The organism is Thalassotalea ponticola, assembly GCF_041379045.1.
Lineage (GTDB): Bacteria > Pseudomonadota > Gammaproteobacteria > Enterobacterales > Alteromonadaceae > Thalassotalea_A > Thalassotalea_A ponticola.
In genome coordinates, this window is sequence record NZ_CP166871.1 from 1,210,063 (window position 1) to 1,267,733 (window position 57,671).

The 57,671-nt window shown below is 45.2% G+C and carries 39 protein-coding genes, 7 tRNA genes and 1 pseudogene (1 of these 47 running past the window's edge); 28 read left to right on the forward strand and 19 right to left on the reverse strand.

Going from position 1 to position 57,671, the window contains the following annotated elements; all coding sequences use genetic code 11:
• The first annotated feature begins 177 nt into the window (after positions 1–177).
• Positions 178–657 carry a phosphohistidine phosphatase SixA gene (sixA, locus tag ACAY30_RS05250; RefSeq protein WP_290250494.1) on the forward strand — a complete coding sequence of 160 codons (480 nt, stop codon included), beginning with the start codon at positions 178–180 and terminating at the stop codon, positions 655–657.
• Between the two features lie 157 nt (positions 658–814).
• Here the strand turns inward: sixA and smrB are convergent, their stop codons facing one another.
• Positions 815–1,360 carry an endonuclease SmrB gene (gene smrB / locus ACAY30_RS05255; protein WP_290250493.1) on the reverse strand — a complete coding sequence of 182 codons (546 nt, stop codon included), beginning with the start codon at positions 1,358–1,360 and terminating at the stop codon, positions 815–817.
• A 104-nt stretch (positions 1,361–1,464) separates the two neighbouring features.
• Between smrB and prmB the strand changes: the two genes are divergently transcribed.
• From prmB to ACAY30_RS05290, 7 genes are all read left to right on the forward strand, one after another.
• Complete coding sequence (prmB, locus tag ACAY30_RS05260; protein WP_290250492.1) at positions 1,465–2,397, forward strand: 50S ribosomal protein L3 N(5)-glutamine methyltransferase; 933 nt, start codon at positions 1,465–1,467, stop codon at positions 2,395–2,397.
• A gap of 6 nt (positions 2,398–2,403) precedes the next feature.
• On the forward strand, positions 2,404–3,531 hold the full coding sequence (aroC, locus tag ACAY30_RS05265; RefSeq protein WP_290250491.1) for a chorismate synthase: 1,128 nt from the start codon (positions 2,404–2,406) through the stop codon (positions 3,529–3,531).
• Positions 3,532–3,655: 124 nt separating this feature from the next.
• The gene (locus ACAY30_RS05270; protein ID WP_290250490.1) at positions 3,656–3,991 is read left to right on the forward strand and encodes a hypothetical protein; all 336 of its coding nucleotides are present in this window, start codon (positions 3,656–3,658) and stop codon (positions 3,989–3,991) included.
• Positions 3,992–4,370: 379 nt separating this feature from the next.
• Complete coding sequence (locus tag ACAY30_RS05275; protein WP_290250489.1) at positions 4,371–5,519, forward strand: acyl-CoA dehydrogenase family protein; 1,149 nt, start codon at positions 4,371–4,373, stop codon at positions 5,517–5,519.
• A gap of 258 nt (positions 5,520–5,777) precedes the next feature.
• Positions 5,778–6,563 (forward strand): ABC transporter ATP-binding protein, encoded by a 786-nt coding sequence (locus ACAY30_RS05280; protein ID WP_290250488.1) that lies wholly within the window; start codon positions 5,778–5,780, stop codon positions 6,561–6,563.
• Positions 6,560–7,951, forward strand: coding sequence for an ABC transporter permease (locus ACAY30_RS05285; RefSeq protein ID WP_290250487.1), 1,392 nt, complete (start codon positions 6,560–6,562; stop codon positions 7,949–7,951). The genes ACAY30_RS05280 and ACAY30_RS05285 overlap by 4 nt, the downstream gene beginning before the upstream one ends.
• Positions 7,952–7,983: 32 nt before the next feature.
• Positions 7,984–8,682 carry a DUF3299 domain-containing protein gene (locus tag ACAY30_RS05290; RefSeq protein ID WP_290250486.1) on the forward strand — a complete coding sequence of 233 codons (699 nt, stop codon included), beginning with the start codon at positions 7,984–7,986 and terminating at the stop codon, positions 8,680–8,682.
• 76 nt (positions 8,683–8,758) lie between these two features.
• On the opposite strand, the gene ACAY30_RS05295 is transcribed toward ACAY30_RS05290, so the two are convergent.
• Positions 8,759–9,055, reverse strand: coding sequence for a hypothetical protein (locus tag ACAY30_RS05295; RefSeq protein ID WP_290250485.1), 297 nt, complete (start codon positions 9,053–9,055; stop codon positions 8,759–8,761).
• Between the two features lie 330 nt (positions 9,056–9,385).
• Between ACAY30_RS05295 and ACAY30_RS05300 the strand changes: the two genes are divergently transcribed.
• Complete coding sequence (locus tag ACAY30_RS05300) at positions 9,386–9,877, forward strand: GNAT family N-acetyltransferase (protein ID WP_290250484.1); 492 nt, start codon at positions 9,386–9,388, stop codon at positions 9,875–9,877.
• A gap of 177 nt (positions 9,878–10,054) precedes the next feature.
• On the opposite strand, the gene ACAY30_RS05305 is transcribed toward ACAY30_RS05300, so the two are convergent.
• Positions 10,055–10,495, reverse strand: coding sequence for an RNA-binding S4 domain-containing protein (locus ACAY30_RS05305; protein ID WP_290250483.1), 441 nt, complete (start codon positions 10,493–10,495; stop codon positions 10,055–10,057).
• Between the two features lie 284 nt (positions 10,496–10,779).
• Here ACAY30_RS05305 and ACAY30_RS05310 point away from each other — a divergent pair.
• The 7 genes from ACAY30_RS05310 (at position 10,780) to gltX (ending at position 14,232) form a co-directional block, all read left to right on the forward strand.
• Positions 10,780–10,855, forward strand: a tRNA-Val gene (locus ACAY30_RS05310).
• 23 nt (positions 10,856–10,878) lie between these two features.
• Positions 10,879–10,954: transfer RNA gene (locus ACAY30_RS05315), tRNA-Val, on the forward strand.
• A 26-nt stretch (positions 10,955–10,980) separates the two neighbouring features.
• Positions 10,981–11,056 (forward strand) — tRNA-Val (locus ACAY30_RS05320).
• Between the two features lie 16 nt (positions 11,057–11,072).
• Positions 11,073–11,148, forward strand: a tRNA-Val gene (locus ACAY30_RS05325).
• A 17-nt stretch (positions 11,149–11,165) separates the two neighbouring features.
• Positions 11,166–11,241: transfer RNA gene (locus ACAY30_RS05330), tRNA-Val, on the forward strand.
• 17 nt (positions 11,242–11,258) lie between these two features.
• A tRNA-Val gene (locus tag ACAY30_RS05335) sits at positions 11,259–11,334 on the forward strand.
• 1,488 nt (positions 11,335–12,822) lie between these two features.
• Positions 12,823–14,232, forward strand: coding sequence for a glutamate--tRNA ligase (gene gltX, locus ACAY30_RS05340; protein ID WP_290250482.1), 1,410 nt, complete (start codon positions 12,823–12,825; stop codon positions 14,230–14,232).
• 324 nt (positions 14,233–14,556) lie between these two features.
• Here the strand turns inward: gltX and ACAY30_RS05345 are convergent, their stop codons facing one another.
• The 3 genes from ACAY30_RS05345 to ACAY30_RS05355 form a co-directional block, all read right to left on the reverse strand.
• The gene (locus ACAY30_RS05345; protein ID WP_290250481.1) at positions 14,557–15,177 is read right to left on the reverse strand and encodes an outer membrane beta-barrel protein; all 621 of its coding nucleotides are present in this window, start codon (positions 15,175–15,177) and stop codon (positions 14,557–14,559) included.
• A gap of 291 nt (positions 15,178–15,468) precedes the next feature.
• Positions 15,469–15,909 carry a hypothetical protein gene (locus tag ACAY30_RS05350; RefSeq protein WP_290250480.1) on the reverse strand — a complete coding sequence of 147 codons (441 nt, stop codon included), beginning with the start codon at positions 15,907–15,909 and terminating at the stop codon, positions 15,469–15,471.
• Positions 15,910–16,113: 204 nt separating this feature from the next.
• The gene (locus ACAY30_RS05355; RefSeq protein ID WP_290250479.1) at positions 16,114–17,316 is read right to left on the reverse strand and encodes a hypothetical protein; all 1,203 of its coding nucleotides are present in this window, start codon (positions 17,314–17,316) and stop codon (positions 16,114–16,116) included.
• Positions 17,317–17,473: 157 nt separating this feature from the next.
• Between ACAY30_RS05355 and ACAY30_RS05360 the strand changes: the two genes are divergently transcribed.
• Positions 17,474–18,808, forward strand: coding sequence for a DEAD/DEAH box helicase (locus tag ACAY30_RS05360; RefSeq protein WP_290250478.1), 1,335 nt, complete (start codon positions 17,474–17,476; stop codon positions 18,806–18,808).
• A gap of 311 nt (positions 18,809–19,119) precedes the next feature.
• A complete protein-coding gene (locus tag ACAY30_RS05365) occupies positions 19,120–21,216 on the forward strand; it encodes a TonB-dependent siderophore receptor (RefSeq protein ID WP_290250477.1) in 2,097 nt (698 codons plus the stop codon).
• Between the two features lie 119 nt (positions 21,217–21,335).
• On the opposite strand, the gene hpf is transcribed toward ACAY30_RS05365, so the two are convergent.
• The 4 genes from hpf to ACAY30_RS05385 form a co-directional block, all read right to left on the reverse strand.
• Complete coding sequence (hpf, locus tag ACAY30_RS05370; protein WP_290250476.1) at positions 21,336–21,647, reverse strand: ribosome hibernation-promoting factor, HPF/YfiA family; 312 nt, start codon at positions 21,645–21,647, stop codon at positions 21,336–21,338.
• Between the two features lie 309 nt (positions 21,648–21,956).
• Positions 21,957–22,157, reverse strand: a complete 201-nt coding sequence (locus ACAY30_RS05375) for a DUF4250 domain-containing protein (RefSeq protein ID WP_290250475.1) — start codon at positions 22,155–22,157, stop codon at positions 21,957–21,959.
• Positions 22,158–22,319: 162 nt separating this feature from the next.
• Positions 22,320–23,885, reverse strand: coding sequence for an ABC-F family ATPase (locus ACAY30_RS05380; RefSeq protein ID WP_371190250.1), 1,566 nt, complete (start codon positions 23,883–23,885; stop codon positions 22,320–22,322).
• 112 nt (positions 23,886–23,997) lie between these two features.
• The gene (locus ACAY30_RS05385; RefSeq protein ID WP_290250909.1) at positions 23,998–26,268 is read right to left on the reverse strand and encodes a YgiQ family radical SAM protein; all 2,271 of its coding nucleotides are present in this window, start codon (positions 26,266–26,268) and stop codon (positions 23,998–24,000) included.
• A 213-nt stretch (positions 26,269–26,481) separates the two neighbouring features.
• On the opposite strand from ACAY30_RS05385, the gene ACAY30_RS05390 reads away from it, so the two are divergent.
• From ACAY30_RS05390 to ACAY30_RS05410, 5 genes are all read left to right on the forward strand, one after another.
• On the forward strand, positions 26,482–28,950 hold the full coding sequence (locus ACAY30_RS05390) for a prolyl oligopeptidase family serine peptidase (protein WP_290250473.1): 2,469 nt from the start codon (positions 26,482–26,484) through the stop codon (positions 28,948–28,950).
• A 136-nt stretch (positions 28,951–29,086) separates the two neighbouring features.
• On the forward strand, positions 29,087–30,145 hold the full coding sequence (gene nadA, locus ACAY30_RS05395; RefSeq protein WP_290250472.1) for a quinolinate synthase NadA: 1,059 nt from the start codon (positions 29,087–29,089) through the stop codon (positions 30,143–30,145).
• Between the two features lie 251 nt (positions 30,146–30,396).
• A tRNA-Ser gene (locus ACAY30_RS05400) sits at positions 30,397–30,484 on the forward strand.
• A gap of 353 nt (positions 30,485–30,837) precedes the next feature.
• On the forward strand, positions 30,838–33,711 hold the full coding sequence (locus ACAY30_RS05405; protein ID WP_290250471.1) for a TonB-dependent receptor: 2,874 nt from the start codon (positions 30,838–30,840) through the stop codon (positions 33,709–33,711).
• Positions 33,712–33,763: 52 nt separating this feature from the next.
• Positions 33,764–38,053 carry an alpha-1,6-glucosidase domain-containing protein gene (locus tag ACAY30_RS05410; RefSeq protein ID WP_290250470.1) on the forward strand — a complete coding sequence of 1,430 codons (4,290 nt, stop codon included), beginning with the start codon at positions 33,764–33,766 and terminating at the stop codon, positions 38,051–38,053.
• Positions 38,054–38,175: 122 nt separating this feature from the next.
• Here the strand turns inward: ACAY30_RS05410 and ACAY30_RS05415 are convergent, their stop codons facing one another.
• The 5 genes from ACAY30_RS05415 to betI all read right to left on the reverse strand — a co-directional run bounded on the left by ACAY30_RS05415 (position 38,176) and on the right by betI (position 43,980).
• Positions 38,176–38,880: a TorF family putative porin gene (locus ACAY30_RS05415; protein ID WP_290250469.1), complete on the reverse strand. Its 705-nt coding sequence runs from the start codon at positions 38,878–38,880 to the stop codon at positions 38,176–38,178.
• A gap of 4 nt (positions 38,881–38,884) precedes the next feature.
• On the reverse strand, positions 38,885–40,102 hold the full coding sequence (locus tag ACAY30_RS05420) for a BCCT family transporter (RefSeq protein ID WP_290250468.1): 1,218 nt from the start codon (positions 40,100–40,102) through the stop codon (positions 38,885–38,887).
• A 160-nt stretch (positions 40,103–40,262) separates the two neighbouring features.
• Positions 40,263–41,915, reverse strand: coding sequence for a choline dehydrogenase (gene betA, locus ACAY30_RS05425; protein WP_290250467.1), 1,653 nt, complete (start codon positions 41,913–41,915; stop codon positions 40,263–40,265).
• A gap of 9 nt (positions 41,916–41,924) precedes the next feature.
• Positions 41,925–43,388, reverse strand: coding sequence for a betaine-aldehyde dehydrogenase (gene betB, locus ACAY30_RS05430; RefSeq protein WP_290250466.1), 1,464 nt, complete (start codon positions 43,386–43,388; stop codon positions 41,925–41,927).
• A gap of 1 nt (position 43,389) precedes the next feature.
• Complete coding sequence (betI, locus tag ACAY30_RS05435) at positions 43,390–43,980, reverse strand: transcriptional regulator BetI (RefSeq protein ID WP_290250465.1); 591 nt, start codon at positions 43,978–43,980, stop codon at positions 43,390–43,392.
• Between the two features lie 661 nt (positions 43,981–44,641).
• Between betI and ACAY30_RS05440 the strand changes: the two genes are divergently transcribed.
• The gene (locus tag ACAY30_RS05440; protein WP_290250464.1) at positions 44,642–45,145 is read left to right on the forward strand and encodes a hypothetical protein; all 504 of its coding nucleotides are present in this window, start codon (positions 44,642–44,644) and stop codon (positions 45,143–45,145) included.
• A gap of 97 nt (positions 45,146–45,242) precedes the next feature.
• Here the strand turns inward: ACAY30_RS05440 and ACAY30_RS05445 are convergent, their stop codons facing one another.
• Positions 45,243–47,060 (reverse strand): cyanophycinase, encoded by a 1,818-nt coding sequence (locus ACAY30_RS05445; RefSeq protein ID WP_290250463.1) that lies wholly within the window; start codon positions 47,058–47,060, stop codon positions 45,243–45,245.
• Positions 47,061–47,436: 376 nt separating this feature from the next.
• Between ACAY30_RS05445 and ACAY30_RS05450 the strand changes: the two are divergent.
• The 3 genes and pseudogenes from ACAY30_RS05450 to iadA all read left to right on the forward strand — a co-directional run bounded on the left by ACAY30_RS05450 (position 47,437) and on the right by iadA (position 53,146).
• Positions 47,437–50,361 (forward strand): annotated as a pseudogene (locus ACAY30_RS05450) (TonB-dependent receptor plug domain-containing protein).
• A gap of 156 nt (positions 50,362–50,517) precedes the next feature.
• On the forward strand, positions 50,518–51,966 hold the full coding sequence (yfcC, locus tag ACAY30_RS05455) for a putative basic amino acid antiporter YfcC (RefSeq protein ID WP_290250462.1): 1,449 nt from the start codon (positions 50,518–50,520) through the stop codon (positions 51,964–51,966).
• Positions 51,967–51,976: 10 nt separating this feature from the next.
• Entirely contained in the window at positions 51,977–53,146 is a 1,170-nt protein-coding gene (gene iadA / locus ACAY30_RS05460) for a beta-aspartyl-peptidase (RefSeq protein ID WP_290250461.1), read from the forward strand.
• A 133-nt stretch (positions 53,147–53,279) separates the two neighbouring features.
• Here iadA and ACAY30_RS05465 read toward each other — a convergent pair whose 3' ends face one another.
• The 3 genes from ACAY30_RS05465 to ACAY30_RS05475 all read right to left on the reverse strand — a co-directional run bounded on the left by ACAY30_RS05465 (position 53,280) and on the right by ACAY30_RS05475 (position 57,111).
• A complete protein-coding gene (locus tag ACAY30_RS05465; RefSeq protein ID WP_290250460.1) occupies positions 53,280–54,311 on the reverse strand; it encodes a LacI family DNA-binding transcriptional regulator in 1,032 nt (343 codons plus the stop codon).
• Between the two features lie 18 nt (positions 54,312–54,329).
• On the reverse strand, positions 54,330–55,661 hold the full coding sequence (locus ACAY30_RS05470) for a glycoside-pentoside-hexuronide (GPH):cation symporter (RefSeq protein WP_290250459.1): 1,332 nt from the start codon (positions 55,659–55,661) through the stop codon (positions 54,330–54,332).
• Positions 55,662–55,782: 121 nt separating this feature from the next.
• On the reverse strand, positions 55,783–57,111 hold the full coding sequence (locus ACAY30_RS05475; RefSeq protein ID WP_290250458.1) for a GH1 family beta-glucosidase: 1,329 nt from the start codon (positions 57,109–57,111) through the stop codon (positions 55,783–55,785).
• A 253-nt stretch (positions 57,112–57,364) separates the two neighbouring features.
• Between ACAY30_RS05475 and ACAY30_RS05480 the strand changes: the two genes are divergently transcribed.
• Positions 57,365–57,671, forward strand: the start of a protein-coding gene (locus tag ACAY30_RS05480) for a sugar MFS transporter (RefSeq protein WP_290250457.1). 950 nt of this gene lie beyond the right edge of the window; 307 of the gene's 1,257 nt are visible here — the first part of the coding sequence; the start codon lies at positions 57,365–57,367; its stop codon lies beyond the right edge, outside the window.

Here is a 57,671-nt window from a genome sequence, read left to right on the forward strand (position 1 = left end):
AATATGATTTTTATTGACTAATCACAGCAAACGATTAGCATACACCCACTATAATAAGGCCGTTTTGTTTAATAATATAGCTAAATGCAAATTATTTCTGAACTATTGAGTGACCGTCACCGTAAAACAACAACAGTTACGACGTCGTCCAATCGGCCAAACTAAGCATCGTAAACTATGAATATATACATCATGCGTCACGCGGAAGCAGAAAACACCCTCGGTGACGATCAACATCGGTCACTGACACCAGATGGTTTGCGCGATATTGAGCTGATCGCGCGCTGGATAGCGCAACAAGGCATTAAATTTGATGCCATCATCGCTAGCCCGTACAAGCGTGCGCAACAAACGGCACAGGCTCTCAAGGAGCACTTACACAGCCCAGTCACCATTAGCACCTTAGCCCTGTTAACACCTCATGGCAGCGCAACCGACGTACACGACTACCTCGATGGCATTTTGGCGGTAAAACCGTGGAACAATGTGTTGCTGGTTTCTCACATGCCGCTAGTCAGTTACCTAACCGAAAAAATGTCAGTTGAGAATGTGGCTCCATTATTTCCCACAGCAAGTGTATTGCACATCGATTACAGCGTTGAGCGCATGAACGGGTCGGTCGCAGCGCACATCAGCCCCGAGAGGCTCGCTCACTAGTTGTCACAAAACGCTCACAGTCGTTAATTACCAACAACAAAACAGCGATAACTGCAATCGATGAAAACCCGTGTCAGTAGACAGCCTTGGCGTTATAGAGCCGCAATGGCAGCAGTGGTGAAAATCTTGCCCGCTCTATTGGGGCGCTAGTGGCTGGCTATTTACACATAAAATCATCTTGTAAATCAATGAGAACTAACAGAGCACCATCGCCACCAAACTCTAGTGGTGCTTGGTGAAACGCCATGATGTCGGGGTGTTGTACCAACCAATGCGGTACTTTGTTTTTTAATATGCGGTTGCCAATACCGTGAATAATACACGCGCAATTGACGTGTTGCTTTTTGCATTCGCCAAGAAGCGCCGCTATCTCTTGTTTGGATTGTTGTTGGTTGAGACCGTGCAGGTCTAGGGTGATATCGGGATAATATTCACCGCGACGCAATCGTTTTACTTCAAAGCTATCGACGTCATCACGCACGTATTTAACTGGGCCAGACGTTTCTAGATTCGGCTCAAATTGATCAGAGAAGTAAAATTGCTGTTTGTGTTGCTCAAGCGTTTGTTTTTTACGCGCCAAGGTGATCTTTTGTTTGCTGCGTTTGTCCGCAGTAACAATTTTATCTTGGGCAAGAGGTTTTACTTTCCCCATGGCTTGCATGAACAGGGCTTTGTCGTCGAGGTCTTGGTCGTTATCATTCATAGCCTAATATTACTCTTGGGGACGTGTAAAAAACAGCGTGCCGTTGGCAAAATAGTTTATATTGTGTGTCATTATTATAGAAAATCAGTTTTAGGGAGTTTACTTTGCTTGAAGTTAATGTGAAAGAGGTTATTGACGATTTAAAAACAGTTCATGACTTTTTGCGTTGGGCGGTTAGCCGCTTTAACGAAGCGGAAGTGTTTTTTGGCCACGGTACAGATAACGCATGGGATGAGGCGGTGGCACTAACCTTGTTTACCTTATATTTACCTAATGATATTGGTGATGGTGTACTACACACCCGGTTAACCAAAACAGAAAAGCAGCAGTTGATTGATATTTATTTACGCCGTATTGATGAACGCATCCCCGCATCCTATATCACCAATTTGGCTTACTTTAACGGTTTACCGTTTTATGTTGACGAACGAGTATTGGTGCCGCGTTCACCAATAGGCGAGCTTATTGAACGTCAGTTTTTGGGCCTAGTAGAGCAGCCACCTCAACGCATACTGGACTTGTGTACGGGCAGCGGTTGTATAGCGATAGCCTGTGCCCATCAATTTTTTGATAGCGAGGTGGATGCCGTTGATTTATCGCCTGATGCATTGGACGTCGCGGCAATGAATATCCACAACCACGAATTAGATGACAGAGTTCACGCTATTCAATCCGATCTTTTTTCTAGCCTTTCTGGGCAAAAGTATGATTTGATAGTAACCAACCCTCCTTATGTAGACAGGGAAGACATCGATGATATGCCAGAGGAATTTCATCACGAACCTGAGATGGGTTTAGGTAGTGGTGATGATGGCCTGGATTTAACTCGCAAGATTTTGAGTCAAGCCGCAGCGCACCTCAATGATGGTGGCGTGCTAATTTGTGAGGTCGGCAACTCGATGGTGCATTTAATAGAACAATTTCCAAGCGTTGATTTTCATTGGATTGAGTTTGAACGCGGTGGACTGGGCGTATTTCAATTAACCAAACAACAATTGGTACACTATCAACCGCTTTTTGACGAGGCAGTAAAGTAGCACATTATGGCAGGCAACACATTTGGACAAATTTTTCGGGTTACCACCTTTGGTGAAAGTCACGGTTTAGCATTGGGTGCTATTGTTGACGGTTGTCCGCCCGGTATCGAATTAAGCGAAGACGATTTACAACGCGATTTAGACCGACGTAAACCAGGTACATCGCGTTTCACCACGGCAAGACGTGAGGCCGATAAGGTAAAGATCTTGTCTGGTGTCTTCGAAGGCAAAACCACAGGCACGCCCATTGGTTTAATGATTGAAAATACCGATCAACGCTCGCAAGATTACTCTGAAATCTCGGCGTCATTTCGCCCCGGTCATGCCGATTATACCTATTTGCAAAAATACGGTATTCGCGATTACCGCGGTGGTGGCAGGTCGTCAGCTCGTGAAACCGCTATGCGCGTGGCCGCAGGTAGCATTGCTAAAAAGTACCTGCAACAGCAATGTGGCGTAGAGATAAAAGCGTGTGTGTATCAAATTGGCGATATCAAAGCAGAGCAATACGTTTGGTCAGAAGTAGCCAATAATCCGTTTTTCTTCCCTGATGCGAATAAAGTCGAACAACTTGATGAATTACTGCGCGGCATATTACGAGAAAAGGACTCAATAGGTGCCGGTGTTAAAGTTATCGCGTCGAATGTGCCCGTTGGCTTAGGTGAGCCGGTGTTTGATCGGCTTGACGCCGACTTGGCGCATGCATTAATGAGCATTAATGCTGTTAAAGGTGTTGAAATAGGTGATGGCTTTGACTGTATTGAGCAAAAGGGATCAGAGCATCGCGATGAGATGACACCGAGTGGTTTTTTGTCAAATTCTGCCGGTGGTGTGTTAGGAGGCATTTCATCGGGCCAAGATATTATTGCCAACATTGCATTAAAACCCACCTCAAGCATTGGTATTAGCGGTAAAACCATCGATGTCAATGGTAATCCATGTGATATTATTACCCGTGGTCGTCACGACCCCTGTGTCGGTATCCGAGCGGTACCTATTGCCGAGGCGATGGTTGCAATAACGTTGATGGACCATTACTTACGCCATAAAGCACAAAATCACGGTGTTACCTGTACCACCCCTGATATTGCGGCGAGCTCGCCAACCACATCGGGATCTGACACGGTAAAATAACGATGACGATTGCATAATCAAACGTTACTGCAGTTTGCTCGCGATTGAACGTTTGGAGTTTAAAACGCCAAACCGCGTTATCCCCAAAAGGTGGTCTGCAGTTTAGCGATGACAAGGAAAACGGATGTATAAATCGCGCCTAGCCTGGGGCAACGTCATATTTTTGCTTGGCTTTACTGCCACACTTATACTGCTGCACGGTATCAGCCCAGATGATTCAACCTCTGCTGCTGGTGCCGTTGGCTTGCTTATCTTTGCGTTACTACCGTTACTGGCGCTCGCCGGCGTACTGGTTATGTCAGCCGTTATTAAATTAACCACGGTCGCTCAGCTTACTCATGCCGGTTTAAACAATGTCATCGGCTATACCCTTCTAGCACTGGGGTGGTTAATTAGCATCGGGTTAGTCGCGGTCTGCCTGGTGATTGGCTACCTATGGATTAGCACGACAGCAAACTAACCAAGGGGCAATAACCAACTCACAAGGCTGTTCAGAGTTACCTGTAATAACTGATGCTGCATATAGCGCACCAACGCATTAGGCAAAATGTGCTGGGTATAAACCCGATATAACATCCAAAACTGACGTAAATACGTTTTATAACAACGAGTTAATCGACTCGTTTTTACCAATGAAGCGGACTTATCACTCTGGTTTTAACAACCCGATAATGGCAACTAACGAGTCGTATTACCCTTGCTGTCGCACTCTGACCATAACGTTGTCAAATAATCCATACAGAATGTTTGTCCAATGCGGGGCAACAAACCCGCGAGAGGCTAGGCAAAAGCGTTGCTTTTCGCTATGGTTGCGCCACTGTATTCTCAGGGGAAAGACTATGCATATCGCATTAACAGAAGAACAGACCATGATCCAAGACATGGCACAAAAATTTGCCGAAAGTGAATTAGCACCGGTCGCGGCTGAACTTGATCAGAGCAAAGACCTCGCACTGTTTAAAACCAATTTAGCCAAGTTAGCCGAACTCGGTTTTATGGGCTTAAACGTCAAGTCCGAATACGGCGGTGTTGAGGCGGGCTCCGTTGCGTTTTCTTTGGCGATTACTGAATTAGCCAAAGCATGTGCCTCAACGGCGGTAACGACATCGGTAACCAACATGGTCGCCGAAGTGATCCAAGCGGTAGGTAATGAGCAACAAAAACAAACCTATTTACCTAAATTTTGTAATGGTGAGTATTTAGCTGGCGGCTTTTGCCTTACCGAATCTGGCGCGGGTTCCGATCCGAGTGCAATGAAAACAACGGCGGTGAAAGACGGCGATGAGTACGTGTTAAACGGCTCAAAAATCTACATCACCAGTGGTGAAATCGCCGGCTGTTTTGTGGTTTGGGCCGTTACTGATGCGACGGCGCGAAAAGGCAAGGGCATATCGTGCTTTATTGTTGATGCGGGCACACCGGGTATGACCATCGGTAAACGCGAACACAAGATGGGACAACACGCCTCACCAACCAATGAAGTGCACTTTGATCAATGTCGCATTCCGGTAAGTGCGTTATTAGGTGAGGAAAACAAAGGGTTTGCCATTGCCGTTGGCGAGCTTGCCGGTGGTCGTATTGGCATAGGCTCATTGGCCTTGGGTATTGGTTTAGCGGCGCTTGATTATGCCAAACAATACTGCCAAGACAGGCAACAGTTTGGACAAAGCATTAGTCAATTTCAGGGGCCTCAGTGGATGCTGGCTGAACGGTATACGGACATGGAAGCCGCGCGCTTATTGCTAATGCAAGCAGCGTTTTTAAAAGATCAAGGCCAAGCATTCGCAACGTCTGCCTCGATGGCCAAATTATTTGCCGCCGATAAAGCCAACAAAGCCGTATACGATGCATTGCAGTTACTCGGTGGTGCGGGCTACATTCAAGAGTACCCACTCGAGAGAATGGCGCGCGACGTGCGCATTACCTCAATTTATGAGGGTACCAGTGAAATTCAAAAGCTGATCATCGCCAGAGACATCTTTGCTTAATTAAAGAGTGTCTTGACACGACTAAAGCTATCGTGGCATGCGGGCGACCAAAGCTTGCTCGCATGCGCTTTAGCTGTGCCCTTGGCGCTGACACACACGCGGCGAAGCGTTGAACACCACCGTGCGGTGATAAGCAATGCGGTGTTGCGCCTTAGTTTGAGTCTAAGTTATACCTTAATTCACTCATTATCGGCTTGAGATAGCGACAGCTTATCGTTATATTAGCCGTTGTCTATTTACTCAAAGATGCGTTGTATTATGAGTGTTGCTATTGATATCCACGAGTTGCAATTTCGCTGGTCAGAAAGTGCAGATCACCTCCTTGCCATTGACCGTTTAACCATAGCGCAAGGCGAAAAGGTGTTTTTATATGGCCCCAGTGGCAGTGGAAAAACCACGCTGCTGAGCTTACTCTGCGGTATTAACTCAGTACAGTCAGGGCAACTTACATTACTCAACACTGATCTGTCTTTGTTGACAGCTAGCCAACGCGATCAGTTTCGCGCTGACCACCTCGGTGTCATTTTTCAGATGTTTAATCTTATCCCGTACTTAACCAGTATCGAAAACGTGTTGCTGGCGGTGCAATTTTCCGCATCGCGCAAACAAAACGCGATAGCCAAGTCGGGGTCGCTGCTCAACGAGGCAAAACGCTTACTGAAGCATTTAGATATGGCTGATGATACGCTGCTCAACAAGCCGGTAAATCAACTCAGTATTGGTCAGCAACAGCGGGTGGCTGTTGCCAGAGCGTTGATGGGATCGCCAAAAATTATTATTGCTGATGAGCCAACCTCGTCGCTTGACGCACAGCGATGTGAGGGCTTTTTACAGCTGCTGGCCAACGAGTGCCAAGCACTTGGGGCTACCTTGATCTTTGTCAGTCACGATTTGCGCTTACAACACGGCTTCGATCGCGTCTTTAGCTTAGTATCAAGCACTGAACACGCGGGTTTAACTCGGGTACGGTTAGAGCTCAAAGGGCAACCAATGACCGCTGACGACAACGCACTATCGCCGTTAAGCCCAGGTAATGACAGATGACAATTACTAACCTTGCCCTAAAGAGTTTTCGCAACAGAAAAACCAGTATATTGCTTACCGTCTTGTCAATAGCGTTAAGCGTTGCTCTGCTACTGACTATTGAGAAAGTGCGGGTTCAAACGAAACAAAGTTTTACCAGTACCATATCCGCTACCGATTTAATTGTTGGCTCTAGAACCAGTCAAATTAACTTGCTCCTGTCATCGGTATTTCAAATGGGAACGCCAACTCAGGCAATTAGCTATCACTCTTATCAGCATTTTAGTGACCAGCCGATGGTTAAGTGGAGTATCCCGTTTTCCCTTGGTGATAGTCACAAAAGTTACAAGGTGATCGGCACGACTGAACAGTTTTTTGAACATTACAAATACGGTGAACGACAATCACTGAATATGCGAAAAGGTCACTGGTTCGCGCAACCGACACACGTGGTACTCGGTGCTGATGTCGCCAAAAAATTGAATTACCAAGTCAGTGACACGGTGATTTTATCACACGGAAGTGGCAACAGTTATTTGCACCATCAACACCACCCCTTTACGGTGGTGGGGGTTTTGGCGCCAACGGCAACGCCCGTTGATCGCAGCTTGTTTATATCGCTCACCGGCATGGATAATTTACACCAGCAACAACCCCACAACGCTGTCCCAGCCGATCCGTTTGCGGTGCTGCAAGGCAATGATACAGCAGTTAATGTGCAACAAAACGGCACCAAGAGCCAAGACTCAAAACACCAGCACCTAGATCATCAACACCGATTAACGGACCACTCGCATGAGCACGTCGAAGCCTTGAATAAAACGTCAACTTCGGCGGCTTTAGGCACTTATCCAACCAATAATATCAGTGGCTTTTACTTAGGGTTACATGAACGACCATCGGTTTTGGCAATGATGCAAGGCATAAATCAATATGAAAATGAGCCATTATTAGCGATAATGCCGGGCGTGGCATTACTTGAATTATGGTCATTGCTCAGTATCGTTGAAAAAGCCTTAATCGCCATATCGCTGGTGGTGGTGGTAATTTCTTTGGCATCGATGTTGATTATTTTACTCAACAGTTTAAATCAGCGTCGTCGTGAAATGGCGGTGTTGCGTGCCATAGGTGCCAAACCGCGACATATATTTTCACTGCTGATGGTCGAAGCAGCATGTATGATAGTCGCGGGGATTGTCAGTGGTGTACTGTTGGTTTATGGCGCACTCGTCACACTCAAGCCCTTGGTGCTTGATCATTTTGGCGTATACCTTACCGCCAATATGTTATCACCCTACGAGTGTTGGCTGTTGCTGGCCATAGCAACTACGGCAATGCTAATTAGCTTAGTACCGGGTTTTCAGTTATATCGTTACGCTTTAACCGATGGTATGTCGGTGCGTAATTAGTCGGTTATTGCGTATTCATAAAAGGTTTTCTCATGACACAGTTTTCTCATAACACCATTTGCAGTGTTTTTTTAACCGCGCTATTGCTTATTGGAGTGGTAGCACAAGTAAAGGCAATGCCTTATCAAGTGATAACGTGGGATACGCTCAACGCCCATGTTGAGCGCAAACAGTTGAGTAATCCGTTTGCCGAGATGGAAATTGATGATATTCGCAAGATGCAGCAAATTGCGATCGTTCGAGATATTAAATCCAGTGGTGAGCAGGTCGATGCGCAAACCCAAGCGTTAGCGGATACCGCTTATAAACAATTAGTGCAAAACGGTCATGATGTCGAAGGGTTATTTAAAGCTCGCGAGCAAATTATTGCGCAGCGAGAGTTAGAGTTTTCATCGACAAACCCAGAACTTGATAATGCGCGTATCCAAATGCGTGGCTTTTTATTACCACTCGAGTTTGTCGGCAAAAAAGTGTCTGAATTTTTACTGGTGCCTTATGTCGGGGCATGCATTCACGAGCCACCGCCTGCCGCAAACCAAATTGTCTACGCCAAGTTAACAACGCCAATAGAACCACCTTCACTGGGGTTATTTACTCCCATCGAAGTGAAAGGGGTGATGACTTCAGAAACACTGTCGCCAGAGTTGAGCTTGGTAGATGGTGCTAAACAAATCCCAACCAGTTATGTGTTGAATGTCGACGATATTGAGTTTATTGATCTCGATGATTAAGGCAGGTGCAGTACACGTTTAAGGTGTACTGCAGAGCAACTGAGCGCGATGGTGACATACGTCTTGGAAGAGGGCGTTACTCTTCCTCTTCATCAATCTCAGCAGACTTACTCGGCTTCATTTGTTTGATGTCTTTACCGTCCATTAACAGTAACAAATCGGCAAACGCACTGCGCAATTTTTGCGTAAGAGCCCGTGGAAAACGGGTGTGATTACGCGTCGCAATCGCATCTCTTGCGTATATAGACTCTAACGCTCGTTCAATTGACTCAACATTTTCTAAGTTTAAATCTGGGCCGTTAAGGTCAAGTTCTTGTTGGTACTGTTGATAAAGCTCTACTACCGTTTGTTGCACGTCTGCGAGTCTTTCCATGTTAACTTCCCCTTATTAAATTAAATGAGAAATGAATTGTTTAGCGATTAAATGTTAGACAATTTTATTGTTCTTCTACCATGTAAGAAAATGGCACTAATGTAAAGCACCTCTGGGGATTATTTTTAACTCGCGCGTTGTCCCCTACATTGGCAAAAAACATCTTGGTCAATTGAGTAGGGCACCTGTGTGACCGACGAATCTTGGTTATTTAGATATTCAGCAAACGATTGACCTTCCTTGGCGAGCAAAAAGCAGATAGCTTGGCTTGTATAATAGATAGGCATTGGTTACATTGACCAGAAAATTGTCAACAGAGATACCGTTTGTATGTTAGAAAACACAATTCGCATCGAGTTAGCACAACTTGATAATCCGCAACATCAAGATGATTTACTGATGCTGTTAGACGCTTACGCGCAAGACCCTATGGGAGGTGCGACACCGTTGTCAGCAACAACGAAGTCGACCCTTATTGCATCGATGCAACAGCACCCTCAAGTATTTAGTTTATTGTGTTATGTAGATGATAAACCTGCAGCTATTTGCAATTGTGTGCTTGGCTTTTCTACGTTTAAAGCCAAGCCGTTGATCAACATTCATGACATCGCTGTGCTACCTCGCTATCGAGGGTTGGGGTTAAGTCACAAATTATTAGCCAGTGTTGAGCAACAGGCAATTGAGCGAGGTTGCTGTAAATTGACATTAGAAGTTTTGCACGGCAATGAGGTAGCCAAAGCAAGTTATGCCAAATTTGGTTTTAGTGGCTATGAACTTGACCCAACGCTAGGACGCGCAGAATTCTGGGAAAAAAACCTTTAAATACACAGTGGCACAATTCCGGCAGTTAATGTTGGCCGAGCAATGTTGATAATGTCATTCAGCGGCTTTACACTGCGAACACACGGTTACTCAGCATGTGTTTAATTTGATTGGATATTGCGAGTTGTGCCGCTGAATGTTTGCGTTGTTAGCTGTGTTAACGTTAAAACGCTTGACTTAAAACGAGATAGGCTTGCGACCAGTACGCTCGTTTAGCGATGGCTTTTGTGACTTTTGCTCGTTTTGTGTCCTGCGTTTTTTGGTACTCTTTGAGTGCTGACTTTTTGCTGCTTTGCTAGCTTTCGTCGCTACATTTTCTCGCTTTGGTTTCGCTTTGCGCTCAGTGTTAACGTTTACTGGCTCAATCGACTCATTTGCTTCTGCGTCGTTGTCAGCGGATAAAATTGGCATAATGGCTTCGCCATTAAACTGCACAATATCTTCAGCGTAAACTTTTTTACGCTTTTGATACTCCACTTGACCATTTAAAAATACATATCCTTCGGCGATTACCATTTTGGCTTCACCGCCACCACCGACTAGGTTGGCAATTTTTAGCAATTTGTATAACTCGATAGGTTGTTGCTTTACCTCTATCGCCAAAACTTCTATTTCCATGGGATACTCTTTTTCACATTTGTAGTTGTTAAGTGTATCACGAGGCGATTTACCAAGGCGAGGTTATTTGGCTTGCCAGCCGCACGGCTTTGCCGTTGTGATCTGCACCGATGGCTCAGATAGAGTTATTTTAATGCGGTTTTTTAACAGAATCATGCGTTCAAGTTTGAGCAAAAAAGCTCATGATTGCTGTAAAAATAAGCGAGCGATCAAATAATCACAAAATAAATTAAAGTTGCTGTTGACACTCTTTACGACTCGCCTATAATACGCCCCACAACGACGGACGGTTAGCTCAGTTGGGAGAGCACCGCCCTTACAAGGCGGGGGTCACTGGTTCGAGCCCAGTACCGTCCACCATCGTCGTTTACCATGTTTTGAATGGACGGTTAGCTCAGTTGGGAGAGCACCGCCCTTACAAGGCGGGGGTCACTGGTTCGAGCCCAGTACCGTCCACCATTTCCTTCAAAACATATCTACTTGATGGACGGTTAGCTCAGTTGGGAGAGCACCGCCCTTACAAGGCGGGGGTCACTGGTTCGAGCCCAGTACCGTCCACCATCAAGTTGTTTTCCCTGGACGGTTAGCTCAGTTGGGAGAGCACCGCCCTTACAAGGCGGGGGTCACTGGTTCGAGCCCAGTACCGTCCACCATAATGTCGTTTTTCCCCGGACGGTTAGCTCAGTTGGGAGAGCACCGCCCTTACAAGGCGGGGGTCACTGGTTCGAGCCCAGTACCGTCCACCATAACGTCGTTTCTCCCCGGACGGTTAGCTCAGTTGGGAGAGCACCGCCCTTACAAGGCGGGGGTCACTGGTTCGAGCCCAGTACCGTCCACCATGTTATTTTTTCTTTTGTTTGTTCAATAAATCGATATCAATCGATTGTTTGTCGTATTTGAAATTTAAGTTGTTGGTGAATAGGTCGTTGGTGAAAAGCACCGCCCGCTCATACCAAGCCCGCACCGAGTCACTGGTTCGAGCCCAGTACCGTCCACCATGTTATTTTTTCTTTCTTTTGTTTGTTCAATAAATCGATATCAATCGATTGTTTGTCGTATTTGAAATTTAGGTTGTTGGTGACTAGCTAATTGGTGAACAGCACCGCCCGCTTATACCAAGCCCGCACCGAATCACTGGTTCGAGCCCAGTACCGTCCACCATATTATTTTTCTTGTACTGTTAATTAAATCGATATCAATCGACTGTTTTTCGTATCTGAAATTTAGGTAGTCGGTGACGAGCTAATTGGTGAGCAGCACCGCCCGCTTATACCAAGCCCGCACCAAGTCACTGGTTCGAGCCCAGTACCGTCCACCATATTATTTTTTCTTTCTTTTGTTTGTTCAATAAATCGATATCAATCGATTGTTTGTCGTATTTGAAATTTAAGTTGTTGGTGAATAGGTCGTTGGTGAAAAGCACCGCCCGCTCATACCAAGCCCGCACCGAATCACTGGTTCGAGCCCAGTACCGTCCACCATATTATTTTTTCTTTCTTTTGTTTGTTCAATAAATCGATATCAATCGATTGTTTGTCGTATTTGAAATTTAGGTAATCGATGACTAGCTAATTGGTGATCAGCACCGCCCGCTTATACCAAGCCCTTACCAAATCACTGGTTCGAGCCCAGTACCGTCCACCATATTATTTTTCTTTTGCTTGTTAATTAAATCGATATCAATCGACTGTTTTTCGTATCTGAAATTTAGGTAATCGATGACTAGCTAATTGGTGATCAGCACCGCCCGCTTATACCAAGCCCTTACCAAATCACTGGTTCGAGCCCAGTACCGTCCACCATATTATTTTTCTTTTGCTTGTTAATTAAATCGATATCAATCGACTGTTTTTCGTATCTGAAATTTAGGTAGTCGGTTACTAGCTAATTGGTGATCAGCACCGCCCGCTTATACCAAGCCCGCACCGAATCACTGGTTCGAGCCCAGTACCGTCCACCATATTATTTTTCTTGTACTGTTAATTAAATCGATATCAATCGACTGTTTGTCGTATCTGAAATTTAGGTAGTCGGTGACTAGCTAATTGGTGATCAGCACCGCATGACTAATCAAATTCGAGTAAGGTGCGCCGAATTTACGGTGTTCATGCCAGTTTTAAGCACCGTTGATGACTCACGCTATGACCTCGTTTACTTTAAGGTATATGACTGTTTGCTGTTTTCTCTGCTTGTGCTGTTATCGAGTGCTTTATAGGTGAATTTATTGGTTCTTGGTGCTAGAATACCTGCCAATTTCTATAGACTGTATTTTCTTGATTTTGCGTTGGTTTATCTGCGCAAAAATTGAGCCACAAAGCGAGATAAATATGACGACAACCCGTTTTGCCCCAAGCCCTACAGGTTACTTACACGTTGGTGGTGCGCGTACCGCACTATACAGCTGGTTATACGCGAAAAAAACCGGCGGTGATTTTGTTTTACGTATCGAAGACACAGATTTAGAACGTTCTACACAAGAGTCTGTTGATGCCATTATGGATGGTATGAATTGGTTGAAATTGGACTGGGATCAAGGTCCGTTTTTTCAAACCCATCGTTTTGACCGTTACAAAGAAGTTATTGCTCAGTTGCTAGAGGCTGGTCATGCGTATCGCTGTTACTGTACACCTGAAGAAGTTGAGGCGATGCGTGAAGAAGCAATGGCAAAGGGAGAGAACCCGCGTTACAACGGCATGTGGCGTGATCGCACTGATCATCCAACCGATAAGCCGTTTGTTATCCGCTTTAAAAACCCACTAGACGGCAGCGTAGTGATTGATGACATAGTCAAAGGTCGTATTGAAATTGCCAATACGGAGTTAGACGACTTAATTATCGCTCGCTCAGATGGATCGCCGACGTATAACCTAACCGTTGTCGTTGACGATTGGGATATGGGCATTACCCATGTTATCCGCGGTGATGACCATGTGAATAACACCCCGCGCCAAATCAATATTTTAAAAGCACTAGGTGCTCCGCTTCCACAATACGCTCACATTCCAATGATCTTGGGTGATGACGGCAAGCGATTGTCTAAGCGTCACGGTGCGGTAAGCGTTATGCAATATCGCGACGAAGGCTATCTTCCAGAGGCACTGTTAAATTACTTAGTGCGCTTGGGTTGGTCACATGGCGATCAAGAGATTTTCTCTCGTGAAGAAATGATCAACTTGTTTGACTTAACTGGCTGTAATCGCGCACCAAGTGCGTTTAATACCGACAAGCTGATTTGGGTTAACCAGCACTACATTAAAACGTTGGATGCGCAGTATGTTGCCGAGCACTTGGATTGGCATATGGCAGATCAAAATATTGATACCACTAATGGTCCGGCATTAGCTGACGTAGTAAAAGTGCAAGCCGATCGCGTTAAAACTCTGAAAGAAATGGCGCAGATTTCTCGCTACTTTTATGAAGAGTACAGTGAGTTTGACGCCAATGCAGCGAAAAAGCACCTACGCGGTGTGGCCAAGCAACCACTGGCATTAGTGCAAACTAAGTTAGCGGCATTAACCGATTGGACCGCTGAAAACATTCATGCCGCCATCAATGACAGTGCCGCAGAGCTTGAGGTGGGGATGGGTAAAGTAGGCATGCCACTTCGCGTTGCGGCAACTGGTGGTGGTAACTCACCATCTCTTGATGTGACATTGGCATTGCTTCAACAAGACCAAGTTGTGGCTCGCATTGACAAAGCGCTTGCGTTTATCGCCGAGCGTGAAGCCAATGCGTAATCACATCTGAACGCTGTGCTAAAAAAGGGCTATGAATGATAAATTCATAGCCCTTTGTTGTTTAGACGTGGTTGAGCTAAAAGCGAAAGTGACTAGAGCACGTCACTTTACTATTTATCCGCTTTAAAGCCGCTCGACATACCCGTCGGTGTTGTTACTCGAATTGATTAACTAATTGCTGACGATCTAACAGCGACCGATAACAACGAGTTAGCTGCATATCTCTGGTAAGTTAGTTTTATATCCTGAACCCAAAGTTACAGAATCGGTGACTGCGTTTAATATCCAACCTGATGGTGAGATGGAGGGGCATAGCCCCTCGAATTAAAATGACCAATGAATCGATACTTCATATGAATCGATGTCATCTTGCCATTCATAACCTAAGCCGAATGAGATATTCGAAAACAGGTGAAATTGCGAACCCAGGTTAACAAAAACGTCGTTGTCCCACACCTCGCGATAACCTATCGAACCAGAAAGTTCGACTGAATCGGAAATCATAGAGCGAAGCCCCGTTGAAAATAACACGCCATTATCACTGACACTACTTTCGAGGCCTCTGGTCGATACCTCTATCTCTTCGCGGTTATAAGCCAAAATATTGACCCAATCGGTATTATCAAATACTCGATACTTATAACCAAGCCCAACGCGTAAATCATCCAGCGTTGAATCTACTGTTGCTCGTTGCGTCACGTCATCCATGACTACGAAAGAGCTAAAGCTGTCTTTTACCCTTTTGTATGAACCGGTAAACAGCACGTTTTCACTGAGCAATGCCGTCGCGTGAATACGAAAACCTTTGTAGCTATCACTGTTACTTAGCTCGGTTTGTGTGTACGATGCACCAACCTGATCCCATGGTATTTGCGTGCTTGCACATGCGTGCCCGATATTCAGAGATAATACTGTCGCGGCAATAAAAGATGCTTTGATTTCCATTCTCATTTCGTTTTTGACTCCTGTATTTTGGTCATTCATGTCAAATTTAAACTTCCATATTCACCTTATTTTTTTTGCGTAAAAATGTCAATAAATTTATATAAAACAATGGTTTATGTTGAGTTGTTGAAGGGGTGTTCTATGAGGTGTGCAGGGGGAAGGTGATAAACCAAATATCAGCAAAAGTGAATCGGCGAGAGTGAACCGAGCAGGCATTTGATGCGCTTGCTACCATGTTGACCTGACTTTTGCTCACTAACGGGCACAAGTAGACCGAAAGCGACCGTATGGTTAACGCCTTTGCTCATTGATGACACGGAAATACTGTTGCACGGCATGACTTCTAAACAGGTAATACCATAATCCTGAAATCGCCGAGATAGCGATGATAATACCGATAAAGCTATCGTAGCAGAGCAGCGTGATGACAACCGCCCAAAAGGTAAAAAGAGCCCCATTTGCCCAGCGCTTTCCTTTTGCTATCGACAAACAGACATACGACATAATGGCGGCAAACACTAGCAACGCCGGAGCCATACCTGTTGACCAGAATTCAGAGTATGAGAGTTTATTGCCGTTCAATGCGTACGTTGCATTCGGCCAAGGCCAAAATCCTAGCGTTAATACCGACAAAAACGCAATCGCAGTGACGCCATAGAGGAACTTAAAAAATTTTGGCATTTTATTCATAGATAAAAATAAGGTTTTTAAGTTGGCTAGTAGATTTTGCATAGGTTTATACATACATAATTGGGTTGAACCTGAGTGTTATTATTTCTCCTCAGGACTGTACCGATTGGCGTTACGTGCGCTAAGCGGTCATATTCCTTGCATCTATGTTCATCGTAACGATATAGACAACAAAGTCAATTACTGTCACGGTTTGATGTTTTCACTATTTTACCTAGCTTTTAAGTGCTTGCGTAAATAGCTTGGCTAAGGCGCCTTCTTTTGATCGACAGACAATCGTTTATCGTGTTCTTGCTGTCTTAGCGTGGCCATAAATTTCGATTCGTTTGGTATCGATATTTGGGCTAGGGCCTGTTCTACGAAACCGCGTAAAAACGAGGCAGGGAAGCTGGCTCTAAATTTTACGAACTTGTCTTTGACAATAAACAAGTAGGTTGAACTGAATATATCTTCTTTACCTGCTTCGCTGATCACGCCGTCAAAATACGCGCCTTGAATAGGCGTTGGCTGAGTGTCTAAATCTAGGCTAATAAATTGCGTTTGCTCAGCGTTAAAAGCCAGTGTCGGCTGCTCTGTATGCTCACTGATATATCGCTCAATTTCCGCTTGTACATTAGCGATCTCTTTATTTAATACCTGTTGGCTATTGTGCCAGCTGATCTCGCGAATGGGGTAAACAAATACGTCGACATAGTCGGCGACAAACTGCTGATGATTATAGCGCATGGTGGCACCTAACAGCGGGTTTCGATAAATGTACTTGTAGCTGGCGGCAAACTGATCAATCTGTTCGCCGAGGGTAAAGTCATCTTGATAATTACTCGATTGCAGTTTTGCAGCTAAAAATTGCGGGCCAAACCACTGGTGTTGCTGTGCGTCATTTAAAAACCGACTAACAACACTATCGGCAAATTGTGTGTTTCCTTGCTCAGGGGAATGAAACAAACTGACCGTATTGTTATGTGGCAGCTCGTAGCGTTGTGAGACCAGTTTTTGGTTGCGCCAATAAAGATTCATTTCAACGTGTATTTGGCTTTGCATGTCAATCGGGAGCAACATTAACGTCGCACCGGCAAGGGCGGCTTTGCCGATGTCTTCAACCGTTTCTTGGTAAAACCCGGCGGCGGCAATTTCCAATTGGTATTCTATGTTACTATCGCGCGGATAAACCTGTTGAAATTTATTGGCGCGTTGGAAACTGTTTAAGTAATGTGCCCAATCTACAGGCGCATACTGACAGTGATTGAGTACCGATGATTGCGCAAACTGGTCGCATTCATGTTGCAATGCGTCACTTGGTCGTGCGGCAAATAATGAAATGGGTGGCAACGACTTATTGTCGATGTGACTGGTCGATACATTATTTGACGTTGGTGTGTTAACACAGGCTGATAGTAAAACGGTTATCGCTAGCGGCAAGGCAGCGTTGGCAAATCGAGATGCGCCCACAGGTTTTCTCTTCCTTTTTATTTATAAGGGTAACGCGAATAATATTTTTATGTCACGTAAAACATCGTTAAAATAGACATATTTATACGATTTAATGCCCTTAACCTGCGTGAATTACTTTATAATTAGGGCAATTGATTATATTGGAGTGATTTTTTTGGCATTTGAACAATTTAAACTGGATCAGCGATTACTAAAAGCCGTTAACCATTTGGGCTTTGATCAACCAACAGATATTCAGCAACAAGCCATTCCTGCCGCAATGCAAGGCCAAGACCTAATAGCCTCGTCAAAAACTGGCTCAGGTAAAACACTGGCTTATTTGTTGCCTGCCATCCAGCGTTTACTTAGACAAAAAGCGTTATCGAAAAAAGATCCACGGGTACTTATTTTGACACCGACTCGAGAACTGGCGAAACAAGTGTTTTCGCAGTTGCGTACGGTCACTTCGGGCACCCGTTTTAAAAATGCCTTGATTCTCGGCGGTGAAAACTTTAACGACCAAGTTAAGGTATTAGATAAATACCCTGATGTGGTCGTGGCGACCCCTGGTCGTTTAGCAGATCACTTAGCCAAAGGACTGTTTTATTTAAATGGTTTAGAGTTATTAATTCTCGATGAAGCAGATCGGATGCTCGACATGGGCTTTGCTGAACAGTTAAAACAAATTAACTTAGCCGCCGATCACCGCAAACGCCAAACCTTGTTGTTCTCTGCCACGTTAGAACATGAACAAGTGAATATTTTTGCCGATGATTTACTCAAATCGCCAAAGAGAATTGCCGTAGGTGCAATTACCAATGAACACACTGATATTACCCAGCGTTTTGTTTTATCGGATCATTTAGATCACAAGCAGGCGTTGCTAGAGCACTTTTTAACGTCAGAAAATATCAGCCAAGCCATTATCTTTACCGCAACGCGCAGCGACACCGAGCGCTTATCTGTGTTACTCAATGAACACAATATTGATGCCATCGGCTTAAGTGGCGATTTAAAACAATCGCAGCGCAATCAAATCATGGAAAGTTTTGCCAAAGGTCAGCACAAAGTTTTAGTGACAACCGATCTCGCGTCTCGGGGATTAGATTTAAGCAACGTGTCGCATGTCTTTAATTTTGATATGCCAAAGCATCCCGAAGAATACGTACATCGCATTGGCAGAACAGGGCGCGCAGGGGCGAAAGGCGATGCAATTTCGTTTGTGGGCCCTAAAGATTGGTACAGCTACTTAAATATTAAAGCCTTGTTGCAGCAAGACATGCCATTTTCATCGGTTGAGGGCTTAGAAGCTAAATTTAGTGGTTTAAAGGCGAAGAAGAAAGTCGCCCAAAAGTCAGCTACGAAGCAACATAGTCAAAGTAAACAGGTTAAGAAAAAACAGCCTAAGGTGAAGAAGAAAATTACCTTTGTCGACGAAGGTTTTGCCGACCTGCCGATGGTGAAAAAGAAAACTGGGAAACTAACGGATCGTGACGACGAAGAACAGTAAACAGTTAACATTGCTGACCAGTTAAGGTTATAGGAAACGGAAAAGCCGCTTTAGTCATTTAGCTAAAGCGGCTTTTTTGTAGCGATAACATCTGCCACAATCGTCATCGTGATCGCACATGCGTTACGGCAGTACTGCGACAATCCGTTTTCATCGCGTTATAAAAAATAACTAAATGATATTGCAAATGCGAATGGTTCGCATTACACTTTGTTGCGTTTTCAATAATAACTCAACATTTGTACCAATTAGAGCATTGATTTTATGCGATGCATCAAAGTGTTAGTGCTTTTTGGTACCAAGGACTTAAAATGAAATTTGCTATCTCTGCTATTACATCTGCCTTGTTCAGCACAGGGGCTGTGGCCACAACTACTGTAGCTGACGTAGAGCGCATTACCGTTGAAGGGCAATACTTATCAGTCAATCAATCCAACTCGATTAAAACACCGACACCGGTTATCGATGTACCACAAAGCTTGACCATTATCTCTGCTGAGCAAATTGCTGAGCGAGGTATTACCCAAATTAGTCAGATTGTTGATTACACGCCAGGCTTGAACACCTCTCAAGGAGAGGGACATCGAGACTCTGTCGTATTTCGCGGGGTGCGTTCAACCGCAGATTTTTTCATTGATGGTAACCGCGACGATGTGCAGTATTACCGCTCGTTGTACAATATTGAACAAGTAGAAATATTGCGCGGCCCTAACGCTTTGTTGTTTGGTCGTGGCGGTACCGGCGGTATTTTAAATAGGGTAACCAAAAAAGCCCAACTTGGGGAAAGTGAAACCGGTTACCAGGCGTCAGTTACATCGTTTGGTGGCTACAATGCGCAGCTAGATAGCAATATCGCCATTAGCAACAACGCCGCATTGCGCATTAATGGTATGTACGAGCAACTGGAAAATCACCGCGACTTTTTTGATGGTGAACGAATCGGTTTAAATCCAACCTTACACTTTGAGTTTAATGATCATACCAATATCGATTTGTCGTATGAGTATGTTAACCATCATCGCTTTATCGATCGCGGTATTGCAACAGACGACAATGGCAAGCCAATAGAGGATTTAAAAGATGTGGTATTTGCCGATCGCGACAACAATTACCACGATGTCGAAGCACATGTATTTAGAGCATCGCTCGAACATAACCTTTCGGCAGGTCTGAAGCTAAACGTCAGTGGTCAATACGGTGATTTCGATAAGCTTTACTCTAACTTCTACGCCAGTGATTACGACCAGCAAACCAACATAGTCACTCTAGATGGCTATATTGACGGCACCCAACGAGACAGTCTGACGTTATCAACCAACTTAGTTGGCGAATTTGATACAGTTGGCATTGAACATACGATTATTTTTGGTGGTGAATATATTGCTACTCATTCGGATCAATATCGTTTCAACCCTGTATTTAGTTCAACCGGCTCTGACAAAGAAGACTTTATCGCGTCGCGTCCGATTGCTTTGCAAAACTTTGTCGGCACCAACGCATACGGTGAACAGGTCAGTGTTGAATTTAGCGACTTGAATGATGACACGCGAGTGGATCTTGACGTGCTGTCATTTTACTTACAAGACGAGTTAGCGCTCAGCGAGCACCTGAACTTAGTCTTAGGAGCCCGATTTGATCGATTCGATATCGAAGTGTTTAACGCTGATCCGAATGTATTAGAAACTCGAAAACGCGTTGACGAACAAGTGTCACCTCGCGCAGGATTAATATATAAACCTGCCGATAATGTATCCTTCTATGTCAGTTATAGTGAGTCGTTCTTACCGCGTAGTGGCGAGCAATATACTGACATTAATGGCAACGACGACAAACTCGAACCCGATACTTACAGCAACCAAGAATTGGGTTTTAAGTGGGATGTTCACCCGCAGTTAAGTATTACCGCTGCGGTGTTTGAAAATAGCCAGAGCTCACCACAAACTGCGGACAATGATCCGGCGACTCTCGATGTGATTGACTCAGAAATATCGGGTGCTGAGCTGCAAATGAGTGGCCTGTTAACTGACCAATGGTATGTGTCAGCAAGTTACAGCTACCTCGACGGTGAAATTGTTGATCGCAATGGCTCAACGGGCAGAACTCCGCGAGAATTGCCTGAAAATACGGCGTCAATTTATACGCATTATGAATTTAGCGACGTATTTGGTGCGGGCATTGGCGCGACATATCAAGGCGAGAGTTACATCGACAATGGCAACGCGGCTAAATTACCAAGTTACACGCGTATTGATGCATCCGCTTATTACAAGTTTTCTGATCACATGCGGATACAAGTGAATGTTGAAAACTTAACGGATACAAGCTATTTTCCCAACGCGCATTCCATTCATCAGGTAACCGTTGGCGCACCACTGAATGCAAAACTCAGCTTAATCGGTAGCTTTTAAAACGCGACTGCCTTGAGCGCAGTGATGAATAAAAAAAGAGCTCACATGAGCTCTTTTTTTATATATAGCCCGTTTGCATTACAGGGCTTACGTTGAAAACTAAAAATTTTATGTCGCGGTTAGGCCGCTTTAACTTTACTGTGTAAGTTGGCCTTTAACACGCCTTTTCTGTGTTGCAAAGCAGACTCGAGTTTTTTAACACAGCTACCAATGGCAATGTATAGATCATCGTCTTCTGCAGAAACGGCTATTTGCATGTTTTCATAGTTGGTTACCGCTTCAATTTTTTGTGTGTTCTTGTCTACTTTTAGAATAACTTCGAGAGCGACTAAGCTAGGAAAATGGTTCGCGATTTTTGCGAATTTTTGGTGAATGACATCGTTGATGGCTTCAGTAACTTCAATGTGATGGCCTGAAATTGTAATTTTCATACATGTCTCCTAATTGTCGATAAAAGCGATGTATTTCGCTCTTAACTTTAGGATGGGGTTATTCATTTAAAGTTACAAGAGTTTTTTGTTAAAAAAATATAAAAAAATTATAAGGTCAACAAAATCAGAATGTTATACGTGTTGTCTTGACGTGGTGAGTTGGCAAAGTGCACAGTTTTTGATTGTTAAATATTCTGATGTTCGGGAGTCAAATTGCGCGTATTGTCAGGTGATAAGTATGGCAAGATGAGATGGCGAATCTAACGTCAGTGATTCGCCCCGAATGAATGACAGTCTGAGGTTTGATGATTACTGCCGACAAGGTTTAAATTGATTGGTTAACGGATCGTAGTGATAGCCAATATCACTCATTTTATCGTATAGCTGATCTTCATCGAGATCATAACGCGAAATCAATTGATCAATGGAGCCACACTCTAAGCGCAGTCGCTCGTTAATAATACCCAGTACAATTGAACCGTTCATAGATAAAAGCTGATTAATTTCCACTGCATTACTCCTGTTAACGTATCGTTAAGGTTATTAGTTTACGATCAAAGCGGGTTAACAAGGTTAAGTATAGCAGTGTCCATAACAAAAACGCCGCAGTAGCGGCGTTTTTGTTAAATCTTTACTAATTACTTACTAAGTTATTGAATAATTCGTAATTTATTAGTCTTGCTTGGTTTTTAAGTAGTCGTCATATGTACCGTGAAAGTCAACGTAACCATCGCTGTTTAACTCGATAACACGGGTGGCAATTGACGAGACAAATTCGCGGTCGTGTGAGACGAAAACAATGCTGCCCTCAAACTTTTCTAGAGCCATGTTTAGCGCTTCAATTGATTCCATGTCCATGTGGTTGGTCGGTTCATCAAGGACTAAAATATTGGGCTTTTGCATCATCATTTTGCCAAATAACATACGACCTTGCTCACCACCGGATAACACTTTAACTGATTTCTTAATATCGTCTTGACTAAACAACAAGCGACCTAAGAAACTGCGTACGACTTGCTCGTCATCACCTTCTTGTTTCCATTGGCTCATCCAGTCAAACAAGCTCATATCAACGCTAAAATCTTCCGCGTGATCCTGTGCATAATAGGCAATATTGTGGTTTTCGGACCACTTGAATTCGCCACTATCCGGTGTCAGTTCACCCATTAAAGTGCGCAAAAATGTGGTTTTACCCACCCCGTTTTCCCCAATGACGGCAATTTTTTCGCCAACTTCGGCCATTAGGCTAATGTTTTTTAACACGCTATTATCGTCAAAACTCTTGCTCAAATTTTCAATTTCAAGCACGTTTCTAAACAGCGGTTTTTCTTGTTCAAAGCGAATAAACGGGTTAACTCGGCTCGACGCTTTCACTTCTTCTAACTGAATTTTATCAATTTGTTTCGCGCGTGATGTCGCTTGCTTGGCTTTAGATGCATTGGCCGAGAAGCGACGAACAAAGTCTTGTAACTCAGAAATTTGCGCTTTCTTCTTAGCGTTATCAGCCATCAGGCGCGCGCGAGCTTGGGTCGCAGCGAGCATGTACTCATCATAGTTGCCAGGGTAAATGCGCAGTTCACCGTAGTCTAAGTCAGCCATATGAGTACAGACGCTATTTAAAAAGTGACGGTCATGGGAAATGATGATCATCGTTGAGTTGCGCTCGTTCAACACGTCTTCAAGCCAACTGATGGTATGGATATCCAAGTTGTTGGTTGGCTCGTCGAGGAGCAGAATATCAGGATCAGAAAACAGCGCTTGTGCCAGAAGTACCCTCAATTTCCAACCCGGTGCAATGTCACTCATTTTGCCGTAGTGCTGGCTCACCTCAATGCCTACGCCAATCAGCAATTCACCAGCGCGGCTTTCTGCGGTGTAACCGTCCATTTCAGCGTATTGCGTTTCTAGGTCGGCAACGCGCATACCGTCTTCTTCACTCATTTCCGCTTGAGCGTAGATCGCGTCGCGCTCTTCTTTTACCGCCCAAAGTTCGGTGTGACCCATGATCACGGTATCGATAACCGAATAGTTTTCAAAGGCAAACTGATCTTGTTTTAGTTTACCTACGCGTTCGTTGGCATCAATCTTGACATTGCCGGCACTCGGTTCTAAATCACCGCCTAAAATTTTCATGAAGGTTGACTTACCACAACCGTTAGCGCCAATTAAGCCGTAGCGATTGCCACCACCGAATTTAACGGAAATGTTTTCAAATAAAGGTTTTGCACCAAACTGCATGGTGATATTAGCTGTCGTGATCAAAATAGGGTCCTTAAGACAAATGCACCGCAAAAATTAGCGGTGCATTATAGAGGAAATAAGCCAAAAACGCATGACTTTCGTCGGTTTATTAGCGTTTTTTACCTGGCTTTTTAAACTGATTATTACTGAAACGGGTCAAACCCGACTTGCGGTTGTCACCGCGTTTGTGCGCTGGTTTTTGTCCGTATGAGGTTTTATTGCCTTTGGCGTTGTTTTTACCTTGGCGATAACCAACGCTTTGTTCACCGCGAGTTTCGTGCGGCACCAGACACTCGGGGCCGTTGCCAATGAGCTTGCGCGCCAACCCCATTTTGGTTAATGCTTCGCGAATCAACCCCCAGTTATTTGGATCGTGATAGCGCAATATCGCTTTGTGCAAGCGTCGCTGAATGGTGCCTTTGGGCACAGCAACCGAGCTATTTTCCTTGCGGATTTTATTTAACGAGTCAATCTCGGTATGGTAAATCGTCGTCGCATTAGCCAGTGGCGATGGATAAAAATTTTGCACTTGGTCAAGCTTAAAATTGTTTTGCTTTAACCACAGCGCTAAATTAATCATGTCTTTATCTGTGGTGCCAGGGTGCGCAGAGATAAAATACGGAATGAGGTACTGCTTTTTACCGGCCAATTTAGAGTAATGATCAAACATCTCTTTAAACTTGTGGTAAGAGCCCATACCCGGTTTCATCATTTTCGCCAACGGGCCTTCTTCGGTATGTTCTGGAGCAATTTTTAAATACCCGCCAACGTGATGGCTGGCGAGCTCTTTAACGTATTCGGGATCTTGAATGGCAAGGTCGTAGCGAACACCAGAAGCAATCAGAATTTTTTTAATGCCTTTGACTTTTCGCGCTTTGCGATACAGCTCAATCGTCGGCGTGTGATCGGTATCCATATGACCACAAATGTCTGGCCACACACAACTTGGACGGCGGCAGGTAGCTTCTGCTTTTGGACTTTTACAACGCAATTGATACATATTTGCCGTCGGTCCGCCGAGATCGGAGATCACCCCGGTAAAGCCTGGAACTTTCTGCTTGATGTCTTCAATTTCATCCAAAATGGACTGGTGCGAGCGCGATTGAATGATGCGACCTTCGTGCTCGGTTATTGAGCAAAAAGAGCAACCGCCAAAGCAACCTCGCATAATATTAATGGAGGTTTTGATCATCTCATAGGCGGGAATTTTCGCTTCGCCATAACTCGGATGCGGTACCCGCGCATACGGCAGACCAAAAACGCCATCCATTTCATCTTCGCCAAGCGGCAGGGCAGGTGGGTTTAACCAGATGATGCGATCGCCATGGCTTTGCACTAACGCTCTTGCACTTGCGGGGTTTACTTCTTGATGGAAAATACGCGATGCATGGGCATAGAGTGCTTTGTTGTGACTTACTTGTTCAAAAGACGGTAGCTTCACGTAAGTGAATTCCCACGGTTTGACTTTTTTGTCCCAACTTTTGTTTTGATATTCACTGATTTGAATCGGTACCGCTTCACGACTTAGATCAACAGATTGCACCGAGCTTTTACCACCGTTTACTATGGTCACCCCAGAGGCAGTTTGCTCATCTGCTTTATCGCAGTTAGATGGCACCATGTCTTGATACGGGCTGGCAATGGGATCGATTTTACCCGGTTTATCAATGGCGCGAGAGTCAACGCCACGCCAACCCGGTAGGGCGGTTTTACTGAGAAAGGCGGTGCCTCTAACATCGCGAATGTCGTTAACGTCTTCACCGCGGGCGATGCGATGGGCAACTTCAATTAACGGGCGCTCAGCGTTACCGTAAATAAGCAAATCAGCTTTGGCATCAAACAGTACAGAGCGGCGCACTTTATCTGACCAGTAATCGTAATGAGCAATACGGCGCAAGCTGGCTTCAATACCGCCCAAAATCACCGGCACATCTTTGTAGGCTTCTTTACAACGCTGGGAATACACTAGTGTTGCGCGGTCAGGGCGTTTACCACCTTCGTTATCTGGGGTGTAGGCATCGTCGTGACGCAAGCGTCGCTCAGCGGTATAACGATTGATCATTGAGTCCATGTTACCGGCGGTAATGCCAAAGAACAGGTTGGGTTTACCCAGCGTCATAAACGCATCTTTAGAGTGCCAATCGGGTTGCGCAATAATACCGACGCGAAAGCCTTGAGACTCAAGCATACGGCCAATAATCGCCATACCAAATGACGGGTGATCGACGTAGGCGTCACCGGTGACCAAAATAATGTCGCAGCTATCCCATCCAAGCTGATCCATCTCTTGGCGTGACATTGGTAAAAATGGCGCGGGGCCATAGCATTCTGCCCAGTATTTAGGGTAATCAAACAGCTTGGTTTTAGGTAACGGGATCATCTCAGTGTATGGTCTCACAGCAGGCGAGGCATGATTTGGCCGCGCAACGATAAGTATAGTTGGCGGATTATAACAGACAACGGGGTAAAAATGCGGTTAATAAATGTACGTACTCATCGTTAACCGAGCTTTTATGCATACTAGCAATTGCGCTTATTGTATGATTTTTGTTTTAATAGCACCGATAAATTTAACAATACGATGTAGGACACTATGAAATACACTTTGTTAGCAGCCTCGGTAAGCTTATTACTGAGTGCTTGCGTAAGTACAACAACATCGACGCAACCTGAGTCGGCAGCGACGCAAAATAGCGCAATACCACAACAAGTCAAAGGTGACGAGGTTGTTAACCCAAATATCGATACCCAAATCACTCTAGAAAAAGTGATGTCTGATCCAGATTGGATGGGACGTGCGCCCGAGCAATGGTATTGGGGCGATGACAGCAACACCATTTTTTACCAGCAAAAGCGCGAAGGCAATCCAACCCGAGACTTGTTCAGCAAGTCATTAGCAGAGCAAGGTAATGGCGATAAGGTTAATTACACCACCTTGCACAAAGTGGCTGATAAAGGCGCGGTGCAAAGTGCAGATGGCAGCAAAGAATTGTACGTGTTTAAAGGCAATGTGTTTTTAAAAGATCTACAAGCTAAATCGGTTAGTCAACTCACTCATACATCGGCGGTAGAAACTCAGCCGATGTTTTTAACCAATGGCGATATTGCGTATCGCGCAGGTAATGTGTTTTACAGCTTAAACTTAACCACTGGTCAGTTACGCGAGCTTGCTAACCTAAAAATGACCAACACCCCAGGTAAAGCAAAAGCAAAAACCTATATTGCCAAAGAGCAACACAAACTGATTAAATTTGTTGCCCTGCAAGAGCGCAACGCGACAATCGCCGCTGACAAAGAGCAAGACATTCGAGACGTTAACGACACCATTGCCACATCAACATTCTATTTTGGTGAAGGCAAACGCGTGGTGCAAGCGCAATTATCACCTACTGGCGATAAACTGATTGTCTCTGTGGCCAAAGATATGCCGTGGAGCAAGCCAGAAGATATCATGCCAAACTACATCACCAGTGATGCGATGATTGACCCACAACGCGTGCGCTATCGCGTATCTGACAATCGTCAATATCAAGAACAAGTGTATTTGCTTGATCTTGTTAACGATGCACAGTACTTGCTAGGCTTTGATAGCCTACCGGGGTTTGACGAAGATGTACTGGCATCGGTTCGCAAAGAAAATTACGCCCGTGATGGCAAAACCTATGAGTCGAAAAAAGCACCTCGTAATATTCATTTGATGCAATATCAGCAAGCTATTAAATGGCACAAAGACGGCGAACACGTAGCCGTTATGTTGGAAGCGTGGGACAACAAAGATCGTTGGATTGCGACCATCGACTTTGACAACAAAACGCTAGTTAACCAACACCGTTTACACGACGACGCGTGGATTAACTGGGACTTTAATGACTTTGGTTGGTTTAACAACTCGGCAACACTTTACTACTTATCTGAAGAGTCTGGCTATGGTCATTTATACGTAAAACCAATTGACGGTAAAGCCAAAGCATTAACTTCTGGTCGTTATGAAGTTCGTCAATTAACCAAAACTCAAGACGAAAGCAGTTTTTATTTCCAAGCCAATAAAAAGCACCCTGGTATTTACGAGGTGTATAAGGTCGATGTTGATACGGCTAAAGTAACCGCGGTGACTGACTTAGGCGGAAACAACTCGTACGCATTATCTCCTGATGAAACCAAGCTGCTTATTGAGCACTCTACCACCACCATGCCACCAGAGTTATACGTGCAAAACTTGCGCACTAAAATGGCGCCAACACGTGTTACCTACACGGTGAGTGATGAGTTTTTAGCCATGCCTTGGACTGCGCCAACGGTTGTTGAAATTCCGTCAAAACACAGCGAACAAGGCATTTACTCACGTGTCTATCAACCAAAAGAGCAAACCGGCCCTAATGCTGGCAAAGCGGTAATGTTTGTACACGGTGCCGGTTACTTACAAAACTCACACCTAGGTTGGTCGGGTTACTTCCGTGAATTTATGTTCCACTCAATGCTGGTGCAACAAGGCTATACCGTAATTGATATGGACTATCGCGCATCAAAAGGTTACGGCCGTGACTGGCGCACAGCAATTTACCGTCACATGGGTAAACCTGAAGTTGAAGATATGCTTACCGGAGTAGACTGGTTAGTTGCTAACGCTGATATCGATAAAGATAAAGTGGGTGTTTACGGCGGTTCTTACGGTGGTTTCTTAACCTTGATGGCGCTGTTTAAAGAGCCGGACACCTTCGCCGCTGGCTCGGCGTTGCGTTTGGTATCTGACTGGACATCGTATAACCATGGTTATACCTCAAACATTCTTAATACTCCGGGCGATGACCCGATTGCCTTTGAGCGCAGTTCACCAATTTACTTTGCTGAAGGCTTAACTAAGCCGTTGTTAATTAACGCACCAATGGTTGATGATAACGTATTCTTCCAAGACAGCGTGCGTTTGGTTCAGCGCTTGATTGAGCTTGAAAAAGAAAATTGGGAAACCGCTATTTACCCAGTTGAGCCGCACGGTTTTGTACAGCCGAGCAGTTGGTTAGATGAATACCGCCGTATTTACAAACTATTTGAAACTCATTTATAGTCAAAACGTAGTTTAAACGGTTAATAAAGGCGCTCTCTAGTTACGGCTAGACGGCGCCTTTTGTTTCTATTTGGCCGGCAATCTCTTATAATAACGACCATATTACAACTATTGACTTAACACGAGTTTTAATACCATGTTAGAAACCACTTTGGCTGTTGATTTTGATTACACATTTCCTCCTAAGCCAGCGCCGTTAAACGATGCCGAAAAAGCTGACTATAAAAACAAGATAAAACAGCTTCTGAAAGAAAAAAATGCGGTATTAGTTGCCCATTACTACACCGACCCTGAAATCCAAGCACTCGCGGAAGAAACCGGAGGCTGTGTGGCTGATTCGTTAGAAATGGCTCGCTTTGGTAATCAACATCCGGCGGACACGCTTATTGTTGCCGGTGTTAAATTCATGGGTGAGACGGCTAAAGTGCTAACCCCTGAAAAGACCGTATTGATGCCAACGCTTGAAGCGACTTGCTCATTAGACTTAGGCTGTCCTATTGAAGAATTTAATAAATTTTGCGATCAACACCCAGAGCGCACAGTTGTGGTTTATGCCAATACCTCAACTGAAGTTAAAGCCCGCGCCGATTGGATTGTGACCTCAAGTTGTGCATTAGAAATTGTTGAGCACTTAGACGAGCAGGGCGAAACCATTTTATGGGGACCAGACAAGCACTTGGGTTCATACATTCAAAAGCAGACGGGTGCCGACATGATCATGTGGGATGGCGCTTGTATCGTTCACGACGAATTTAAAACCAAGGCGCTCCAAGACATGAAAGCCTTGCATCCTGATGCCGCTGTTTTGGTACACCCCGAATCACCAGCATCGGTGGTTGAGTTAGCCGATTGCGTGGGCTCTACCAGCCAGTTGATAAAAGCCGCACAAGAGCTACCGAACAATAAGTTTATCGTGGCAACCGATCGCGGTATTTTCTATAAAATGCAGCAACTTTGTCCTGAAAAAGAATTTTTTGAAGCACCAACTGCTGGTGAAGGGGCAACGTGTCGCAGCTGTGCCCATTGTCCTTGGATGGCAATGAACGGCTTAAAGGCCATTCACGATGCACTAATTGACCCTACCGGTCGCGAAGTGTTTGTCGATATGGACTTGCGCGATGGCGCGTTAAAGTCACTTAATCGCATGTTGGACTTTTCTGCAAAGCTCAAGTTATCTCAAACGAATAACACCTAATGATGTCAACAACTCGATAGTTGATTAAAAACAGTACAAACGGTGAATAGTTTTGCCGTTTGTACTTGCACCATAACCAAATATTCCCTAACATACCGACAACTTATTCGATATCAGCGAATAGGTTGATAATACGTGAAGACAACACGGAATAAAATTACACGACAATTCTATATAATGTGAGTTGTTTGAGTTGCTGCTAAGTGGAAATACCACGCCCGGCGTGCTCAGCCAAATCACTAATCAAATTAGGTGACGTGTCCGAGTGGCTGAAGGAGCACGCCTGGAAAGTGTGTATACGGCAACGTATCGAGAGTTCGAATCTCTCCGTCACCGCCATTTTTAATTTAACAGATCTCCGTCAGTTATAATTCATTGTTTTGTATATCGACCAAGTCTGTTTGCAAACATTTGGTCACTCTCCTTATTAAATCTTTTGCTTACCACAATATCCTTTTACTTGCGCAGGTAACTGGTTGATTACTATCGATAGCTAGCCGTTATCGAACTCTTCATTTTTATGCATACGTATGCATTCGCTTATTTTTTGCTCTGTTTATTTTCCTGTGTTAACAATGTATTAACATTATTCTGAGGTTTAACTTCGGGTTGATGTTGCTCACTACAAAAAACAATAAAAGCTTGGAAGCGTCGTAAAAATGACTGAAGGGATAATTTTTTGGGGATAGAATATGTTTAAGCTAAACGCAGTTTCTCGTGTGCTGCTGGCCTGTGGTTCGTTGGCGTGTTCGGGGCAATTACTTGCCGAACAAGTAGAGCCGATAGACGATGAAAGCCAACAAGATGAGATAGAAATCATTGAAGTTACCGGCTTCAAAAGTTCTTTAATTCAATCGATTAATCAAAAACGTTGGGCCGATACGGTCTCTGAACAAATAACCGCGGATGACTTAGGGGGACTGCCAGACGTGTCTATGGCCGATGCGTTAACGCGTTTACCTGGGATTGCAGCGGTTCGTACCGGTGGTCAAGCTGCAGAAATAAACATTCGTGGCCTCGGTGGCGGTTTTGTCTCATCCACGCTTAATGGTCGAGAGCAGGTCTCCACTTCAGGAAGCCGGTCTATCGAATACGATCAATACCCCTCCGAGCTTATTTCATCGGCGGCGGTGTATAAATCGTCAAAAGCATCGCTTATTGAGGGCGGCGTCGCGGGTACCGTTGAACTTAAAACCGCAAGTCCATTAGCCAATGAAGAGCAACATACCTTTAACGTAAATCTGCGCGGTATGTACAACGATCGCGCCAAGGAAGTTGCTGATGCCGAGGAGTATGGGCATCGTTTCAGTTTCTCATACCAAGGCAAATTTCTCGATGAAACCCTAGGCGTATCGATGGGCTATGCCCGCTTGTACCAACCCGGTGTTGCAACCCAGTTTATTGGTTTTGCATATAATGCAGATCAAGACATTGACTTTCTCGCCAACGATACAGACGGGCCAGTCGATTCCCCTGAAAATGAATACTTGAGTGAAGGCTTCGAGTTACAACATCTAGGTGGTGAGGAAACTCGTAATGGTTATGTAGGAGCCATAGAATGGGCACCTAATGACACCTTCATAGTGCGAGCTGATGCATTTGTGTCGAAATTCGATAGCGAGTCATTTGCCCGAGGTTTTAGGGTGAAATTTGACGGTGAAACGGCGGCCATCGCCAATCCAGTAATCGTCGATAACTCTATGATAGGCGGTACCATTAACCGTAAAAGCAAAGGTAATAATACCCGAGTTGAATTGGTTAATGATGACAATCAAGACTTCGATGAAGTTCAAAGTTATGGACTCAACCTAGACTGGCAAATTACCGACCGACTGAACGCTAACATGGACATCAGTTACTCGAGCGCCGAAAGCGAGTTTCGCAATGGTTTACTCTGGTCTTTGGTTGCCGAAGACGCTACCGTTGATAACCCGGTGCTGGATCAGAATGTCTCCATTTCCTACATGTTAAATGGGCTGGATTTACCTGACGTCGGCTTTAACCAAGAAGACGCCTTCACTGATATTAATCGAGTCATGGTGAGTAAATACGGTATTTATCCATACGAAAATACAGACGAGTTAAAAGCCTATCGTCTCGATTTTAACTACGCGTTAGACAACGACTTTATCTCTTCGATTGAATTTGGCGTTCGTTATTCGGATCGAGATTACAGCAGTGATCGTTCGGTATATGAGTACGGTGCTGACAATAACTTCTCAAGCAGTGAACCACCTCTGCGTTTAACCGAAGACATGGTTGAAGTGGTAAATTGGGAGGGTGAGTTTGGCTATTTTCCAAGTTATTTAGCGATTGACTTAGACAAAGCTTTAACGGCTTGGTTTGGTAACGATATTCCTCAACCTGTGCAGACGTGGGGGGCGGATGAGAATGGGGTAATCAATAATTCTACCTCGTGGTCTGTGCTACAAAGTGGTGAAGTCTATGAAAAAGTATTCTCGGCTTATGTGATGGCTAACCTTGATTTTGAGCTATTCGACACCCCGATCACCGGTAACATTGGCATTCGCATGGTAGACACAGATCAAAGTGCGACCGCATTAGACAATGTTGGTGGTGTGATAGCCGCGGGCGCCCAAAATGTTATGGATGAAGTCGGGCTGGTTAACTCTAACTATGCACCCAGAGTGATTGGAATCGAGTATACCGACTACTTGCCGTCCATTAACTTAAACGCGAAACTGACCGACGATTCGCAATTGCGTTTTGCCGCGGCAAAAGTGATGTCTCGTCCGCCGATCAATCGTCTCGCAGCCGATCGCAGCGCCACCGTCGCTGATGATGGTAAAGTATCGGGGTCAAGTAATAACAGTCCGTTCCTAAAACCGTTTTATGCGACTCAGTATGATCTGTCCTACGAATACTATTTTAGTGAAACTGATGGCGCCGTTGCCGTCGCTGTGTTCTACAAAGATATTGAATCCTTTATTCAAAACCTGACGGTCAGTAACTTTGACTTTAAAGAGGCCGGTTTTTACGTTCCAGACACTATTGAAAATGAAACCACCGGTGTTGTTAGCGAAGTCGATCCGATAGGAATATACAGTACCGCCATCAATAACGAAGAGGGTGGTAACATCAAGGGGCTTGAGATTTCCTATACCCAAGTATTCTCATTTTTACCCGAATTGTGGTCCGGTTTAGGGGTTAGTATGAGCTACTCACATACCAAGAGTGATGTTGAACTTGTCACCGATCTTGCCGGTGGTTCTGTAGAGCAGTCATTACCTGGCCTATCAGAGAATTTGTTAACCTCAACCCTATTTTGGGAATACAAAGATTTCGAAACCCGCGTCAGCGTTCGCTATCGCGATAAGTTCGTCTCTGAGCAATGGGGAGTAAACCAGCAAATCGCTAATTTCGACGAGGAAGTGGTGATTGATTACCAAGCGTCCTACGACATTACCGATAACTTTGGTGCCATCTTTCAGGTTAATAACCTAACCGACGAGCCAACGCAAAGTTACTTTGGTAGTAAACAGTTTTCCGGTACGACCCAGTTTTTTGGTCGCCAATTTTACTTAGGTGTTACTTACTCGTTTTAGTCCGAGACTAATCCGCTAAACCTAAGTAACGATTGAATAAGGAATAATAATAATGAAAACGACAAATAATCTAGCCAATTTGCTGATTGTCGCCTTAATATCGCTATTTCTAACCGCATGTGGCGGTGAGAGCGATATCAAGTCTGGAGAAGTTCTTCTCACCTGTGATGTGCCTTTGGTTCCTGACGAGACAGGAACATCGTGCGTTGAACCTGAGCCAATTCAATGTCCACCGCCAACGGTGCCCGATGCGCTCAATGAAAGTTGTGTGGTTGGTGTTGACCCTAATGCACCAGCGCCTGTGTATTTTCCAGCTGAAAATGAAGCCGTATTGTATTTTAACCTGGGTACGGACAATCCAGATGATTATATAGGGTACCGTCTGCATACGTGGAACTCTGATCAATGCGATGCCTACGCTCCGCCGCACGATGAGTCGGACTGGGCAAATGGCCATGAGTATGCTGGGATTGACCCCACCTATGGCGCTTACTACATTGTTAATCTAAAAGAAAGTTACTCCGACTGCGGTAACTTTATTGTCCACATTGGTACTGACGATGCCGGAAAAGCATTGGGAAGCGGTGATTTCCAAATGCCACTGCGTCAGGACGATCCAACCTATGCGCGGATGAACTTCACCTTTAATGGCGAGCCATCTGTATTTGAGTACCCAGTCGTATCGTTGGGCAAACAACCGGTAAAAGCGGCGGATTTCGCAGCTCACTGGATTGATGCCAATACGTTGGTTTGGAATTCTGATGCTGATGTTGCCAGTGTCAAGCTACACTATTCTGCTAGCGCGGGCATTGAGGCTGACGAAAACGACGTATTTAATGGTTCTACGTTGGAATTAAGCGCTGTTGATCTAACTGATGAGCAAAAATCGTTTGCCCCCAAAGTCGCCGACTGGCCAGCTTATCAAGGCGATTGGACTGCAGAAGAGGCCAAAGCTGTGTTGAAAGGTCAGTTAGTACTGGTTGGCTACAACAGCGATGGTGAGACGGTTGCGGCGAGCAACGTTCAAGCCGATAAGGTATTGGATTTCCTTTATACGATGGGAGACATGGATGCCGATGAAGCACAGCTAGGCGTCAACTATGACAACGGCATGATTGATGTTGCGCTTTGGGCACCGACTGCGCAAAGCGTCGTGTTAAAAGTCTATGACAGCAGTAAAATCGAGATTGGCAGCTACCCTATGGTAGAAGACACCATGACGGGGATCTGGCACCACACGGCGGATTTATCTATTGATCGGGCTTTTTATCGGTATGAAGTAAGGGTTTATCATCCGCAAAACAAGATGATAGAAACATTATTGGTAACCGACCCTTATTCAGTTAGCTTGTCGACCAATGGTGAGTATTCGCAATTTGTTAACTTAGAGGACTCTGAACTGTATCCTGACGGGTGGATGGAACACACAGTGCCTACCATCGCAGATGTTGAAGATGCAGTTATTTACGAAGCTCACATCCGTGACTTCAGCGCTTTAGATCAGAGCGTTAGCGAACAAAACCGCGGTAAATACTTAGCGTTCTCTGAAATGGATAGCGCGCCAGTAAAGCACCTAAAAAAGCTGGCGGATAGCGGTTTAACTCACTTTCATATATTGCCCGCTAACGACATAGCATCGATAAACGAAGATCCACAGCGTATCATCGATTTAACCAATACGGTTGCTGATCTTTGTGCATTAAAGGCTGATGCGCCTGTATGCGGGGTTGAAGATGCCAATGCAACGCTTCAGTCTGTGTTAGAAAACTACAGCCCTTACAGTAATGACGCCACCGATTTAATGGATGTGTTGCGTGAATTTGATAGTTTTAATTGGGGCTATGATCCTAAACACTTTAACGTCCCAGATGGTATTTATGCTTCGGATGCTGACGGTGTAGCCCGTATTAAAGAAATGCGCGCTATGATTCAGTCGTTGCATAGCATCGGATTGCGTGTCGTGCTAGATGTTGTCTATAACCATACCAATTCAGCGGGTCTATGGGATAATTCAGTTTTTGATAAAATTGTTCCCGGTTATTACCACAGTCGCGATGTTATTTCTGGGGCCGTAATTCAGTCTACCTGTTGTAATGATACTGCACTTGAGCATCGAATGATGGACAAGTTCATGGTGGATTCATTACTGCTTTGGACTGAGCAATACAAGTACGATGGTTTCCGATTTGACATCATGAGCCACGGTTCTAAGCAACAAATGCTCGCCGCCCGCGATGCGGTTCGTGCAATTGATGAAGATAATTACTTCTACGGTGAAGGCTGGACCCGCGATGATCGCGGCTTTGAACAGGCCAATCAGTTCAATATGGCGGGAACCGAAATATCAACATTTAATGACCGTATTCGCGAAGGGATCCGCACGGGAGAAATATTCTCCAATAAAGATTATGAAGATGGTCCGTTTATCAAACAGGATATTGTTAAGCTTGGTATGGCCGGTTCGTTAGCCGACTATGTACTGAAAAGCTATAACGGCGTTGATGCAACGGGGAGTGCATACAACCCAGGTATGTACGCCAAAGATCCAGCAGACGTGATCAATTATGTTTCCAAGCATGATAATGAATCGCTGTGGGATCAGTTGCAGTTTGTTCTGCCATTTTCGATGAGCATGGACGAGCGCGTGCGAGCACAAAACGTCTCTCAATCGATCATTTTGTTGTCGCAAGGAATTCCGTTCTTGCAAATGGGCGGCGATTTCTTACGCTCTAAATCATTAGACCGCAACACCTATGATGCAGGCGATTGGTATAATAAGGTCGATTTTGAGTTTTCGAGTAATAACTACAACGTGGGCTTACCACTCGATAAAGGGGGGCGCGATGACGATACTTTAGTTGCCTTAGCCTCTAATCCTATGGCTCAAGTTGGTATCAATGAAATCAGCTTTGCGAGCAATGTGTTTAATGAATTTTTGCAAATTCGCCAGTCGAGTAAGCTGTTTCGTTTGACCACGGCTGATGACATTATCAATCGCGTGGGTTTCCACAACATTGGTAAGCGTCAAATTCAGGGGTTAATCGTGATGAGTATTGACGATGGTATTGGCCTTACTGATCTCGATCCCATGCATGATGCGATCGTTGTTGTCGTTAACACCAGCAATATGGAACATTCGCACACAGTTGCCAGCGCATCTGGCTTTACCTTGCATGGCACACAGCAGACTTCTATTGATGGCGATGTCGCCGGCGCTAGTTTTAGTCAAGGCGATGGCGATGGCACTTTCACTGTACCTGCGTTAACGACCGCGGTATTTGTTAAGCCGCAGGGCGAAGCACAAGGTGAAGGCTTGTCGGCGTTTGCAACGGCAGGGGCACCTGATGTCGTACCTTACGGCGATACCACTGTACTAGTGCGCGGAGATATGAACGGTTGGGGTGAAATAGATGCCATGACGTATCAAGGCGGCGGCATTTACTCAGTCGATATCGACTTAGCTGCTGGTGAGTATTACTTCAAAGTCGCTTCAGCTGACTGGTCTACGGTTAACCTCGGCGCGCCAAATGGCGATGCGGTTAGCTTGAACAATCCGGTTGAGCTGGTGCCTGGTAGCAATGACAACCTGAGAATCGTTATCAGCGAAGAGACTCGCTACACCTTCTCCATTGATGCGAGCAATACCTCGACACCCGTGCTGACGGTAAGCTACGAAGAGCCATTTTATGGTACCACTGTGTTTTTGCGCGGTGATATGAATGGTTGGGGGGAAACTAACCCATTCACTTATATTGGTGATGGCAAATATTCACTCACCACTAACATTGAAGCCGGCGATAAGTACTTTAAAGTCGCATCAGCCGATTGGGCGACGGTTAATATGGGCGCACCGTTTGACGATACGTTAGTGCTAGAGCGAGAAGAGCAGCTTCTAGTTCCCGGTTCAAACGATAACTTGCATATGGAGTTTGCTGGCGGTGAATATACCTTTATCTTCGATGCTTCAAATCCACAGCAACCAACGTTGTCGGTATATAGTGCGAAAATGTTTGGGGAAACCACCGTTTATGTGAAAGGTGAGATGAACGGCTGGTCTGAGAACGACGCGATGACCTATGTTGGCAATAGTACCTATACGTTAACGTTGATGTTGGAGGCGAAGAGCTATCAGTTTAAAGTTGCCTCTCAAGATTGGGCAACGGTTAACTTAGGTGCTACCTCTGCTGATGATGCCGATGTTTATCTCGATACAGCAGAAGCTTTGGTGCAGGACTCGCAGACCAACTTTAGCATTGATATCAGCGAAGCGGGCGAGTATCTATTCACTGTTGTCGGGCCCGATCCGTTAAACTCAACGCTGACGGTGACTAAAGTTATGTAAGTCGTTAGCAGCAAATCGACTTAATTACGCCCGATCATCGCAGGGCTAAAAATTTAAAAGGGCATTGAATCGTCAATGCCCTTTGTCTTTTCGTTAATGATTGTTTAGGTGCACCGCTAGGCTTACAAGTCGAAGGTGCGTGATACGCTAACGACCACTCGCTCGTCTGCCGTATCCCAATCTAAGTTGGTGTTTTCGGCAGCAAGTTCAAGGTTAAAGCCTGCGTAGCTAGTTTGATACGCAAGGCGGTAGTGGTGATATGAACTGTCGTTGCCATTCCAGCTCCACTGGTCACCGTCTAACGAGTTTGACACGTCAAAACTTGCGCGCAGGGCGTGGTTTGGTGCGATTTCTACCGTATGGGCAACCATGCTAACGATATGGCCAGCACCGGTACCAAAGTAGTCCCAGCTGTACCAAAAGTTTAATTCGGTGTTACCAAAGGCATTGGCAAAGCCAAAGTTAGCATACACTTCAGGATAGTTACCCTCGCTCGATTCGCTCGCACCGTGATAGGTGTAATAAGCAATACCGTAGTCAAAGCTAATGTTATCGCTTAGTTGCAGGTACTGTCCAAGGTAGAAGTCCCACTCGGTATTGGTGGCACCACCAAAATCGACATTTGATGCCCAAGTACCCGCGTAGATGCCATTGTCCAAAGCCTTGTCTAGGCTCGCTTGAATCGCTGGCGAGTTTTGCGTTTGGCTGACACCGTTAAAGGTATAGTCAGATGTCGCGGTTACGGTTGTGCTCCAATCGGCTTGCGCAGACTGAGATGCGATCATTAATGGTAAAGATACAATAAATGTTTTAGTTAAAGACTTCATAACGTTAACTCATACTCTCAATTTTACTATAGTCGACTGTATTCTCTTTGGGTGAACCACTGATCTTGGTCACCGTGTGGAACTGCTGGTATAGGATGTAGCCAAAACACGCGAAGAATATGGCGATAACCAGTGCACCTACCCATTGAATTTGCAAGAAGTTCAATTTGAACAACAAAGTCAACAACGACAACGCCGCGATGTTTACAACCATGTATTTAGTCTTACCTAAACGCTCTACCGTTAAGTTCAAGTTGTCGGTATACAAGCGGATAAGCGAGTCGAGTGAATTAATGACAAACACCACCCCGACAAACACCATGGCAACGTTCAATATCCCTTCGGTGGCAATACCGGCATCGTGATAGTGATACAGCACGGCTAACCATGTAGCGATTGGAATTGAAGGGAAGACAAGCATCGCCAACAATACTTGATAGGTTTTTAAGCCACCAACAAAGCGCGAAGTGAACTGTCCAATCATAATGCTCCATGCAAACCACCAAAACAGGTAGAACGCGTGGTAATCGTTCATCGGTAATACAAAGTGATGCATATTGGGGAAATAGTCACCAAGCATGGCCAAGTTATTGACATAGCTTGATAGCTCGCTGTCACCAAATGCGAATGCCGATGTGCCCATAAAAGCGATCAAAGCGATAAACAACCAGCTGGTCGCCAAACTCAGCAGACGTACATATTTAATGTTGGTGCTTGAATACACCGCAAACGCGATCGCCGCAAAAACAATTAAATAAAATATCGGTAAAATTGACTCACCATCGCCAAGTGACGGCAAATACCATGGTAAGTTCGACAGCAACAAGTAGGCCGTAAAGGCACAGGTACCTATGATGACCACGTTGTTGATGATTTTCACCAGCGGTTTTTCAAAAAACTGGACCTTCGGCTCTATTACGCAGAAATAAAAACAAGTTAAAAAGTAAAAACCCCAGATTAAAAAGCCCCAAAAACCAAATTCGATGGCCAAGGGATTGGTAAATCCATATTCTGGGCTTGCTTTTATGTCTGCATAACCCGCAAATTCGGTAAGCGGAAACATAATTAAGCCAACGTCTAATCCAGATGTGAACAAGATCGCGATAAAGGTAAAGGTACGAACCGGTGTCACACCTACTACGGGTACGTTGCCCCACTTGTAAATAAAGAAGGCGACTGATAATAGGGTGAACAAAATACCTGCACTAAGCCATAAGGTCATTGTCGCCCTCCCAATAGAGATAAAAATAATTCATCATTACTCCAATTACTACTACTACTGTGTGTTTCTTCTGTGCGCCGAACCCGATGCGACAGATGTGTTTAACTACTCCCGGCCCCAACCGAGGTTGGGGAGGAGACCAAAAAGTTTGTCTCAACGCTTAGCGTTGTGCTGTTTGCCAGTCCTGACTTGACGCTACCGCAACGGGGTGTGCGGTTGGCGCTGACTTGCCGAGGATCATATCTGCGGCTTTTTCCGCGACCATAATGGTCGGCGCGTTCAGGTTGCCATTTGGAATGGTCGGAAAGATGGATGAATCCACCACCCGCAATCCGTCAATGCCGTGTACCTGAGTTTTTGAATTAACGACAGCAAGCTCGTCTTCACCCATCTTACAAGAGCATGAAGGGTGGTAAGCGCTCTCTACCGCTTGACGAACAAATGCATCGATTTCTTCGTCGCTTTGAATGTGTTCACCTGGCTGTATTTCACCGTCTCTAAACTGATCAAATGCTGGCTGTGAAATGATTTCACGCGTTAGGCGTACACAGGCTCGAAAACCTTCAATATCATCTGCGTGTTGCAGATAATTAAATTGAATTTTCGGCGGTACACTCGGATCGCTTGATTGCAACGTCACAGCACCTCGGCTTTTCGGCTTGTTGTGACCAACGTGCACTTGAAAACCGTGTCCTGAAAAGGCCTTTTTACCGTCGTAGCGGATCGCTGCAGGCAAAAAATGATATTGAATATCAGGCCATTCCACCCCAGCTTTTGAGCGAATAAATGCACAAGACTCAAAGTGATTGGTACTGCCAAGACCAGAGCGATTCAACAACCATTGGCTACCAATTTTTGCTTTTGACAACAAGTCCAACTCGCCGTTTAAGGTAATGGGCTGTTGACACTTGTACTGAAAGTAAAACTCCAAGTGATCTTGTAGATTCTTACCAACACCCGGGAGTTCGTGCTTTAGTTCAACACCGGCATTTTTTAATACCTCGGCATCACCGATTCCCGATAGCTGCAAAATATGTGGTGAGCCAATCGGTCCTGCACTTAGAATCACTTCCTTGCGACAATGCGCTTCACTGTTTTTGTTACCAATGCGGTAGGCAACGCCGGTTGCTTTTTTATCTTTAAGCAGTACCTGAGTTACCAAAGCGCCGGTGACAATGGTTAAATTAGCGCGACTCTTAATGGGATCTAAGTACTCGCGACTGGTGGAGCTACGCACACCGTCTTTAACGGTCATGTGCATCGGGCCAAAGCCCTCTTGTTGCTCGCCGTTGTAATCATCAGTCACCGGGTAGCCCGCTTGCTCGCCGGCCTTGATAAACGCGCGGTAAAGCGGGTTTTTCATCTCATTGCCGTTGTTTACGCCAAGCTCGCCTTGACTGCCGCGGTATGAGTTGTCACCTTTGTACCAAGTTTCAGCCTTTTTGAAATAAGGTAAACAGGCCTGATAGTCCCAACCTTCGGCGCCGTGTTCTTGCCACTCGTCAAAATCTTTGGCGTGACCGCGCACATAAACCATTCCGTTGATCGATGACGAGCCACCCAATACTTTGCCACGAGGACAGTGCATTTCACGATTGTCCAAAAACGGCTCTGGCTCAGAATGAAATTGCCACGCGTACTTTTTGGTGTTCATTGGAATCGACAAGGCTGTTGGCATTTTGATGAAAATACTCTTGTCCGAGCCACCTGTCTCTAGTAGCAACACCTTGTTGCTCGGATCGGCAGACAAGCGATTAGCTAGTACACAGCCAGCTGAACCTGCACCGACAATAATGTAATCAAACTCGCTCATACAACCTCCTTAAAATGGACTCTCTATCTGACTCATACCCACGTACACCGATTTGGTTTGGGTATAACTGTTTAATGTTTCAACGCCGTTTTCTCGGCCAACTCCCGACTGTTTGTAACCGCCAACAGGCATCTCAGCAGGTGAGTTACCGTAGGCATTTATCCAGCAGATACCGGCCTGTAATTGATGAATGACACGGTGCGCGCGCTGAATATCGCGACTGAACACACCTGCTGCCAGACCTAATTCGGTATTGTTAGCGCGCTTTATCACCTCATCTTCATTGTCAAAGACCAACACACTCATTACCGGACCAAAGATTTCTTCTTTGACGATGCTCATGTCGTCTGTACAGTCGATAAAGACAGTGGGCGCAACAAAATAACCATTCGGCGCAGACTCAGGTGATAAGGCGTGACCGCCAGTTAGTACATTGGCACCTTCAAGTTTGCCTTTCTCGATATACTCGAGAACCAACTGTTGGTGCTTTTTCGAAATTAATGCCCCTAAATTCACTTTCGGATCGAGTGGATCGCCGGCGATAACATTGTTCTCAGTACGTGTTTTTAGCTCATCTAAGAAGGCGACGTAAACGTCGCGATGCACGTACACTCGGGTGCAGTTGGTACAAATTTCACCTTGGGTATAAAAGTTACCTAGCATAGCTGCACTGACCGCTTGCGAGACATCGGCGTCGTCGAAAACGATCAACGGCGATTTACCACCGAGCTCCATTGTCACCTCTTTGAGGTTGGTGCTGGCGCTTTGCATGACTTTTTTACCGGTGCCGACTTCGCCAGTAAAAGACACTTTTTCTATGTCGTTGTGGGTGGTGAGCCATTGGCCAACACGCGCAGCTCCGTGAACGACATTAAACACCCCTTTGGGCATCCCAGCTTCGATAAAAATCTGAGCCAATTTAATCGCACCCATCGGTGTTTCTTCCGATGGCTTAAAAATCATCGCGTTACCTGCCGCTAGAGCGGGTCCAGATTTCCAACAGGCGATTTGCAGTGGATAGTTCCAAGCGCCAATACCGGCGCAAATACCCAGCGGCTCGCGACGTGTATAAAAGAAGTCTTCACCCACCGCTTGCTGGCTACCTAGTTGCGCAGGCGCTAAACCGGCAAAGTATTCAATCACATCAGCGCCGGTTTCGATATCGACACAATCGGCTTCTTGAATCGGTTTGCCGGTGTCTTGCACTTCGATGCGAGCGAGCTCGTCGTTGCGCTCACGCAACAGAGCAACGGCTTTTAACAAAATGCGGCTGCGCTCAATTGGCGTCATCTTCGACCATTGGGCAAAACCTTGCTTGGCGCTTTCAATTGCTTGCTGCAATAGCGCGTCGTCGGCTTCTTCCACCAAGTAGATGTCTTCATCACTGGCTGGGTTTTTCACCGCGAAGCTGTTGCCACTTTGACTTGCAACGAACTTGCCGTGAATAAAATTTTGTAAAACTGGTAGTGACATACTAGTCTCCGCTTGCTGAAATTAGGTTGTCGATAAACTGTTTCGCCAGGTGCTCGGCCTCTTTAAAGCCAGCTTCATCTGCTTGGCTTAATACGGCTCGAAGCCAGAGGCCGTCAATCATACCCGCACTAAGTTTGGCGGCTTGCCGAGCGTCCTCTTTAGGCATTAAGGTCTTAAGCGAGTACAACAGGTTACTGTACAAGCGTTGCGAATTAATGCGCTGTAATCGGCCCAGTTGCTGGTTGTGCATCGATTGAGCCCAAAAACTTAACCACGTTTTGGTTGAGCTGGCACTTTGTTGTACCACCGAAAAATTCGCTTCAACGATGTACATTAAGCGCTCGGCGGCGCTGCATCCACCCTGCGATTTTGCTAATAAAGTGGTGCGCAAATTATTTAATAAATACCGTACCGTGGCCTCTAACAAGCCGTCTTTACCACCAAAATAGTGGCTGATGATGCCAGACGATAATCCGGCGCGTTTGCTAATACTGTTAATGGTCGTGGCGTGTAAACCAAGCTCAGCGACCGACTCCAATGTCGCGTCTATCAGTTGTTGGCGACGTATGGGTTCCATTCCTACTTTTGGCATAAACTCTTTATTGATTGACTGTTCAATTAAAATAAATTCTAAAGAGTACGAACTATTGTCTCAAGGTTTTAAGCCGCGTTTTTTGTTAAACATTGTTAACTAAAATATTTTAACGTTTTATATCAAGGGGTTATCATTTCGATCTTGGCATTATGTGTACTGTTGAAATGATTCGTATAGAACGATATTTTTTAAAGGGTAACAACAAAGTGCCCTAATTTAGGGCGAGTAAACTGATCGAAAATGATCAGTGTGCTGAGCAAAATAAGCACCATTTAGTGGCTTGTTTAGAGAGGGAATAAACATAAATGAATTGGCTCAATAACAGCTTTTTTCGTTGTGGTATTTGATACAAGCGCTATCGCTATGAAGCAGTAAATCCTTAGCCGATAGGCAAGAGTTATCGACCTCAACCTTTGCCTTTCTCACCAAGTAAATGCTTATACGCTTATCTGTAATTCGCAATCTTAGTAATTTCGGCTAGCCTTATATTTCATATTTAACCTGTCGCTAGGTTGTGCATGGCAGTTAATCTACTCGGCGGGTGTACGAAGCGGTGCTTAACTATGTGTTCGGGCGCTGATATTATGGCTAATTCGAGGTGTTAACGGTGCGATCTACCATATCAACAGTCGTTATAACCACCGCAGCTTTATCTATTATGCTCGCGTTATTTTTTACCAATGTGGCGTCACTTGCCGGGTTTACTGTGGTGCCAACTGAGAAATTTGACCAATTGACTGCATCGCATGATGCGATTGAAAAATTAAAGCTCAACCACGCCAAGCAAAAAACGCTTACCACAGAGCACTTTTTTAATCGCACCAGTCAAAAAGTCGGTCAAACTGCGTTGTCTGCACTGACCATTGGCGCGCAAGCAGTTGTCGGGACATTAACCTATATGGAGCTAAATGAGTACTGTGAGGAGAAGCAACGTTTGTCCGAGCAAGAAAATTTACTGTTTAACATCAACAACGGCTTTGACTTTGATACCTGTCTTCGCTTTGCCAAAAAGGATTCTATAGACATCAAAGAGCAAGCGTGGAATATGGTTAAGAAAACCGCAAATGTTGATGTAGTAGCTGCTGGTGAAGACATAAAAACAAGTCAAAAAGAACTCGCCAAGCAGTTAAAACAAATAGAGTCGCTATATAAACAGCCCTAATTCGAAACAGGTATATTGACCTTTCAGACTGAGCAGAGCAAGACACTAAAATATATCAGCGCTGCTCTGCTACCTATGTAGTGGCTAATGGGTGTGTTTATCGATAAGTAAACAACACGTTTGAATAACTGCAGTATTGATAAGATTCACCCAAATAGCGGACCTCACCAAGGTGCGTTTTACTGTTTTGGCTAAGGGCTAAAGCGACCTTTTTGGTATTGCCTTGCCAAGTGTACTGGGCCTGTAATGGCTGCTCGGGCTGACGACACAGCTGCGTTGCCCAGCGTTTAAAGTTATCGGCGTCGAACACATCGTTTGCACGTTCAAATGTTTTGTCCGCTGACGGCTTACTGGGCGAAGGGTTGTTAAATTCAACCGTGATCTCAGATTGGCGTATTTGCGCACTGTCATTGCGATTTATGTAGTGAATGAGCGCTTGGTTTTCGTTTTTTGGTTGCAATACGAATACGCCATGCGCACCAACAACGCGAAGATTAATGGGTGCGCTAGTATCGACCGACCAATCGATAACCGCCGCCGTGGCCTCATCCACCCCCAACACAAATGGCACTTGGGTGTGTTCAGCAAGTACGGCAACACGTCCTTGGCGACCGCGCTCTGAAAAATGCGTATCCATAATGGCAAAATTGACTAAACCGATGCCGCCATCAGAGCGATACGTTAGGTCGGTATTGATTAAATCATCTTTGCATTGGTTGGTTTTTTGGCAACCTTCAATGGGTAGAACATCGGCTTTGGCGCCTCGCTGTAGTGCGGTTTCACTTGTGCCGTTGCTGATCATTACGGTGTTGTTATTAAGGTATTCACCGCCAGACATAACGGCGGTTCCGGCACTGGTGCCACCAACGATAAAACCGCCGCGATTAAGTTTGTGCTTAATCAACGCTAATACCGCATTGTCAGAGCCATCCTCATTAACAAAGGCTTTTCGGGTGAGTGATTGATCGCCGCCGTTGATAAACAGGCCATCGGCGTTGGCGATGATGTCGATTAGCTGTTGCGGCGACTGGCAAAATTGCTGTTGTTTGGCGAACAGATCAGGGTAAACGGCCTGCCTATTTGTTGAGCCATTTTGACCAAGCCTTAAGCGGTCTAGCGTTGCGCAAACCGCACGATCTTTAGCTTTTAGTTGCCAGGCTTTATTTAAGGTAGCATCGAGTGGCAGCCATTGGCTATTAGCACCCGCTTGGCTAAATACTTGTTGATAAAAATCGGCCGCTTCAAACGGGTCTCGAGCTGATGCAGTAAGCACAACCACATTGGGTTGTGCTTTGTTACTTAGCGTTTTAGCGTAATCAACAAACTGTCGATACAGCTCCTTGCTAAACACATCGTTACTATGACTAAGATTAACGCGCTCGTGCAGACGTTTGCCATCTTTGTTCACCGCTACTTCGAGTAAATCGTGTAACAAGTAGTATTTAAAATCATTTAAGGCGTTTATGGCAGGGTAATAGGGCGACTGTTTTAAGTAACGAGAAAATTCGGCTTTGGTCACGAGTTTGTCTTCAACGGTGTTACGCATCTGAGTGAAAAAACTTTCAATGGCCCGGTATTCTTGCGTGCTGAAATGCGCTTTATGCTGGTGTAATAAAGTCTGCTGAAGGTCACTAAATTGATAATAACTGGTCGTTTTTGAATCAGAATCTGTTGACCAAGGTGTTGAGTCATTGCATTGGCTTTTACTCAACGACGAACAGGTTTTTAACCCACCGCCAACTAAAAAAAGCTTACTACGGGCGACAGATTGTGTGTTGGTCGTGGGCGTCGTTTTTGAAACATGCTGTGCAACCGAATTGCGCTCGCTGCTATCACCTGTTGTTGCATTAGCAATCAGTGGCGTAGAGGCAAGTGCTGCGGTATATAAAAACGTAGAAAAAGCATGGCGTAACATAATAAATACTCGTAATGATGTGAAAAGAAGGCTTGACTTACAAGCTGTTTACAATTACAAAATAAATGTTACGTAGAAAAAATTAGCAAAAATATACTAACGAAGAAAACGCATATGTACAAGAAAGCAATGAAGCTCAGCACATATCGCTACTCACAATATTACTTATCTGAGTGGTTTGACGAATAAACCACGGACCCCATCAAGGCAGTCCGTGGGTTGTTGTGTCTACTCATCACTAAATCATCATCTCACTTGTTTGCAATGACTGCTGTGCTCATTTTTTGTGCCTGTCACAGCCTATGTTGGCATGCCCAAATTAAAATAAAAACCATAAAAATCATAAATCTAGTCATTAAACTTTAGGGATGTAACTATGAGAATATTTACCAAGTCGCTAGTCGCCGGTGCGATCAGTTTAGCAATGGTACAAGCCCAAGCGGCCGATAACGAAACCACTAGCGAACAAAATATTGAACGCATAGCGGTAACTGGTTCACAAATCAAGGGCGTTGACTTAGAAGGCACGCAGCCACTAAGTGTGTTTAGTGCTAAAGATATCGCTCGCTCCGGTGCAAGCAATATTTCTGAGTTCATGCGTCAAGTCGGCCAAACTCGCGGCGGTACAGGTTCGTTTTCAACCTCAGAATCAGGCGCAACCTCTACCTCAACACCTGCTGGTCAAGCGGCGGCATCTCTTAGAGGTATGGGCCCATCATCAACACTTACTTTAGTTAACGGTCGTCGTATTGCTGCCAGCTCCTTTGCTTCTGGTACCGAAAACTTTGTTGATATCAACAGCATTCCTCTTGCCGCGATTGAACGCATTGAAGTGCTTGCCACAGGGGCTTCAGCGATTTACGGTGCCGATGCGGTAGCCGGTGTTATTAACTACATTTTGAAAAAAGACTACCAAGGCGCTGAGTTTAATGTCTCATATGGCAACAGCTTTGCCAGCAGCGATGAAGGTCAGTACAATCTTAACTTTGTCGCAGGTACCGACTTTGTTGGTGGTCAGCTCACCGTTTATGCAGATTATTTTGACCGCAATAAGTTTACTGCACAAGACCGAAGCTATACCCGCGATCCACTGTTAGAAAGTTCGTATTCATACCTACCGAAAGACACGCCAAATATTTATTATTGGTCGGCGGTTGACGGCAATGAAATAGGCGCGCCAAATTGTAAAACTGAATTTGTTACCACCGAGTTCGGTGAAGATATCTGTGCCTACTACCGCAATGAAGACGATGTCTTAGAGACGCCAATGGAATCGGCATCAGTTGGTTTTAACTACAGCAAAGATTTTGGCGACGTAAACTGGAACACCGACTTTTTCTTTTCAAATACCAAGTCAACCAGTCAATCAGCTCCTGCACCTATCGACCAAATTGATGACAGTGAAGGCCCTTGGGCGAACGAAACCGCGTTAGAAATTTTTGACCAAGCAACCCAAGACGCATTATTTGATGCGATCTATATCGACCCATATGATACGCCGGCAGGACAAGAGCTGTGGGGCTTTCGTTACGATGCCCGTTTTGGTACACCGCGCACCGTAGATGTTGAAACCGATGCATTTCGTTTAGTAACCGGTCTGTCGGGTGAGATGAGTGGCTGGGATTGGGAAACCGCCGTTACCGTATCAAAATCAGAATCAGAGCAAGTGGCAGTTGCCGGTATTTATAACCGCTATAAGTATCATGCGGTATCAAATGGCGAGCTTTGTAGCGATGGCTCAATCGCCAACTTTGACGGTGCTAGCTTATCGTGTAGTTCGGGTGAATTACTGGGCATGTACAATCCGTTTTTAGCCGGTGATGCCAACAACGATGCGCTATTAGCGATGGCACAAGAAATGCCAACGCGCGACGGTGAAAGTACCGTTTATGCCTGGGATGCAAAAATTAGCGGCGAGCTATTTGAATTAAATAACAATCCGGTTAGCGCTGCATTTGGTGTTGATGTTCGCCGAGAAGAGATCACCGACACGCCGTCACTAAACTCGCAAGCGCGCCCTGAAAACGGTTATTTAGTCGATGTGTTTGGTTTTGGTTCGAGTTTATCTGAAGCCGACCGTACTCAATACGGCGCCTTTGCTGAATTTTATGTGCCGTTAAGTGATACCTTAGAAGTACAGTTGGCGGGTCGTTTCGATGATTACGACGATTTTGGCAGTACATTTAATCCAAAGCTTGGCTTAACCTATCGTCCTATTGATGAGTTAGTGTAGCGCGCGTCTTGGTCAACCGCGTTTAGAGCGCCATCGCTAACCCAAGCAGGGGTTAAACTGCGCACCACCACCGCAAGTTTTGACTGTGGTTCAAATCAAGCGGTTGCCGATCTTTATTGTGAAGGCTTTGGTTTAGAGCGCAGTGAAAACGTGCTTGAACTGGGGAACTCAGCGTTAAAACCAGAAGAGTCTGAGTCAGTGAGTATCGGTTTTGGTTTTAGTCCAACCGAAGATATCACCCTTACCGTTGACTATTGGTCGTTTGATCATGAAAAACTAATCGACACCGATATGACAGGGGTATTAGATCGTGCCATTAGCGATGCAAGTTTGCGTCATTGTGGTCTAGTACCTGAAGGCGAAATGGGTATCTCTTATGATCCCGATTTATGTTTGGTTACGGATGGTGACGGCGTTAACGGTTTGACCATTGAACAAGACGGCGCAAACTTGACTGAAATTCTTGATAACTGGATTGCATTCGATGACCCTCGCTACTACGAGTTACCATTGTACCGCGACCATGTTATACAACTAGAAAACACAGGTAAGCAAACGCTAAGTGGTGTGGATGTGGCTTATACCCAAAATATCGATTTGGCGACAGGCCGTTTAACCTTAGACGCTGATTGGACTCATTACGTTGAGTTTGAGCGCAATAAGCCTGGTTCAGATACAATCGAAGACTTAGCCGGTACGTGGCGCTACCCAGAAAATGTTGCCAGTATTCGCATCGGTTACGAATTGGACAACTTCTACTCGAGCGTTACCGCCTTGTACACCGACAGTTATGCCGATGATGTCGAGGGGCTTCGCGGTCGTCAAATAGACGAATTAGAAGCACTGGGTGAACTTGATGAAAATGGTTTAAGAGACGTTGACTCTTGGACTACGGTTAATGTGAACGCCGGTTATGACTTTGATAACATCAACATTAACTTATCAATCAACAACCTGTTTGATGAAGAGCCGCCAACAGCTTATGGCTCAAGCCGTGGCTTTGATTCAATCAATCACAATGCGCTTGGCGCAAACTACCGTTTATCGTTTACGTACTTTATGAAGTAAGCGATAACGGCTGTTGAACTTTGCAAAAGCAATGAGCAAAGTTCAACAGACCCTAACGAAAACACTGCGGCCGTAAAGTCGCAGTGTTAATTCGTCTCTTCCGCACTATTATTAAGCCGTGCCCTATAGATTAAGTTTTTATAACTGGATAGCTCCATGCAAGCAAATAGCAAAGTCGCACCGAGCGCGACAAGGCAGATGCCTGACGCCTTTATTATTCTATTTTTCGTAGTGGTGATCGCCGCTGTTGTTACCCATATTGTGCCAGCCGGTACCTTTGCCACCCAAGCCTCAGAAGACGGCAGCCGCCAGTTGCTGGTGGCGGGTACTTATCAACAAGTCGAACAAGACATGGGCGTGCCATTATTTGCTGCCGGTGGAGGAAATGGCTTTTTTAATTTTGCTTTTGAAGGATTAGTCTCCGGTGATAAATGGGGGAGCGCGATTGGCGTTATCATGTTCATTCTGATCACTGGTGGCGCGTTTGGCATTGTTATGCAAACGGGCGCGATTACCAATGCCATCCACGCGCTGATACGGCGTGCAAGCCATGCCGAAAAGCTATTTATTCCAGTGTTATTTGTACTATTCTCCCTCGGCGGGGCGGTATTTGGCATGGGTGAAGAAGCCATTGCCTTTTGTATCGTCCTGCTCCCTTTAATGAAAGCGCTTGGCTACAATGGCATGATCACCGTGATGGTCACCTACGTAGCCACCCAAATCGGATTTGCGACCTCTTGGATGAATCCGTTTAGTGTCGCCATAGCCCAAGGCATTGCGCAAGTACCGCTATTATCAGGCGCTGGTTTTAGGGTGTTACTGTGGTCGGTGTTCACCCTTGTTGGCTTAGCCTTTACCATGCGCTATGCGGCGTTAACAAAACGAACAGACGTCGACATTAACAGCCAAACACTCTCCACTGACCCGTCCGTTAAATTTACCGCTGTTGATGCCGCCATTTTGTTAATTTTTACCGCGGTTATTGTTTGGATCATCTGGGGGGTGGTCAACCAAGGTTATTATATTCCAGAAATCGCCAGCCAATTTTTTACCATGGGCTGTGTCATAGGTGCGGTAGCGATTATTGGCAAGCGTTTGTCTATCAACCAGGTCTCAGAAGCCTTTCAACAGGGAGCTAAAGACTTGCTACCCGCGGCGTTGATTGTTGGCTTAGCCAAAGGCATTGTCATATTACTAGGTGGCGATGATCCATCAAGCCCGTCGGTGCTCAATACCATTTTGCACAATGCCTCGAGTTTGGCTTCAGGCTGGTCGGCGCATGTGAGTGCGGTATTTATGCTGATATTTCAGTCGGTATTTAACTTTTTTATCTCTTCAGGTTCGGGGCAAGCGGCGTTAACCATGCCACTAATGGCACCCTTAGCCGACTTAGTGGGTGTCAGTCGACAAGTCGCGGTGCTGGCATTTCAGCTCGGTGATGGTTTTACCAATATCATTATTCCCACCTCGGCATCATTAATTGGCTGTTTGGGGGTGGCGAAAATCGATTGGCTGGACTGGGTGAAGTTTATTTATCGCTTTTTATTGATGTTAATGGCATTATCCGTCGCCACCATGATAACTGCCGTCGCCATTGGTTTTTAGTGAGGACACCATGAAATTATTTAAACAAGCACACGTACTGACCCCCGAATCCATTGGCATAAAAGATGTGTTGGTTAGTGGTAGCCGAATCGTTGCAATCGACGATAATATTGATATTAAAGCCACCCATGGTCTAGAGGTGGTTGATTGCACGGGGAAATACTTGGTGCCAGGCTTTGTCGACTCGTTGGTTCATATCAGTGGTGGTGGCGGAGAGGGCGGTTTTACCACTCGTACTCCACAAATGCCTTTTGCCGATGCCGTTAAAGGCGGCGTCACCAGCCTCATTGGCGTACTGGGTACAGATGCCATCACCCGCTCACTCGAAGATCTCCTAGCCAAAGCGAAAGCGCTTAAAAGCAACGGTTTATCTGTTTATTGTCACACCGGAAATTATCACTACCCTGTGGTGACCATCACCGGTAGTGTTGAAAAAGACATTATGCTTATTGATGAGTTTATTGGTGTTGGTGAAATTGCTATTGCCGATCATCGCGGCTCGCAGTTGAGCTGGCAAGAGCTGGCGCGCATCGCCGCCCAAGCACGAGTGGGGGGCATGCTAGCAGGCAAGGGTGGGAAAGTGAGTATTCACGTTGGCGATGGTAAGGATGGTTTAAACATATTGCACCAGGTTGCCAAGTACAGTGATATTGCTCTTGCTCAATTTTATCCTACCCACATAAATCGTACAGAATCGGTTTTAAAGCAAGGCTTCGCGTTGGCTAAAGCGGGCGGATTTATTGATTTTACTACCAGCACCACAGAGCAGATTCTTGCCGATGGTGAAGTGGCTGCTCCACTGGCGTTAAAGCAAGCGCTAGATCATGGCGTTGCAGTTGGGCAAATTACCATGAGCTCAGATGGCAATGCCAGTTTGCCGGTGTTTGATAAACAGGGAAAACTAATTGATTTGCAAATAGGGCAAGTTACAAGTTTACATCAGGCATTTGTTGATGCGGTGAAAGAACATGACGTGGAGATCAGTTCAGCTTTAAAGACCATAACCTTAAATCCAGCAAGAATCTTAGGTTTAGCGCACAAGGGACAGCTAGCCAAGGGCTGTGATGCTGATATAGCAATATTGGATTGCAAGACGCTTGCTGTTGAGCAAGTATACGCCATGGGGCAGTGCTTAATGAATGGTGAGGACGATATAAAGCCAACTTACTTTAACGTATAGCGAAAATGCGCTCTAGTGGTATTCAAGCTCCACAATCTGTCGATTACCGCTAACCTATGTATACCGACGAAATGTAAAAAACGCCACATGAGTGGCGTTTTTTGATTGCTAACAGTGTCCCTGTATTCGCGCTTTAGCTAGAAGCCTTTCTGGCACTACTGGAAGTCGCATAAGGCGCCAGTGAATCTCGAGGCACATAGCTCGGGGTGAACAGTCGCTGAATAGACTTGGTTTTACATTGATACACATCTTTGAGCACCATACGTGCCACCATGTGACCCATGTCGTCAACGGGGTTGTTAATCGTTGAAAGGCGAGGGTAGAGATAACTGGTAAAGAATACGTTATCAAAGCCAATGATAGACAAATCGTCGGGTAGCGAAAAACCGTGTTCTCGGGCTAGTTTCATCGCACCTGACGCCATCTCATCATTACCACAAGCTAGTGCGGTAAAGTGTTGCTTGCTATCAATAAAGTATTTTAAGCCATCGGCACCGCCGGTTTCTTGGAAGTCGCCATAATAGACTAAATCCTGATCAAACGCGATGTTGTACTCGGCCAGAGCGCGTTTATGCCCCTCTAGGCGCTGATTGGCGTCGCTTTTAAACAAAGGCCCACTAATGTAGGCGATGTCTCGATGACCTTGGTCGATCAGCGCTTTGGTCGCTATATAGCCACCGTGTTCATTATCGAGGCTAATGCACCTATCAGCCAATTCACTGATGTGACGACTGATCAAAAAAATCGGCGTGTTTCCCTTACTTAATTTACGTAAATAGGCGTCAGATAACGCTTCACTGTGGACGATAAGGGCATCACAGTTTCGGCTAATTAAAAAATCGATACCTTCTTTTTCACGTTGTTCGTTACTGTGCCCGGTGGTAAAGATAACGTGTTTGCCTAAGGCGCGAAACTCGGATTCTATACCCGACATCATGGCGCCAAAAAAAGGACCGTGAATTTCAGCCACTAATACACCAACACTATTGGTGCGATTGGAGGCAAGTGATTGCGCGATAGAGTTAGGTCGGTAACCTAACTCCTGCATCGCTTTTTCAACTTTTTCACGTGTGCGGTCACTTACTTTAGCGTTGTTGTTAAGCACCCGTGATACGGTCGCAACCGAGACACCCGCTAGCTCTGATACTTGGTAAATCGTCGCCATAGTCCGCTCCCAAATCGCCTAGGATGAATGCGTACTAGGCAGTTGACTTTGAATTTCAATGACTCGATCGGTAGTCAAGGTATACTTGCGCATCACCCAGGCAACCACAAATGAACCAATGGCTGGAAAAACCGTAAACGACAGCAACAAACCTTGCTTAGTCGCTTCTGTTTGCACGGTATCGGCTTGGTAGTCGTAAAAGGCCAATAACCAACCGGCAATAGCGCCACCCAATGCGACCCCAATTTTAATAAAAAAGATCACACCTGAGTAAACCAAGCCCGTTATGCGAACCCCAGTTTTCTTGTGGCCGTAGTCAATGGTGTCCGCCATTTTGGACCACAATAGTGGGGTGCCCATATCGAGGAAAAACTTCCATAAAATAAAGGCGACAAAGGCAAGTACAATCTGATCAGATTGAATGAAAAAGCTCAATACACAAATTGAGGCCGCAATGGCTTGTAATGTGATATAGGCCTTTATTTTACACACGCGCTTAGCCAGTGGCTGAGCCACGGCGCAGCCGACCATACTGGCCACAACGCCCAAAGTCATAAACGAAGTGATTAAGTCTTCTCTGCCTAAAAAGTACTTAACATAGTAAGCGGCAAGAGTTAAGCGGATAACTTGGCCGCCCAATAAGAACATGGCTGCTACACAAAGCAGGCGCCATTGGTCATTTTGCCAGATTGACTGTAAGCTATTGCCGAAGGTGATATTTGACTGTTGTGGTTGTTCGACGCGCTCTTTGGTGCCGGCAAAGCACAGCAAAAACATCACTAAGCCCATGATGCTCATTAACGTCATCGCATATTGGTAACCTTTGGCGTTATCACCCTGACCAAAATACTCCACCAGCGGCATGGTACACGCGGCAACAATAACCCCGCCGAGCATACCAAATACGAAGCGATACGACTGCACCGAAACACGCTCTTTGGGATCGTCGGTTAGTGCCCCGCCTAACGCACAGTAGGGAATGTTGATTGCGGTGTAAGCAACCATTAACAGCACGTACGTACTGAATGCGTAGACAATTTTAGCCGTGCCTTGCAAGTCAGGTACGGTGAAAGTAATGATGCTGATCAGCGCAAAGGGCAGTGCTAACCAAAGCAGGTAAGGGCGAAAATGTCCCCAACGACTGTTTGTTTTGTCGGCGAGTGTACCCATCAGAGGATCGGTTACGGCGTCAAATATGCGCACCGCCAAAAACATGGTACCTACGGTTGCAGGATCTAAACCGACGACGTCGGTGTAGTACAACATGAGGAACATCATCACCGTTTGGAAGATGATGTTACTTGCGGTATCGCCTAGTCCATAGGCAATTTTTTCTTTTACACTGAGCATGGTGACATCTCTATTAATCGTTGTTTTTAACTTGCTCGTCGATAGTAAACTAGCGGGCGTTGCCCGCTATTATATCGGTGTTCGAGTGTTGGTCATAGCACAAGAGTTGAGCATACCCTTGCTAGCGGTTGCTAATCAACTGTTTGTAGGCATGACCACTCTTTTTAATGGTGCGTTGTTGAGTTTGGTAGTCGACGTAAACAATACCAAAGCGCTTGCGATAACCTTCCGCCCATTCAAAGTTGTCCATCAAGCTCCAAGCGAAGTAGCCTTGAATATCGACACCTTGCTCGATCGCATTGTGTACAGCATTTAAGTGTTGTTGGTAGTAACCAAGGCGGTCGTCATCGTTAACGACACCATTTTCAATAGTGTCAGGCATGGCGGCACCGTTTTCAGTGATAAACACCGGTGGCAGGTCATAGCGTTCATTAAGAGACACTAATAACTCAGTAAACGCTTTGGGATAAATTTCCCAGCCCATATCGGTGCGGGGTGCTGGCGCTGGTAATTCTCGATAGATATTTTCTGCGTCGGCTTGGTAAATCGCGCGGGTGTAAAAGTTGATGCCGAGAAAATCGATACTCCCGCCAATAATTTCCATATCGCCTTGTTCAATGTCAGGGCGACTCGATGCAGGAAGTTGCTCGATAATGTCAGGGTATGATTTGTTTAATATCGGCTTGATATACCACTGGTTAAAATACTGGTCGGCATAATCGGCTGCTTGTTTGTCGGCCTCACTATCGGTAGCTGGGTAGCCAGGGGTGAAGTTTAACACGATGCCATTTTGAGTTTGTGGCGTATTGCGCTTTAACACCTGCATTGCTAACCCATGAGCGAGTAACAAGTGATGAGCGCTCTTGCGACCGAGGTCTTGACCGGTTAGGCCCGGGGCATGAATACCAATTTCATAGCCTAAATACGACGAGCAAAATGGTTCGTTCAATGTAGCATAGGAGTACACCTTACCGTCGAATGCTTTAGTGATCAGATCAACGTAGTGGGCAAATTCATACGCCGTTTGTCGGTTTAGCCAGCCACCGTTATCTTCTAAATGCTGTGGTAAATCCCAGTGATAAAGTGTTACGTAGGCTTTTATATTGCGCTTTGCAAGCTCGTTTAAAATATTGAGATAAAAGTCAACGCCATCTTGGTTAAGTTGACCATTTTTGGTCATCACGCGAGGCCATGAAATTGACAGGCGATAGGCATCGACCCCCAAGGACTCAATCAGGTTGATGTCGTCTAACCAACGGTGATAGTGATCACACGCTTCGTGGCCATCTGAGCCATCGGCAATTTTCCCTTCGGTCGCACAAAACGTATCCCAAATGCAGTCTAGACGATGATCTTTACCACCTTCAATTTGAAATGAAGCTGTTGCCACGCCATAGGTGAACGATTTGTCGAGCATTTTTGACTTGCTTGGTAATTGCAATGTAGCCATGGTCAGAAGTACCTTTTTTCCTAATTTATAGTGGGAATGTTTAACTTTTTATAACGCGCCTTGAAAATTGGTTGATTAACGCAACAAAATTTATTCTAATATGGTGAAAGCGCTTACATCCGTATAGGCGTAAGATTATTGTTTCTTGAATTGTAAATCAACTAAATTGTATCGATTAGTCACACAAACGGTGCGATGACGTAAACGAAACAGTGCAAAAATAATAATGAAGCATATTACAATAGGAGATATTATGGCTTCGTCGCTCCCTTCAGGTTCCGTGCAAACCTCAAACGCCTCAAATTCAGGGTATGGTTTTGCGTTAACATCATTAACCTCATTGTTTTTTATGTGGGGTTTTATTACGTGTCTAAACGACATCTTAATTCCACATTTAAAAGGCATCTTCGACCTGTCATACGCGCAAGCGATGCTAGTTCAATTTTGCTTTTTCGGCGCATATTTTATCGTCTCTATTCCAGCTGGTATGTTGGTTAAAAAAGTCGGCTACCAACGCGGTATTGTCGCCGGTTTAATCGTTGCGGCTTTGGGCTGTTTGT

Bases quoted from the DNA above. Each gene is read 5' to 3' on its own strand.
- ACAY30_RS05275 (WP_290250489.1), top strand. From the start codon at position 4,371: ATGCATATCGCATTAACAGAAGAACAGACCATGATCCAAGACATGGCA.
- nadA (WP_290250472.1), top strand. From the start codon at position 29,087: ATGTTAGAAACCACTTTGGCTGTTGATTTTGATTACACATTTCCTCCT.
- ACAY30_RS05445 (WP_290250463.1), bottom strand. From the start codon at position 47,060: ATGTTACGCCATGCTTTTTCTACGTTTTTATATACCGCAGCACTTGCC.
- ACAY30_RS05305 (WP_290250483.1), bottom strand. From the start codon at position 10,495: ATGGAAATAGAAGTTTTGGCGATAGAGGTAAAGCAACAACCTATCGAG.
- ACAY30_RS05270 (WP_290250490.1), top strand. From the start codon at position 3,656: ATGTATAAATCGCGCCTAGCCTGGGGCAACGTCATATTTTTGCTTGGC.
- ACAY30_RS05420 (WP_290250468.1), bottom strand. From the start codon at position 40,102: ATGACCTTATGGCTTAGTGCAGGTATTTTGTTCACCCTATTATCAGTC.
- ACAY30_RS05385 (WP_290250909.1), bottom strand. From the start codon at position 26,268: ATGATCCCGTTACCTAAAACCAAGCTGTTTGATTACCCTAAATACTGG.
- aroC (WP_290250491.1), top strand. From the start codon at position 2,404: ATGGCAGGCAACACATTTGGACAAATTTTTCGGGTTACCACCTTTGGT.
- ACAY30_RS05440 (WP_290250464.1), top strand. From the start codon at position 44,642: ATGCTCGCGTTATTTTTTACCAATGTGGCGTCACTTGCCGGGTTTACT.
- ACAY30_RS05390 (WP_290250473.1), top strand. From the start codon at position 26,482: ATGAAATACACTTTGTTAGCAGCCTCGGTAAGCTTATTACTGAGTGCT.
- ACAY30_RS05290 (WP_290250486.1), top strand. From the start codon at position 7,984: ATGACACAGTTTTCTCATAACACCATTTGCAGTGTTTTTTTAACCGCG.
- ACAY30_RS05295 (WP_290250485.1), bottom strand. From the start codon at position 9,055: ATGGAAAGACTCGCAGACGTGCAACAAACGGTAGTAGAGCTTTATCAA.
- ACAY30_RS05410 (WP_290250470.1), top strand. From the start codon at position 33,764: ATGAAAACGACAAATAATCTAGCCAATTTGCTGATTGTCGCCTTAATA.
- ACAY30_RS05465 (WP_290250460.1), bottom strand. From the start codon at position 54,311: ATGGCGACGATTTACCAAGTATCAGAGCTAGCGGGTGTCTCGGTTGCG.
- ACAY30_RS05380 (WP_371190250.1), bottom strand. From the start codon at position 23,885: ATGCAGTTTGGTGCAAAACCTTTATTTGAAAACATTTCCGTTAAATTC.
- hpf (WP_290250476.1), bottom strand. From the start codon at position 21,647: ATGAAAATTACAATTTCAGGCCATCACATTGAAGTTACTGAAGCCATC.
- betI (WP_290250465.1), bottom strand. From the start codon at position 43,980: ATGCCAAAAGTAGGAATGGAACCCATACGTCGCCAACAACTGATAGAC.
- ACAY30_RS05365 (WP_290250477.1), top strand. From the start codon at position 19,120: ATGAAATTTGCTATCTCTGCTATTACATCTGCCTTGTTCAGCACAGGG.
- gltX (WP_290250482.1), top strand. From the start codon at position 12,823: ATGACGACAACCCGTTTTGCCCCAAGCCCTACAGGTTACTTACACGTT.
- ACAY30_RS05415 (WP_290250469.1), bottom strand. From the start codon at position 38,880: ATGAAGTCTTTAACTAAAACATTTATTGTATCTTTACCATTAATGATC.
- ACAY30_RS05285 (WP_290250487.1), top strand. From the start codon at position 6,560: ATGACAATTACTAACCTTGCCCTAAAGAGTTTTCGCAACAGAAAAACC.
- ACAY30_RS05405 (WP_290250471.1), top strand. From the start codon at position 30,838: ATGTTTAAGCTAAACGCAGTTTCTCGTGTGCTGCTGGCCTGTGGTTCG.
- ACAY30_RS05475 (WP_290250458.1), bottom strand. From the start codon at position 57,111: ATGGCTACATTGCAATTACCAAGCAAGTCAAAAATGCTCGACAAATCG.
- betA (WP_290250467.1), bottom strand. From the start codon at position 41,915: ATGAGCGAGTTTGATTACATTATTGTCGGTGCAGGTTCAGCTGGCTGT.
- ACAY30_RS05300 (WP_290250484.1), top strand. From the start codon at position 9,386: ATGTTAGAAAACACAATTCGCATCGAGTTAGCACAACTTGATAATCCG.
- ACAY30_RS05280 (WP_290250488.1), top strand. From the start codon at position 5,778: ATGAGTGTTGCTATTGATATCCACGAGTTGCAATTTCGCTGGTCAGAA.
- ACAY30_RS05350 (WP_290250480.1), bottom strand. From the start codon at position 15,909: ATGCAAAATCTACTAGCCAACTTAAAAACCTTATTTTTATCTATGAAT.
- iadA (WP_290250461.1), top strand. From the start codon at position 51,977: ATGAAATTATTTAAACAAGCACACGTACTGACCCCCGAATCCATTGGC.
- ACAY30_RS05470 (WP_290250459.1), bottom strand. From the start codon at position 55,661: ATGCTCAGTGTAAAAGAAAAAATTGCCTATGGACTAGGCGATACCGCA.
- smrB (WP_290250493.1), bottom strand. From the start codon at position 1,360: ATGAATGATAACGACCAAGACCTCGACGACAAAGCCCTGTTCATGCAA.
- betB (WP_290250466.1), bottom strand. From the start codon at position 43,388: ATGTCACTACCAGTTTTACAAAATTTTATTCACGGCAAGTTCGTTGCA.
- sixA (WP_290250494.1), top strand. From the start codon at position 178: ATGAATATATACATCATGCGTCACGCGGAAGCAGAAAACACCCTCGGT.
- ACAY30_RS05345 (WP_290250481.1), bottom strand. From the start codon at position 15,177: ATGGAAATCAAAGCATCTTTTATTGCCGCGACAGTATTATCTCTGAAT.
- yfcC (WP_290250462.1), top strand. From the start codon at position 50,518: ATGCAAGCAAATAGCAAAGTCGCACCGAGCGCGACAAGGCAGATGCCT.